This is a genomic window from Devosia sp. 63-57 (genome assembly GCF_001899045.1).
GTDB classification, from domain to species: Bacteria; Pseudomonadota; Alphaproteobacteria; order Rhizobiales; family Devosiaceae; genus Devosia; species Devosia equisanguinis.
Map to the genome: position 1 here is coordinate 733,947 of NZ_MKUY01000003.1, position 57,671 is coordinate 791,617.

Here is a 57,671-nt window from a genome sequence, read left to right on the forward strand (position 1 = left end):
GCCGGGTATCGACATCATCATCGGGCCCTCGACTGAAGCAATTGCCGGCGAGGGCAAGATCATCACCGCGGGGGGCATGGACGCGCATATCCATTTCATCTGCCCGCAGCAGATCGAGGAAGCGCTGATGAGCGGGGTCACCACCATGCTTGGCGGCGGCTCCGGCCCTGCCCATGGCACCCTGGCCACCACTTGCACCGGCGCTTGGCATATCGAGCGCATGATCGAGAGTTTCGACGCCTTCCCGATGAACCTGGCGCTGGCCGGCAAGGGCAATGCTTCTGTCCCTGCCCCGCTGGAGGAAATGATCCTCGCTGGCGCCTCCTGCCTCAAGCTGCACGAGGATTGGGGCACCACCCCCGCCGCTATCGACAATTGCCTGTCCGTCGCGGACGCCTTTGACGTGCAGGTGATGATCCATACCGACACGCTCAATGAAAGCGGCTTTGTCGAGGACACGGTAGGCGCTTTCAAGGGCCGCACCATCCATGCCTTCCACACCGAAGGCGCCGGTGGCGGCCATGCGCCGGATATTCTGAAGGTTGCGGGCCTGCCGAACGTCATCCCCTCCTCGACCAATCCGACCCGGCCCTATACGCAAAACACCATTGCCGAACATCTCGACATGCTCATGGTCTGCCACCATCTCGACCAGTCCATCCCCGAAGACGTGGCCTTTGCCGAAAGCCGCATCCGCAAGGAAACCATCGCGGCGGAAGACATTCTTCATGACATGGGGGCGCTGTCGGTGATTTCGTCGGACAGCCAGGCCATGGGCCGCGTCGGCGAAGTGCTGATCCGCACCTGGCAGACCGCCGACAAGATGAAGCGCCAGCGTGGTCGCCTACCGGAGGAAAGCGGCAACAACGACAACTATCGCGTGCGCCGCTACATCGCCAAATACACCATCAATCCAGCCATCGCGCATGGCATGAGCCAGCATATCGGCTCGGTGGAAGTGGGAAAGCGCGCCGACCTCGTCCTGTGGAACCCCGCCTTCTTTGGCGTGAAGCCGGATATGGTGCTGCTGGGCGGCTCCATCGCCGCCGCGCCGATGGGCGACCCCAATGCCTCGATCCCCACGCCGCAGCCCATGCATTACCGGCCGATGTTCGGCGCCTATGGCAAGCTGGTCAGCCGCTCATCGGTGGTATTCATCTCCCAGGCCGCCCATAATGCCGGCCTGCGCGGGCGGCTGGGGGTCGACAAGCAATTGCTGCCGGTGAGCAATACCCGTTCCGGCATCGGCAAGGCGGCCATGAAACTCAACACCGCCACTCCTGTCATCGACGTGCACCCCGAAACCTACGAGGTGCGCGCCGATGGGGTGCTGCTGACCTGCGAGCCGGCCACGGTCCTGCCCATGGCGCAGCGTTACTTCCTGTTCTAGAGGCGCAAAGCCTTGCCAGACCTCGCAATCGCCATGATTGTGGGGAGGGTCGAATCTGGGCGCTTCGCCCATTTTCGTCCCCTGGAGATCGCCATGACCAAGACCAGACTTCTGCTCGCCGCCACGTTCTCTACGCTGCTTGGCGCCGCCCCTGCTTTGGCGCAGAGCGAAACCCCCGCCGCACCGGCCACCAGTGAAACGCCGGCCCCGATCGCTGCGCCGGCGACGGCCTCGGCCGCCCTGACGCTGACGCTTGAAAGCACGGGCGATATCGAGCGCAATATCGTCGTCTATCAGTGCGAGAACGGCACGGCGCTCACCGTGCAATATATCAATGCCGCCCCCAATTTCCTCGCCATCGTGCCGGTGGACGGGCAGAACCATGTCTTTGCCACCACCATTTCAGGCTCCGGCGCCCGCTATGTCTCCGGCCCCTATGAATGGTGGAGCCACCAGGGCGAAGGCACGCTGCGCGACCTGATGCAGGACGAAAACGCCGCTCCGCTCGCCAGCTGCACCGAAACCGGTTCGACGCCATAATACACGGCTATGGACCATTTCTCCGCAGCAGAAGTTTTTCCGCATATTCGCATTCTGCTGGGCACCGTCATCGGCCTTGGCCTGACGCGCCTGCTGACGAAGCTGGCGGGCTTCGTGCAGCATCCGGACAAAAATCCGCCATCGCTGCTGCACCTGCTCTGGGTCGGCTCGCTGATCATCGAGCTGGTGCTGTTCTGGTGGTGGCAACTGGCGCTTGTCCGGATCGAGACCTGGACCTTCGGCGTGACGATCTTCCTCGTCACCTATGCGATGATGCTGTTCTTCCTGTGTGCCCTGCTCTCACCGGACAGCATTGCCGAATATGACAGCTACGAACACTACTTTCTCAGCCGCAGGAAATGGTTCTTTGGCTTTTTTGCTGCAGTGGCCGTGCTTGATGTGATCGACACCCTCATCAAGGGGCCCGAACGGTTTGAGCGCATGGGACCGAGCTATCTCGCGCAGCCGTTGGGCGGCATTCTGGTGTGCATTCTTGGCTGGAACAGCAGTAGCCGGGCGGTGCACTTGACCATTGTCTGCGTGCACTATGTCTACCAACTCTTCCTTGTCTCACGATATTTCTACGGGTAATCGCCATGCCGCCACGGGTCAGTGAAATTTTGCCGCCTGGCAACGAGGCCAAAGATGCCTTTGACACCATCCGCCTCGACCACGACCAACGCCGCCTGCGCCGCAAGGTGCTGCGCCTCTCCGGTGGTAGCGAGATTCTACTGGATTTGCCGCAAACCGTAAGCCTCGAGCATGAGAGCCTGCTCAGGCTGGAAGATGGAAGGCTGGTGCAGGTGATCGCCGCCGAAGAACTGCTCTATGCTGTCCGCGCCAATGATGCTGGGCATCTGCTGCGGCTGGCCTGGCATATCGGCAATCGCCACACCCCGGCGCAGCTCGATCCCAACCGCATTCTCATCAAGCGCGACCATGTGCTCAAGACCATGCTCGAAGGGCTGGGCGCGACGGTCGAGACTGTCACCGAGCCATTCTTCGCCGAGCATGGCGCCTATGCCCATGCCCATGGCGACACCAGCCACGCTTTGCTGAATCGCCGTTGAGCGCCGCGCTGCAAAAACTGCTGACCTGGTTGTCACCCGCCTTCCCAGTGGGCGCATTCGCCTGGTCCGCGGGCCTCGAAACCGCCATTGTCGATGGACGCGTGCACGACCGCGCCAGCGCCCAGGACTGGATTGCGGGCACGCTGCTGCATGGCGGGCTCAAGACCGATGCCATCCTTCTGGCCCACGCCCATGCCGGCCATAACGATCAGGCGCGGCTGACTGACCTGGCCGATCTCTGCCTCGCGCTTGCCCCGGCGCGCGAACGCCATGCCGAGACGATTGCGACCGGCAATGCTTTCGTGCTGGCCAGCGCCGCCTGGCCGACCGACAGGCCGCTGACGCTGCCAAAACCCTGCCCATACTCAGTGGCGGTGGGGGCGTTGGCCGGTGCCCATCATATCGACACGCGCGACACGCTGATCGCCTTCCTCACGGCCACCGTGCATAGCCAGGTCTCGGTGGCGGTGCGGCTGGTGCCCATCGGGCAGACCGATGGCCTCGCCATCATGGCAGCGCTGGAGCCGCAGGTGGCTGCGCTCGCCGATCTGTGCCAGCATGCCACACTGGACGATATCGGCAGCGTAGCCTATGGCGCCGATATCGCACAAATGCAGCACGAAACGCTGCCCACAAGGATATTCCGCTCATGAACATGTTCATCTCGTCCATGCTCTTCATTGCCCTGTTCGCGGTGTCCTTTGCCCATTTCATCTGGTCGCTGGGCCGCACCTGGCCGATCCGCGGCGAAAAGCTGCTGGCCCAGACCGTGGTGGGCACCGCCGGGATCGAACGCATGCCGCCGCGCTGGGCCTCGTTCGGCGTTTCGCTGTTCACACTGGGCACCGGCATCTATGCGCTGGCGCTGGCCGACCATGACAGCGGCGCCGAACTGATGACCGTGGGCGGCTTCGGCTTCGCGCTATTGTTCCTGGCGCGCGGCATCGTCGGCTATACTGCCTGGTGGGCGGCGCAGACGCCGGAACCCAATTTCCGCCTCAACGACCGGCGGGTCTATTCCCCGCTCTGCATCGCCATCGGCCTGGGCTTTGCCGCCCTTTCCATCATGCGTCTCATCTAGGACAGGAAGTGATCATGCCCAAAAGCCTCAACGGTCCCCTGCGCATCGGCATTGGCGGCCCCGTCGGGTCGGGCAAGACGACCTTATGCGAAATGCTGCTCAAGACCATGCGCGACCGCTATTCCATGGCCGTGGTCACCAATGACATCTATACCCGCGAGGACGCGCTGATCCTCTCGCGGGTGCAGGCGATCTCGGAAGACCGCATTGTCGGGGTGGAAACCGGGGGCTGCCCACACACCGCCATTCGCGAGGATGCCTCGCTCAACCTCGCTGCCATCGACGAGCTCAACCGCAAATTCCCCGATCTCGATATCATCCTGATCGAGAGCGGCGGCGACAATCTGGCGGCGACTTTTTCGCCGGATCTGGCCGATATCACCATCTATGTGATCTCGGTGGCCCAGGGCGAAAAAATCCCCCGCAAGGGCGGACCGGCCATTTCCCGCTCCGACCTGCTGGTGATCACCCATACCGACCTCGCGCCCTATGTCGGCGCGAGCCTTGAGGTCATGGAAAGCGACACCCAGAAGGTGCGCGACGGGCGGCCCTATGTGTTCACTGACCTGCTGCGCCGCGAAAGCCTCGATGAGATCATCGGCTTCATCGAAAAGCACGGCGGGTTCGCAGCGCAGGCGGCGGAGTAGAGGTGGCTTCAATGACGAAAGCCCCGCTGCTTCGGCAGTAGGGCTTTTCGGTTGTGTCAAAACAAGTTTGAAATCCGGTAATTCGTTATTGGGCTCTCGCCGCGCACCCCGGCCCTCTCCTTAAGGGGGCAATATTTACTCTCAGCGCTTTCGCCTCCCTCCCACTTGAGGGGAGGGATTGAGGGAGGGGGTCCATCAGTGGATTACTAAACGACCCCCACCCCGGCCCTCCCCTCAAGAGGGAGGGGGCGATGGAGCCGCGACAACCAGAACATAAAACGCTCTATGCTTCGACTCCTGATCTCTCTCCCTCTTGAGGCAGAGGGAGGCAAAGCGTCCAGAGTCCACCTCAGTTTCAAACGGCATGGAGCGTTTCAGCGTTGAACTGAACTGGCCCCAAACCGATGTCACCCCGCCCCGGCCTGACGATCATGGCTGCGGCCGCACCAGGGCGACCACCGACCGCGATGACAGCGTCGCCGTGCCTTCGGTGAAGGCGATTTCGGCGTTTGGGTCGGACTGGATTCCAACGGCCCAGTCGCCTTCGGGGAGGCGCGCCACCACCGGTTCGATACGGCGGTTGAACCAGACGAGCACTTCATCGTCCTTGTGGTGCAGGAGCATGCCGAGCACCGAGGCACTGGCATCGTTCCAATCGCCCTCGTTCATCTCGCGACCATCCGGATGCAGCCACACCACATCGCGCACGCCGTTGCGATCCTGCCCGCTCAGGAAGTGATCGTGGATCAGCGCCGTATGCTCGTGGCGGAACACATTGAGGGCGGCGACGAAATTGACCAGATCGCCATCGGCATTGTCCCAGTCCACCCAGGTGATCTCATTGTCCTGAGCATAGGCATTGTTATTGCCCTGCTGGGTCCGGTAGAGCTCGTCGCCCTGCTGAATCAGCGGCGTGCCGCGCGACAGGAACAGGGTGGCCAGCATGGCGCGGACATCGCGCTTGCGGGCGGCGTTGATGCCCTCGTCGTCGGTCTCGCCTTCGACGCCGCAATTCCAGGAGGAATTGTGGTTGTGGCCATCGCGATTGTTCTCGCCATTGGCATCATTGTGCTTGTCGTTGTAGCTGACGAGATCGCGCAGGGTGAACCCGTCATGCACGGCCAGCATGTTGACGCCATGGCTGGGCTTGCGGCCAGCCACGTCGAAAATCTCGGCTGAGCCGGCAACCTTGCCCGCCAGCGCCCCGATCTTGGCCGGCTCGCCCTTCCAGAAGGCGCGGATCTCGTCGCGATAGGTGTCGTTGTGCTCCTGGAACTCCTGGCCAAACTTGCCCAGGGCATAGCCGCCCGGACCCGGATCCCACGGTTCGGCGACGAGGATCGCCTTGCTCAGCACCGGATCGGCCTTGATCTTTTTCAGCATCTCGGCTTCCGGATTGAAACCGGGATCGCGGCCAAGCACGGTGGCGAGATCGAAGCGGAAGCCGGACACGCCAAGCTCTTCGACATAATAGCGCAGGCTGTCGATGACCAGGCGCTGCACCGCCGGGTGGTCGCCGCGTAGCGTGTTGCCGGTGCCGGTATCGTTGACCAGGAACTTCTTCCCGTCGACCTCGACGAAGCGATAATAGGTCTGCGGATCGAGCCCCATCAGCGAGAGGATGGGACCCTGCGCATCGCCCTCGCCGGTGTGGTTATAGACCACGTCGAGGATCACCGAGATGCCCGCCTTGCGGTAGGTATCGGTCATCACCCGCAATTCTTGTGGGCCGCGCGGCGCCAGGCGGGGATCGACGGCGAAATAGGCGACCGGATTATAGCCCCAGGCATTGGTCAGCCCGAGCGCCGGCAGATGGCCTTCGTCGATCCAGGCAGCCGTGGGCATCAATTGGACGGTGTCGACGCCCAGATGCTTGAAATGGTCGACCACCCATTTGGTGGTCATGCCGGCAATGGTGCCGCGCAGCGGGCCCTGCACCGAAGGGTGGCGCATGGTGAAGCCGCGGACATTGACCTCGTAGAACAGGCCCGGGGCCTTCTTGCGGGGCAGGATGGGCTCATTGGCCGCGCCGGGAACGATGGCCTTGGGCACCAGCGGCGCTGTATCGACGGCCTCTTCGCGGCCCAGCCGCAGGCGCGGCGAGCGCACGAAGACGCGGTCGAGATGGCGGGCATAGGGATCGACCAGAAGCTTGTTCGGATCGAAGAAAAAGCCCTGGTCCGGATCATAGGGGCCATCGGCGCGCAGGCCGTAGCGCGTGCCGGGGCCGACATTGGCCACCAGCCCGGCATGGATATGGTCCTCGTGCACGTCGAGCTCGAACCGACCGATTTCCTGGTCCAGATCGTCGAAGATGCACACCCAGAGCGCAGTCGCGCTTTCCGAGTAGACGGCAAAATTGATGCCCTCAGGCGTGACCGTCGCACCGAGAGTGTCGGTGCGTCCGGCATGCGGGACCAGTTCAGGTTTCATAGACAGGGCCGATCTAGGTAATGACGCTGGGCTCGGTGCGTTGGGTTCGTGCCTGGACCCCGGCAAGCCGCTCGCAAAGCTCGATGAGAGGTTGGAGGGCTGACTGGGTGTCGAGATCGTGGTTTCCATCGGCGGGCTCATATCGTTCGAGGTAGAGCCGCAACGTGGCGCCCACAGTGCCGGTTCCAGACAGGCGCAGGACTATTCGCGAGCCATCGGTAAAGCCGATGCGAATCCCCTGTTTGGCGCTGGTCGAGCCGTCCACCGGGTCGTGATAGGTGAAGTCGTCGGCATAGGCGACTTCGAGTCCGTCGAACACCTGACCGGGCAGGCTCGCCAGGCGCCCGCGCAGATCATCGACCAGGGCATTGGCAATGGCCGTGTCTACTTCCTCATAGTCGTGGCGCGTATAGTAATTTCGCCCATAGGTCGCCCAATGTTCGCGCACGATCTGATCGACGCCCTGCTTGCGCACGGCGAGGATATTGAGCCAGAGCAGCACGGCCCAAAGTCCGTCCTTTTCGCGCACATGGTCGGAACCGGTGCCGGCGCTTTCCTCGCCACAAATGGTGACCCGGCCGGCATCGAGCAGATTGCCGAAGAACTTCCAGCCGGTCGGCGTCTCGTGCATCTCGATGCCGAGTTTTTCGGCCACGCGATCGGCGGCAGCGCTGGTGGGCATGGAGCGGGCGATACCGGCAATGCCACCATTGTAGCCAGGCGCCAGATGCGCATTGGCCGCAAGCAGCGCCAGCGAGTCCGAGGGCGTGACGAACCGGTTCTTGCCGATAATCAGGTTGCGATCGCCATCGCCATCCGACGCGGCGCCAAAATCGGGGCCGGCCTCGGTCATCAGCAGGTCGAACATGTCCTTGCAATAGACCAGGTTCGGATCGGGGTGGCCGTCATTGAAGCTGGGCGAAGGCACGCCATTGATCACCGTGCCCTTGGGCGCGCCCAAGATGCCTTCGAGAATGGCATGGGCATAGGGGCCGGTCACGGCGTGCATAGCGTCGAAGGTCATGCGGAACCCGCCGGCGAACAGCGCGCGAATGGCGTCGAAATCGAACAGCGTCTGCATCAGCGCCGCATAATCGGTGACCGGGTCGATCACCTCGACGGTCATGTCGCCGACTTTCTGGGTGCCGATGGTGCCCAGATCGATATCGGGCGTGTCCTCGCTCTTATAGCTGTCGATCACCTTGGAGCGGGAAAAGACCGCGTCCGTGATCTTCTCCGGCGCCGGGCCGCCATTGCCGATATTGTACTTGATGCCGAAATCGCCGTCGGGGCCGCCGGGATTGTGGCTGGCAGACAACACCAGGCCGCCAAAGGCCTTGTAGTGGCGAATGATATTGCTGGCCGCTGGCGTCGAGAGCAGGCCGCCCTGCCCCACCAGCACCTTGCCGAAGCCATTGGCAGCGGCAATGCGGATGGCCTTCTGGATGGCGACATCGTTGTAGAAGCGTCCATCGCCGCCGATCACCAGCGTCTGCCCGGCAAAGCCTTCGAGGCTATCGAAGATCGCCTGGATGTAGTTCTCGACATAATTGGGCTGCTGCCAGACCGTCACGCGCTTGCGCAGGCCCGACGTGCCGGGCTTCTGGTCAGAAAAGGGGGTGGTCTTAATCGTCTGCACTGTCATCTGTCGAAAGTCCGATCAATGAGGCATAGAGCTGGGCATAGCGGGCTGCGCTGGTCGCCCAGCTGACATCCGACTTCATCCCGCGCCTCTGCATTTTTTTCCAGGATTTCTCGTCCGCATAGAGCGCCAGCGTGCGCCTGATGGCGTCGGCCAAGGCGGTTTCGCTCGGCGGAGCGAATTGCACGCCTGTTGCAACCTCGGCCTGCAGCGCTGCCACATTGGCGTCGATCACGGTGTCGTTGAGCCCGCCGACGCGACTGACCAGCGGCACGCAGCCATAGCGCAGGGCGTAGAGCTGTGTGAGACCGCAGGGTTCGAAGCGCGAGGGCACCATCATCACATCGGCGCCGCCCTGGACGAGATGGCTGAGCTTTTCATTATAGCCCGTCACGAGCCCCACCCTGCCGGGATGGCGCATGGTGGCGCTGCGGACAGCGTTTTCGAGCTCGGCATCGCCCGATCCCAGCACCGCCAGCTGCGCGCCTTCGGCGACCATGAGGTCGATATTGGCGGCAAGAAGGTCGATGCCCTTCTGCCAGGTGAGGCGACTGACGACCGCAAAGAGCGGACCATCGGCCTGGTCGAGGCCGAAGGCCTCCTGCACGGCGCGCTTGTTGGCGAGCCGGTTCTGCATGGTGCTGGCGGTATAGGTCTGGGCCAGTGCCGGGTCAGTCGCAGGGTTCCAGGCATCCATGTCGATGCCGTTGAGCACGCCGAAGACCGTCGCCGAGCGGTTGTTGAGCAGGCCCTCGAGCCCCATGCCGAAGGCGGGGGTGCGGATTTCGCCGGCATAGCTGGGCGATACGGTGGTCACCACATCCGCGCATTCGACGCCGGCCTTGAGATAGCCGACGCCACCGTAATATTCGACGCCCTCCACCGAAAAGGCGTGCTCGGGCAAGCGCAGCTGGCCGAAGATCTCGGCCCCGAACGTGCCCTGGAACGCCATATTGTGGACGGTCATCACCGTCTTCAGCGTCGGTGAAGGGCCGTATTTGACATAGGCCGGCACCAGGCCCGCCTGCCAGTCATGGGCGTGGATGACCTGCGGGCGATAGCCTTCGACGAGGCCCAGCCCTAGTTCGGACGCTACCCAGGACAGGGCCGCAAACCGCTTCCAATTGTCCGGCCAGTCCCAGCCTTCCGGCCCCACATAGGGATTGCCGGGCCGGTCATAAAGCGCTGGGGCATCGAGCACGATGAGATCGAGCCCATCCACCCGGCCGGCGACCAGCCGGCCGCGAACGCCAAAGAGATCGGCAAAGCTGGCAACCTCGCGGCCGCCGCTGAGCCTGGCCATGACCGCGGGATAACCGGGAACCAGGGTGCGCATGGTCACCCCGGAGCCGCTTAGCGCGCCCGGCAGGGCCCCGGCCACATCGGCCAGGCCCCCGGTCTTGATCAGTGGATAGACTTCCGAGGTTACGGAAAGGACTTCGATCATCGGTCGGCCAGGTAGCGATTGACCATGGCCTGGGTGATGAGCGTCACGCCCTCTTCGGTGCGACGGAACCACTTGGCGTCGAATTCAGGATCCTCGCCGACGACCAAACCCTCGGGGATGGAAACGCCGCGATCGATCACCACCTTCTTGAGCCGCGCATTGCGCCCGATATCGCAATAGGGCAGCACCACCGCCTCTTCGAGCACCGAATAGGAGTGAACCCGGCTGCCGGTGGAGAGCAATGTGCGCTGCAGATGGCCGCCCGAGATGATGCAATCGCCCGAGACCAGCGAGTTCACGGCAGAGCCGCGGCGGCCGTCGAAATCGTGCACGAACTTGGCCGGCGGGGTGATCTCGGCATAGGTCCAGATCGGCCAGTCGCGATCGTAGAGATCGAGCTGCGGATTGATGTCGGTCAGGTCGATATTGGCCTTCCAATAGGCATCGACCGTGCCCACGTCGCGCCAATAGGCGACGGTTTCATTGCTGGAGCGGACGCACGAGCGGGTGAACCGATGCGCCCAGGCGGTGCCGTTCTTGACGATATAGGGAATGATGTCCTTGCCGAAATCGCGGCTGGACCCCTCGGTGGCGGCGTCGCGGCGCAGCTGTTCCATGAGGAAGCGGGTTTCGAACACATAGATGCCCATCGAGGCCAGCGCCATTTCCGGCTTGTCGGGGATACCCGGCGGGTCCTTGGGCTTCTCGACGAAATCGATCACCCGGTCGCGGCCATCCACATGCATGACGCCAAAGCCGGTGGCTTCCATGCGGGGCACTTCCAGACACCCGATGGTCACGTCGGCGCCGGTGTCCACATGCTGGCGGAGCATGATTTCGTAGTCCATCTTGTAGATATGGTCGCCCGCCAGGATGACGATATAGCGGGCGCCGTAATCCTCGATAATGTCCATGTTCTGGTACACGGCATCGGCCGTGCCGGCATACCACATGTCCTCGGCCACGCGCTGGGAGGCAGGCAGCACGTCAAAGCTCTCGTTACGTTCCTGGCGCAGGAAGTTCCAGCCGCGCGACAGGTGACGGATAAGGCTGTGCGCCTGATATTGCGTCGCCACCGAAATACGGCGAATGCCCGAATTGATGGCATTGGACAAAGCAAAGTCGATGATGCGCGACTTGCCGCCGAAATAGACGGCCGGCTTGGCGCGCCGGTCGGTCAGTTCCATCAGCCGCGTGCCGCGGCCACCGGCCAGCACATAGGCCATTGCCTCACGCGCCAGCGGCGATGGTACACGATAATCTGCCATTTAAGTTCCCTCCACTACTGTCCGGATTGAACCGGAACGTATGCGCCCGAACCGGTCATTCCGGCTCAAATTTGAGAAACAGTGTTGCCAGCGGCGGCAGGTAGATCTCTGCCTCCGCCGGCCAATGCCGCCCCTCAACGGCCTTGGCCACAACGGCACCCTGGTTCCCGGTGTTCCCGCCGGCATACCAGCCGGCATCGGTATTGATGCGTTCCACCCAGCGCCCGGCCAATGGCATGGGCACCTTGTAGCCACTGCGCGGCACAGGGGTGAGATTGGTGATGACGAGCACCGGATCGGCACCCGGCGCCTTGCGCAGCCAGGCCAGCACCGAATTGGCGTGGTCATTGGCATTGACCCATTCGAACCCATCCGGCTCGCAATCGCGTTCATGCAGCGCCGGCAGGCTGCGATAGGCGGCGTTGAGGTCCGAGACCAGCCGCCTCATGCCTTCATGGGGCGACGAATCCAGCAGCCACCAGTCGAGCGCCTTGCCCTCGGCCCATTCCTCGCGCTGGGCGAATTCCTGGCCCATGAACAAGAGCTTCTTGCCCGGATAACCCCACATAAAGGCGAGATAAGCGCGCAGATTGGCGAATTGCTGCCAGTCGTCGCCCGGCATCTTGTTGAGCAGCGAACCCTTGCCGTGCACCACCTCGTCATGGCTGAGCGGCAGGACGAAGTTTTCGCTATAGGCATAGACCATGCCGAAGGTCAGGTCGTTGTGGTGGAAGCGGCGATGGATCGGATTACGGCTCATGTAACGCAGCGTGTCGTTCATGAAGCCCATGTTCCACTTGAACCCGAAGCCCAGCCCGCCTGCAAAGGTGGGGGCGCTGACGCCGGGCCAGGAGGTGGATTCCTCGGCGATCATGAAGGCGCCGGGAAACTGGGCATAGACCTCGGCATTGACACGCTGCAGGAACGCCACCGCTTCCAGGTTCTGGTTGCCGCCATGCTTGTTGGGCACCCATTCCCCCGGCTGGCGGGAATAGTCGAGATAGAGCATCGAGGCCACCGCATCGACGCGCAGCCCGTCGATATGGAATTTCTCGAACCAGAACAGCGCATTATTGGTGAGGAAGGACGAAACTTCCTTGCGCCCGAAATTGTAGATCGCGGTATTCCAGTCGGGGTGGAACCCCTGGCGCGGATCGGCATGCTCGTAGAGCGCGGTGCCATCGAAATTGCTGAGGCCATGCGCGTCGGTTGGGAAGTGCGCCGGTACCCAGTCGAGGATGACACCAAGACCCGCCTCGTGCGCGGCATTGACCAGCCGCGCAAAGCCGGCCGGATCGCCGAAGCGCGCGGTTGGCGCAAACAGACCGGTGGGCTGATAGCCCCAGCTCGGATCGAAAGGATGCTCGGAAATGGGCAGGAATTCGAGATGGGTATAGCCCATATCGGCGACATAGGGCACCAGCTGCTCGGCCAGCTGGTCATAGCTCAGGAACGAGCCATCGGGCCGGCGGCGCCAGGAGCCCAGATGCACCTCGTAGATGGACATCGGGGTGCGCCGCCAATCATGGGTGGCGCGCTCTTCCATATATTTCTGGTCGGTCCAGGTGAAGGGCGTCGGATCAGGCACGATAGAGGCCGTTCGCGGCCGCAGTTCCGCCTGGCGGGCAAAGGGGTCGGCCTTGAGCGGCAGGACCTGGCCATCGGGCCCGACGATTTCGTATTTGTAGATGGTGCCGGTGCCCAGAACCGGAATGAACACTTCCCAGATGCCCTGGCGGTTGCGCATCGGATGGCGGCGACCATCCCAATTGTTCCAGGGGCCGACAACCGAGACGCGCTGGGCATTGGGGGCCCAGACGGCGAAATGGGTGCCGTGGATGCCCTCGAATTCCATCTCGTGGGCGCCCAGCTTATCGAACAAGCGCAGATGGCTGCCTTCACCGATATAGTAATCGTCCATCGGCCCGAGCACCGGCCCGAAGGAATAGGGGTCGAAGACATCCCAGTCACCACCGGCATTGCCGGCGCGATAGCGAATGGGCTGGGGCTGGTCGACCGCCACCTTGCCTTCGAAGAAGCCGGCGGCATGGCGCGGATAGAGATGGCCCAGTTCCTTGCCGTCGAGCGTAAAGGCCGTCAGCGTTTCGGCATGCGGCACGAAAGCCCGCAGCACCCAGACGCCATCGACTTGATGCAGCCCGAGAAAGGCGAAGGCATTGGGGTGACGACCCGCCACCACTGCCTCGACTTCCCAGCCCTCGGCCTGCCAGTTTTCCTTGCTCACGCCTATACTCCCCCTGTGGCCTGTCAGGCGTAACGCCTCAGACCCTCATACAGATGCTCGGTGGCGGGCCTGATTTCTCGTGTCAGCCTCTGCCCGCACACCCTGCTCATTTTACGCTGTCGGCACGTTCCAGATGTCGGCGGCATATTGCCGGATCGTGCGATCGGACGAGAAGAAGCCGACGCTGGCGGTGTTGCGGATCGCGATGGCGTTCCACTTGGACCGATCGCGCCAGATGGCGTCCACCTTGGCCTGAGCGGCGCAATAGGCGTCGAAATCGCGGGCCACCATGAACCAGTCATGGTCATAAAGCCCGCCCACCAGATCGCGATAGCGATGCGGATCGTCCGGCGAGAACACGCCCGAGGCGATGGAATCGAGCACTTCCCGCAGGCGCGGCGAGGCATCGATCACCGAACGCGGCACTTCCGACCGGCCACGCCGCTCTTCGACCTCTTCGGTGGAAAGGCCGAAGATGACGATATTGTCGGCCCCCACTTCCTTGTGCATCTCCACATTGGCGCCGTCCATGGTGCCGATGGTAAGCGCGCCATTGGCCATGAACTTCATGTTGCCGGTGCCCGAGGCCTCCATGCCCGCCGTCGAAATCTGCTCGGAGAGATCGGCGCCCGGGACGATGATTTCCGCCAGGCTCACATTGTAGTTCGGCAGGAACACCACCTTGAGCAGGCCGCGCACGGCCGGATCATTGTTGATGACCCGAGCCACGTCGTTGATCAGCTTGATGATCAACTTGGCGTTCCAGTAACTGGGCGCCGCCTTGCCGGCGAAAATCTTGACGCGCGGCACCCATTCCCGTTCCGGATGCGCGCGGATGTCGTCATAGAGCGCCACCGCATGCAGCACGTTGAGCAGCTGCCGCTTGTATTCATGGATGCGCTTGATCTGCACATCGAACAGCGCCTCGGGCGACACCGTGATATTGACGCGATCCTTGATCAGCCGCGCCAGGCGCCGCTTGTTCTCGAGCTTGATGGCAGCGAATTGCTGCTGGAAGCCGGGATCCTCGGCGCTGGGCAACAGGCCCTTGAGCTTGTCGGTGTCGTCGAGGAAATCGGGACCGATCCGCTCGCTGATCAGCTTGGTGAGGCTGGGATTGCACTGCATCAGCCAGCGGCGCGGCGTGATGCCATTGGTCTTGTTGTTGATGCGCTCGGGATAGAGCTTGTGCAGGTCGGCAAAAACCGTCTGCTTCATCAACTCGGTATGCAGCGCCGAAACGCCATTGATCGAATGCGAGCCGACAAAGGCCAGCTGGCCCATACGCACGCGGCGGCCACCGTTTTCGTCGATCAGCGACACCGCGGCAATCTGCTGATCGGTGAAGCCGACGCGGGTGCGCGCCTCGGTCAGAACTTCGGCATTGATCTGATAGACGATCTGCATGTGGCGCGGCAAAAGCCGCTCCAGCAGCGCCACAGGCCAGCTCTCGAGGGCCTCTGGCAGGAGCGTGTGGTTGGTGTAGCCGAACGTGCCCTTGGTGAGCTTCCAGGCATAATCCCATTTGAGGCCATGCTCATCGATGAGGATGCGCATCAGTTCGGCCACCGAGATGGCCGGATGGGTATCGTTGAGCTGGATGGCCACCTTGTCGGGCAGCGAGCCCAGATCGCCATATTGCTGCAAATGCCGGCGCACGATGTCCTGCAGCGAGGCCGAGGAGAAGAAGAATTCCTGGCGCAGGCGCAATTCCTGACCCGCAGGGGTGGAATCGGCCGGATAGAGCACGCGAGTGATCGCTTCGGCCTTGGAGCTTTCCTCCAGCGCGCCGATATGGTCGCCCGAATTGAACTTGTCGAGCAGGATGGGGTCGATGGGCTGCGCGCTCCAGAGGCGCAGCGTATTCACCCGCGCGCCGCGCCAACCCACGATCGGGGTATCATAGGCCACCGCGAGCAGGTGCTCATTGGGCTGCCATTCCTGGCGCACCTCTCCATCGGGATCGGTGACCGGCTCGACATGACCGCCAAAGCCGACCTCATAGGCGCTTTCACGGCGTTCGAACTCCCAGGGATTGCCATGGGCGAGCCAGTCTTCCGGCAGTTCGACCTGCCAGCCTTCGCTCATTTCCTGGCGGAACAGGCCGTGGACATAACGGATGCCATAGCCATAGGCGGGAATACCGACCGAGGACATGGATTCGAGAAAGCAGGCGGCCAAACGGCCGAGGCCGCCATTGCCCAGCGCCGCATCGGGCTCCATGTTGATCAGGTCGCCCAGATCGACATTGAGGTTCTTGAGCGCCTGCTGCACCGGCTCCATCAGGCCCACATTGCTCATCGCATCACGCATGAGCCGGCCGATGAGGAATTCGAGGCTGAGGTAATAGACGCGCTTGTGCGATGTCCGCCACGTTTCGCGCGAGGATTCCATCCAGCGGTCCATGATGCGGTCGCGCACGGCCAGGATGGTGGCGCGCAACCAGTCATGCGGACGGGCGACAATGGGATCCTTGCCGACCGAATAGATCAGCCGTTCGAGGATTTCGGCCTGGATGGCCTCAACAGTCGTCGCACGGCGTTCGGGCGTAGGGGCATCGTAGACGATCGGCTTTTGCGGCATCACGCGATCCAGTGTTCATAACGATATTCCCCTCAGAATACGGCTAGTCTTGCACTTTATTTGTGCACGGAAAAGCCCCCTCGCATTGCCCATGTCGAAAGGGCTCTCCCGGCGCAAAATGCGTCCACTTCAGTTCTGCGTTGCCTTGCTGACACTGGCCTGGGCGCGCGCCTCGGTCGCGGCGGGATCGACAGCCACGCCACTTTCGCGTGCCTGATCGACCGCGTTGGAGAGCAGCAGATCGCGTCCGGCCTGCAATCCACCCAGCAATTGCGCTTCGAATCGCATGCGGTCGCGCTGCCGAAGTCCTTCTACCGCCTGTTCGATTTCCAACTCGTCTGCGCCCATGATGCGAATGGCCTGCGAGCCGAAGGCGATGGCGGATTCGAAGGTTTCGCGCAGCTCATACTCGACGCCGATCTCGCGCAGCTCCAGCGCATGGCCGCGGTCGAAGGAGCGGACCATGACCTTGGCCAGCGGGAACTCGTGGCGCATCAGCTCTGCAATCCGGGTGGAGGCGGTCTTGTCGTTGACGCAAATGAGCACCAGCTCTGCATGGACCGCACCGGCGGCATGCAGAATATCGAGCCGCGTACCGTCGCCATAATAGACCTTGAAGCCGAAAGTGGCGGCAGCCTGGATCATCTCCACATCATTGTCGATGATCGAGATCCCATGCCCTTGCCCCAGCAGCGCCTGGCTGGCGATCTGCCCGAAGCGACCAAAGCCGATCAGCAGCACCCGTTCCTCCAGCCCCTCGGCGACATCGACGCCATCGAGTGACTGCACCTTCTTGGGCATCAGCCGGCGCATCGGGATCAGCGCAAAGGGCGTAATCACCATGGACAAGATGACGGTGGCGGTGAAGATGGCATTGGAGGGTCCGTCGATGAGCCCGGACGACACGGCAGTGGTGTAGAGCACGAAGGCGAATTCGCCGCCCTGCCCCATCAGCACGGCCCGCTCCAGCGCTTCGCCATGATCGGACTTCAGCAGCCGGGCGATGACATAGATGGCCAATGCCTTGACCAGCATGAAAGCAACGACGGCCAGCGCGATCACCTGCCAGTTGGCGGCAACGATATCGAGTTCCAGCGACATGCCCACGGCGAGGAAGAAAAGGCCGAGCAGCAGGCCGCGAAATGGCTCGACATCGGCCTCGAGCTGGTGGCGGAAGGTGGAGGTGGAGAGCAGCACGCCGGCGAGAAACGCACCCATGGCCATGGACAGCCCGCTGATCTGGAACAACAGTGCCGCCCCCAGCACCACCAGCAATGCTGCCGCCGTCATCACTTCACGGACCCGGGCTTGCGCCAAAAGCCCGAAGAACGGGTTCATGATGCGTCGTCCGAGGAAGATCAGCAGCAGAATGGCACCTATGGCGCCGCCGAAACCGGCAAGACGCGTCAGAAGGCTCGCATCGCCGGTTGAAGGCGCGAGCAGCGCCACCACCGCCAGAAGCGGCACGATGGCGAGGTCTTCGAGCAACAGGATCGACACCATTTTCTGGCCGCTATCGCTGGCCAGTTCGCCGCGTTCGCCCAGGATCTGCATGACGATGGCGGTGGAGGTGAGCACAAAGCCCATGCCGAACACGAACGCCACTACCGGGGTGAAGCCGAGCAGAACGCCGACGCCAGTCAGCAGTGCGCCGCATATGCTCACCTGCACCACGCCGAGCCCGAATATCTGCTTGCGCAGCGCCCAGAGCTTGGACGGCTCCATTTCGAGGCCGATGATGAACAGGAACATCACCACACCCAGCTCGGCCAGATGCAGCACCGAAGCCGGATCGGTGATCAGCCCGATCCCAGAGGGGCCGAGCAGCAGGCCGGCGGCGAGATAGCCCAGCACCGAACCCAGACCCAGCCGCTTGAAGATAGGCACCGCCACAACGCCGGCGGCAAGCAGCGCCACCACCGGGATAAGGTCGATGCCGCCATGCGCGGCCTCCGCCACATGCGCTGCAACTTCGCCTGCCATAGACAACATCCTGAGAAATCGGGATGTGAGAGTGCTCGCACCGCCCCGTAATCGTCAAGCGGCACGAGGGCATGGCAGACAGGCAAGTGTCAGGCGGGTTCGACACCAGTGGGCGCGGTGCCCTCTGGCGGCGCCAAGCGCTCCTTCTTGCGCGGATCGGCCTCTTCCTCCTGCTTCTGTTCCTTGATCGCCTGCGCCGCATTGGCCAGCAATTCCTGGCGCGCAGTCATGCCGCGGGTGCGCCGCACCGGGCGCTTGGGCGTCACCGGCTTGCTGGGCAAAGCATGGGAAATGATCGAGGTGGCGATGAGCAGGGTCGGCACGGCGATCAAGCCGCCCACCGGACCCCAGGCCCAGAGCCAGAAGGTGATGGACAGAAAAATGATGAAGGGATTGAGGGTCAGCGTGCGGCCGATGAAATGCGGCGTAACGATCTGCCCCTCGACAAAGTTGATGCCCATATAGCAGAGCGCCGGCAGCACGATCTGCTCGATATTGGTCTGCGTGCCCAGGCCAACCGCCACCAGCACCAGGATCATGATGCCCTGCCCCACATAGGGGATGTAGTTCAGCACCGCCGCCATGGCGCCCCAGAGCAGCGGCGAGGGCATGCCGATGATCCACATGGCCAGCGTCACTGCACAGCCGACGCAGAAATTGATCATGGTGATGGAGAGCAGGAACCGGCTGACCTTCTGTTCGACATCGCGGAACACATGCGCCGTCCGCCAGCGCATGCGGCGGGTGACGCAAAGAGACAGCACGGAAATGCGGATATGGTCGCGGGTGGCGACGAAGAAATAAAGGCTGGCGAGAAAGATCAGCACCTGCGCCAGCATGGCCGGGGCGAGCATGGCGACGCTGGTGACGGTGCTGCCATCCTCGACGGTCACCGCCATGGCTGAACCGGAGCCCAGCACTTCGCCGACCTGCGACTGGAAATCACTGATCGCCTGCAGTGGCTCGCGGAAATTGGCCAATTGGCCTTGTAGCTTGGACCAGATCAACGGCGCCCGCGCCACCCATTCGCTGAGCGGCACGGCGAACAGCACCGCGAAACTGAAGATGACGCCGAGCAGGAGGAGCACCACCACTGCCGCCGATAAAGCCGGCGGCACGCCCCATCCTTCGACGCGATCTGCCACCGGGCCGAACATCAAGCCGACAACCACTGCAAGCGTCACCGGCGCTAGAAACACCTGCCCCAATTGCAGCATGACCAGCAGCACAGCGACGCCGATAAACACCAGTGCCAGTCGGGCGATATTGTTGAGCACGCGCTCGAACTGGCTTTCGTCCATGTCGCTGGCAAGCGGGCGTGCCGGGGTGCGGCTCATTTCAGGTCCTGGTGCTGTGCAGATGGCCATTAACGTTCGCTCAACGCTTTCGTTCCGAGACCGCGCACCCCGTCGACCTGAGCCCGGCGCTTGGCTAGGATTGATGGGTTAGAGACCAGATTCGAAGAGTGCTTCATGTCGCGCAAAATCATCATCGACACCGATCCCGGCCAGGACGATGCCGTCGCCATCCTGTTGGCGCTTGCTTCGCCCGCGGAGATCGACGTGCTGGCAGTCGTCGCCGTGGCCGGCAATGTCGGCCTGCACCACAATGCCAATAATGCGCGCAAGGTGGTCGAGCTCTCCGGCCGTCGCGAAGTGCCCGTCTATGCCGGCTGCTCCCGCCCGATGCGCCGCACCCTGGTGACCGCCGAGCATGTGCATGGCGATACTGGACTCAACGGCCCGGTCCTGCCCGATCCCACCATTCCGCTTCAGGCCCAGCACGGCGTCGACTACCTCATCGAAACGCTGATGAGCGCCGAGCCCAAGACCATCACCATCTGCGCACTGGGCCCGCTGACCAATGTCGCCATGGCGCTGGTCAAGGAGCCCCGCATCGCCGAGCGTATCCAGGAAATCGTCTTGATGGGCGGCGCCTATTTCGAGGTCGGCAACATCACCCCGGCGGCCGAATTCAACATCTATGTGGACCCGGAAGCCGCCGATATCGTCATGCGCTGCGGCGCGCCGATCACCATCCTGCCGCTCGACGTCACCCATATGGTGCAATCCACCAAGCCGCGGCTCGACGCCATCAAGGGGTTGGGCAACAAGAGCGGCCAGGCGGTCTATGACATGCTGACCTTCTCTGAGGGGTTCGACCTCAAGAAATATGGCTGGGACGGCGCCCCGCTGCACGACCCCACCGTCATCGCCTATCTGCTCAAGCCAGAACTGTTCGCCGGACGCGTCTGCAATGTCGCAATCGAAACGGCCAGCGAGCTCACGGTGGGCATGACCGTGGTCGACTACTGGCACGTCACCGACCGCCCCCGCAACGCCAACTATCTGCGTTCGGCCGATGCCGAAGGCTTCTTCGCCCTGCTCACCGAGCGCCTGGCGCGGCTGCCCTAGACCATTTCCAACTAAGGTGGACTCAGGGCGCTTTCGCCTCCCTCCCCCTTGAGGGGAGGGATTGAGGGTGGGGGTCCATCAGTGGATCGCTGGACCACCCCCCACCCCGGCCCTCCCCCTCAAGGGGGGAGGGGGCGATAGAGCCGCGTCAGCCAGAACGTGAAACGCTCTAGGGTCGCCCGCTCCAACACAAGAGCAGCAGTGACGGCCCGACCTTGGGAGGTCAGATGCGTCACACACCCACCGATCGTCACCCTCGGCCTTGAGCCGAGGGTTCTCAACTTTTGGATGCCTCGGCCAAGTGCAGACCCCTCGGGTCAAGCCCGAGGGTGACGTCCTGAATGTTTGAAGCGTTGTCTACTCACCACCCTCACCCCAGAACCACCTCCCGTTCCACCCCGATATTGTTTAGAAATGTCCGGTCGTGGCTGATGACGAGGAGCGCGCCGTCATAGGCGCGGAGGCCCGCTTCCACCACTTCGATGGCCTCGATATCGAGGTGGTTGGTCGGCTCGTCCAGCACCACCAGAATGGGCGGCCGCGTGCCACCGAGCGCACAGGCGAGGCCGGCGCGCAGCATCTCACCACCACTCAGCGTGCCCACCATTTGCAGCGCCGCATCGTTGCGGAACTTGAAGGCGGCGAGCAGCGCCCGGCAGTCATTGATCGGACTATCAGGATTGATGCGGCGGAAATTGTCGAGAATGGACTGGCCGCGGTCGAGCAGGCCGACCTGCTGGTCGAGCAGTGCCATCTCGCCGCCAAGCGTCACGGTGCCGCTGCTAGGCGGCAGCTGCCCGGTCAGCAGTTTCAACAGAGTGGTCTTGCCCGCGCCGTTTGGGCCGGTAATGGCGACACGCTCCGGACCGATGATCTCGAATGCGGCATTGCGGATGATCGGATGCTCGGTGTCATAGCCGCCGCTGAGATCGGTGGCGCGCAGCACCAGCTTGCCCGCATGCAGTCCGCTCGACGGCAGTTTTACCGCGAAGGGCGTCAACACCTCGATGCGGGCCCGCGCCGTCTCCGCCTCCGCCCGGGCAGCGTCGGTCTGCCTTTCGGCCAGCCAGTCGAGACCGCCGGTGGTTTCCTCGGCCCGGCGCTTGAGCCCACCGAACAGGATGCGCGGTATGCCGCCCTTGGCGGCCGTCCGCTTGCCGGAGGCATTGCGTTTTTCCTGCCGCTCGCGGGCCTCCTGTGCCGCCCGTGCCGCATCCCGGACCTGCCGGTCGGCAACATCGAAATCGTGCTGCGCCGAGGCCAGCTCCAGCGCCTTGCGCTCGCGATAGAGCGTGTAATTGCCGCCATAAGTGCTGGCGCCGAGGCTGGTGAGCTCGACAATGGCATCCATGGTGTCGAGCAGCGTGCGGTCGTGGCTGATGACCACGGCCGCGCCGCGCCAGGACTTCAGCATCTCGGCCACTGCCAGCCGGCCTTCGGAATCGAGATTATTGGTCGGTTCATCGAGAAGGATGATGTCGGGCGCGTCGAACACCAAAGCCGCCAGTGCCGCGCGCGTCCGCTGCCCGCCCGACAGTGTCGAGAGCAGCGTTTGCGCCGACACGTGGAGCTGCAATCCGGCCAGCGCTTCAGCCAGCCGCGCATCGAGCGTCCAGTCCACCTCGGCCAGCGCCTCCGCATCGGCCTCGCCCGCCATGGCACGTTCGAGCAGCGCCAGCCCCGCCCGCACGCCGAACAGATCGGCAATGGTGTCCTCGGGACCCGGCTGCACCTCCTGGCGCAAAACGCCAAGGCGCCCGCTCACCGCGATGCTGCCGGAGGTGGGGGTGAGCTCGCCTGAGATCAGGCGCAGAAGCGTGGTCTTGCCGACGCCATTGCGGCCGACAAGGCCAGTGCGCCCGGCACCGAAGCTGAGATCAAGATTGGAAAAGAGAGTGCGGCTATCAGGACCGGTATAGGTCAACCGCGACAGGGTAATGGAAAAAGGCATGGATCGAGATTTCCTCAAGGGCAATGCAGGTGGGCTTTGCGTTGAGGATGCGATCCATTGCGTACCGTCCGGTCGGGTTGCGATGCGCAGAACATAATGCGTGAGGAGGCAACGTCAAGCGCTCTGGCAAATCGGCGAGCCGGGGAGTAGGGTCCGCCCGCTAATTTCGGGATGCCGGCAGATGGACGTTTTCACCCTCACCACCTTCACCATTGCCTATGCCATTGCGGTGCTGGTTCCGGGGCCGGGCGTGGCCGCCGTGGTGGCGCGGGCGCTGGGCGGCGGTTTCAAGGGCGCCTTCCCCATGGTGCTTGGCATTCTGGCGGGCGACCTGGTCTATTTCCTGTTCGCCGTCTTTGGCCTGGCCGCGATCGCCACCTATTTCGGCCCGGTCTTTATCGTGGTGCGCTGGGCCGGCGCGGCTTATCTCCTTTACATCGCCTACAAATTCTGGACCGCCCGCCCCGGCTCCGAACAGATGAAGCCCAAGAACGAAGACCCGTGGAAGACCTTCCTTGCCGGTTTTTCGCTGACCATGGGCAATCCCAAGACCATCGTCTTCTACCTCGCCATCCTGCCCACCGTGGTGCCGCTGGGCGAGATGAACCCGGTCGCCTTCATCGAGCTGACCACCATCGTGGTCGTGGTGCTGCTGGTGATTGCCTGCGGCTATGCCTGGCTGGCTTCGGCGGCGCGCGAACTGTTCCGCAGCGAACGGGCGCTCAGCCGCCTCAACAAGACCGCCGGCGCCATGATGGCAGGCGCCGCCGGCCTCGTGATCTTCCAGCATTAGGGCCAGTTCAGGATTTGCTAACCTTTTCTTGTCAGCCTTTTTGGCATGGCAAGTGTAAGCAAAATGTCCCAGATGTCCTCGTACGAGCAGATGCAGGTCTGGCGCGAACGCCGCAAGGCGGGCTACGAGCGGTTCCAGCAATTCGCCGCCGTGGCCAATTCGCTGAACTCCATCAAGACCAACGAAGCCATCGGCATGGGCAACATCGTCTCCAAGGTCGCCTACCAGCGCATCTCCAAGAAGGCCTGATCACGGGGCCTTTCCGGGTCACCCCCGCTGCGCTGCCTTGGCTTGCCGGCGGCGGCGGTGAAGGATGGGCTCGGTATAGCCTGAAGGCTGCGACACGCCTTCGAACACCAGTTCGCGCGCCGCATTGAAGGCGATGCCGTCATAAGCCGGGGCCATGGGCTGGTAGAGCGGATCGCCTTCATTCTGCCGATCCACCGCCACGGCCATGCGCCGGAACGCCGCCTCGACCGCTTCGCGCGTGGTGACGCCGTGCAACAGCCAATTGGCCAGGTGCTGGGCCGAAATGCGCAAGGTGGCGCGGTCTTCCATCAGCGCCACGTCATTGATGTCGGGCACCTTGGAACAGCCAATGCCCTGGTCGATCCAGCGCACCACATAACCCAGGATCGACTGGCAGGAATTGTCGAGCTCGCGCCGCACCTCCTCTTCGGAGAGATTGCGGCCCGCAAGCAGCGGCGGGGTCAGGATCTTGCCGAGGTCTGCCGGCGTGCGATGGCGGAGCTCGGCCTGCACCTTGGGCACATCGACCTCGTGATAATGCAGCGCATGCAAAGTGGCGGCGGTTGGCGAGGGCACCCAGGCGGTGTTGGCCCCGGCCTTGGGATGACCGGCCTTGGTGGCGAGCATTTCCGCCATGGCGTCGGGCTTGGCCCACATGCCCTTGCCGATCTGCGCATGACCGGAGAGGCCGGCCGCCAGGCCCACATCGACATTGTTGTCCTCGTAGGCAGAGAGCCAGGCGGAGCCCTTCATGTCGTTCTTGGGCAGCACCGGTCCGGCCTGCATCGAGGTATGGATTTCGTCACCCGTGCGGTCGAGGAAGCCGGTATTGATGAACACCAGACGGTCCTTCACGGCGCGGATGGTCTCCTTGAGATTGGCCGAGGTACGGCGCTCCTCGTCCATGACCCCGATCTTGAGCGTGTTGCGGGCCAGGCCCAGCACATCCTCGATGCGGTCGAAGAGATCATTGGCGAAGGCGGCTTCCTCGGGCCCATGCATCTTGGGCTTGACGATGTAGACGCTGCCGGCGCGGCTATTGCGCGGGCCGGAGGTCTTGGCCAGGTCATGCATGGCGCAGAGGCTCGTCACCATGCCATCGAGAATGCCTTCGGGGGTTTCAGCGCCGTCCAGCAGCACCGCATCGGTGGTCATCAGATGCCCGACATTGCGCACCAGCAGCAGACTGCGCCCTGGCAGCGTCAACGCCTTGCCGTCCGGCGCGACGAAGCTGCGGTCCGGATTGAGCCGGCGCGTCATAGACTTGCCGCCCTTTTCGAAACTCTCGGTCAGGTCGCCCGTCATCAGGCCCAGCCAGTTGCGATAGGCCACCACCTTGTCCTCGGCATCCACCGCCGCGACGGAATCCTCGCAGTCCTGGATCGCCGTCAGCGCCGCCTCGACCACCACATCCTTGAGGCCGGAGGGGCTGAGCTTGCCGATCGCGCTCTCCGGATCGAACAGCAGTTCGAGATGCAATTGATGGTGACGGAACAGCAGCGATTGCGTGGCGCCCTGCCCCGTCGTCCCGACAAAGGCGCTGGGATCGATGAGACCGGTCTCGGTGCCGTCAGCGAGCGTGACGCGCACCGCGCCATCGATCACGGCATAGCTACGGGCACCCGCATGGCTGCCGCCGGACAGCGGAACGGCCTGGTCCAGAAACTGCGCCGCCCGCGTCACCACGGCCGCGCCGCGCGCCGGATTATAGCCCTTGCCCGGCAAGAGATCGCCGGATTGCTCGATGGCATCCGAGCCATAGAGCGCGTCATAGAGGCTGCCCCAGCGCGCATTGGCGGCATTGAGCGCGAAGCGGGCATTCATTACCGGCACCACCAGTTGCGGCCCCGCCAGCGTGGCGATCTCGGCATCGACCTTGCCGGTGCCTATGGTGAAGTCGGGACCCTGCGGCACGAGATAGCCGATCTCGGTGAGGAAGGCGCGGTAGGCGGCGGGGTCGATGGCCTGGCCGCGATGCTGGCGGTGCCAGTCGTCGATCTGGCTTTGCAACCGGTCCCGCGTTTCGAGCAGCGCCTTGTTGCGGGGCGCGAGCTCGCGCAGCAATGCCGCGTAGCCGCCCCAGAACTGCCCCGCATTGAGCCCGGTCCCCGGCAGCGCCTCGTTCTCCACGAATGTGGCGAGACCGGCATCGACCTTGAGGCCAGAACGATCGACATAAGAGGACATGGCAGCCAGCTCCATCGCTTCCAAAATGCGTCAGCTCAAGCCATAGAATTGGCCGTTCGGTCAGTCGATTGGCGGCATTTTTCTTTTCCGCATGGTGGAATGTGCTTTTGAAACCAGTGTAGCATCGCCTCATGAACACCCAAGCCAAAGCCCCAGCCGAGAAGCGCGACGGATCGGTCCAGTCGGTGGAACGGGCCTTGAGCCTGCTGGAAGCCTTGGGCCAGGACGAAGATGGACTGCGGCTCACCGATCTGGCGGAACGCTGCCAATTGTCCGCCTCCACCGCCCATCGCCTGCTGACGACGCTGCAAAAGCGGCGTTTCGTCGAGTTCGACCGCAGCGACGGGCTCTGGCATGTGGGGCGGCAGGCCTTTGCGGTCGGCGCCGCCTTCACCCGCCACCGCAATTTCGTCGCCGTGGCCATTCCCTTCCTCAAGACCCTGCGTGATCGGACGCGTGAAACCGCCAATCTCGGGATTATCGAAGAGGGCGAACTGGTGACCCTGGCGCAGGTGGAAAGCCGCGAGATCATGCGCGCCACCTCCACCGTCGGTGGCCGCTCGCCCATCTATGCCACCGGCATGGGCAAGGCCATTCTGGCCACCTATCCCGAGGATGCGGTGCCGCCAATCCTCCCCAAGGGCCCCTGGCGACGGCTGACCGCCCACACCCTGCCCGGCCAGGCCGAATTCATGGCCGCGCTCAACACCGTGCGCCAAAGCGGCTATGCGCTCGATGACGAGGAATTCCTCACCGGCCTGCGCTGCGTGGCCGCGCCGGTGTTCAATGCACGCGGCGAAGCCTTTTGCGCCATTTCCATCAGCGGCCTCGCCTCGCGCGTACCGCCCGACCGTCTCCCCGAAATCGGCGCATTGGTGATCGACACCGCCGCCGCCATCACCACGGCGCTGGGCGGCCACATGCCCGCCTCGCCCTGATCCCGTCGCCTACAGCAAGGACGCCTATTCCTATGAGCCATTCCGGTCGCCGCGCCGTGCTGTTCGATCTCGACGGCACCCTGATCGATTCCGTGCCTGATATTGCCGGCGCTCTCAACGAACTGATGGGGCTGGACGAGCTGCCGCCCTTTTCGGTCGATGAGGTGCGCCGCATGATCGGCCGGGGCGTCAATGTGCTGGTCCAGCGCGCTTATACGGCGCGTCAGTTCACCCCGCAAAGCCTGGTCACCCGGCTCAATGACATGCACGAAATCTATGGTCGTTATCTTACCGGTGCCACCGTGCCGATGCCGGGCGCCATGGCAGTGCTGAAGCAGTTGCACGCAGAGGCCATGCCCATGGCATTGGTGACCAATAAGCTGCTGACTGCCACCGAAACCATTGTCGACCACTTCGCCTGGCGGCCCTACTTTGGTGCCATCATCGGCGATGGCGCAGGCCTCGCCCTCAAGCCCGCACCCGACATGCTGCTGGCCGCCTGCGAGCGTCTCGGCGTCTCCCCGAGGGAAGCCGCCATGGTCGGCGACAGCGCCGCCGACATCGACTCCGCGCGCCGCGCCGGCATCTTTTCCATCGTGGTGCGCGGCGGCTATGTCACCGAACCGGTAGAAACCTTTGGCGCCGATGTGGTGCTCGACGATCTCAATGGACTGCTCGGTGCGTTGGTGCGTTAGAGACTAGACCCAGTTCGGCACCGGCTCGGCCAGCACTTGCAACTCGGTTGCCGGCGCGCCCTCGATGCGCCTGAGCAGCAGGCGCGTCAGCGCCTCCCCGGCCCCCAGCACATCCTCGCCGATGGCATCGAGATGCGGGGACAGCGCCGGCAGGATGCCGGAGGTCTGCTTGTAGATCAGCTCGATCCCGCGACCCGGCGGCAAGCCACCATCCTGCAAGCCGCCGATCAACGCGATGGTGCGCATTTCGCTGTCGCAGATAATGCCGTCCGGTCGCGCATCCGGCGCCGCCTGCGCAAAACCCAGCCCCAATTGGCGCAGGTCGGCGGGCGTGTGCACGCCCTCCAGCACCTCGCCCACGAGCCCCAGCCGGACCGTGCTGTCGCGAAAACTGCCGACGATGTTGTGGTAGTTCATGGTGGTGTTATCGCCAATGATCAGCGCAACGCGCCGACAGCCTTTTTCAGCCAGCCGCGCCACGGCCAGCGCCGCAAAATTCTCCGCATGGAGATCGTAATAGGGATGGCGCGCCTGAAAGGCGGTGCGGCCATGGCTGACAAAGGGAAAGCCCGCCTCGATCATCAGTTGCACTCGCCTGTCCTGCCGGCCCGTATGGGTGATGATGACGCCGTCGGCATTGCGGTTGTGCAGGATGTGCCGGATGGTGTCGGTGGATTGCTGGCGGTCGAATTCGGGCGTCACCGTCAGGTGATAGGCCGTGCCCTTCAGCGCCTGGCCGATGCCCTGGATCATCTGCCGGGCGAAATCCACAGAGTCCTCGGTTCCGTCCATGACCAGGGCAATCACATTGGTCTTGCCGGTGCGCAGTCGCACGCCGGCGCGATCGGGCACATAACCCAGCTGCCGGGCGGTCTCTGTGACCTTGTCGCGCGTGTCTTGCTTGAGAGTTGAGCCGCCGCGCAAAGCCAGCGACACGGTGGAGAGGCTGAGCCCGGTGGCTTCAGCAATGGTGCGCAACGTGACGCGCTGGCGCCGTTGCGAGGATGCACCATGGTTGTCTTCGGTCATACCTTGGCCCTTTCCGGTCTCATCCTATAGCGGAGAGTCCCGATCGCGGCCAAGCGCGCCGTGTGCCAGCGGACAAACACAGGAGCGCAGGCAAACAGATCATTCACCTTTCCGGCGCGAAGTCTGCGAGCAGGCAAGTGTCATAAGTATATGTTGACCTTTGACCCCATAGCCTTGGGGCATTCGCTTGTTCGAACACCAATAACAGCGCCAGAAGGCACAAAGTCATGGTTTCGGTTCATTCATTTGTCGCAGCCGCCGAGGAGACAGATCAGGCATTGAAATCGTTGTCGGTGCAATGCGCCGGGCTGCGGGATCAGGTATCCTTCGCCTGCATCTTCTACGATGAACGCCATGACGACCGCCTGATCCACGCCTTTCTCGAAGACCATTTCGCCGGTGTGCCCGTCATCGGCGGCACCTCATGCGGCGGCGCCATGAGCGCACAGGGGTTGGGCGGCGAGGGCTCCATCGGCCTGCTCGCCGTCATCGATCCGAACGGAGAATACGGCGTCGCCACTGCCTCATTGCAGGGCGACATTGCCAGCGTGGCCGAAGCGACGCTGCACCGTGCCCTCGCGAATGCAAATTGCCCCGGCGAGCTGCCCGAACTGGTCTGGGTGTATCAGGCCCCCGGCCAGGAAGAGCTGGTGATCGAGGGCCTGCGCCGCGTCGTCGGCGACCGCTGCCCCATCATTGGCGGCAGTTCTGCCGACAACACCGTGGCCGGACGCTGGCGGCAACTCGGCCCCGATGGTCCCATGGCTCATGGACTGGTGGTGGCGGTACTGTTCTCCTCGGGCGGCATCAGCTTTGCCTTTCAGGGCGGTTACGAGCCGGCCGGCCCCAGCGGCGTCGTCACCAAGGTCGCCTATGAACCGCTCGGCAGTTCGGGGGTCGTCACCAGCGCCCGCGGTCGCACCATCGTCTCCATCGACGGCGAGCCTGCAGCCCAGGTCTACAATCGCTGGACCCAGGGCGCGGTGGCCGAGAAGCTGGGCGGTGGCAATATCCTGATGGAAACCACCATGCATCCATTGGGTATCGACGTGGGCAAGATTGGCGATGTGCCGCACTATCTCGTCGTCCATCCCGACCAGGTGCTGGCCGATGGTTCGCTCTGCACCTTTGCCGATATCGCCGAGGGCACAACCCTGTTCAGCATGCGCGGTGACAAGACCCGGCTGGTCGAACGCGCCGGCAAGGTTGCCACCGCCGCCGCCAACGGCCTGTCGGGCGGTCCTGAAAGTCTTGCGGGCGGTCTCGTCGTTTACTGCGCCGGCTGCCGCCTGGCCGTGGACGACCAGATGGACGAGGTCGCCACCACCATTGCCGAGAGTTTTGACGGCAGTCCCTTTATCGGCTGCTTTACCTTTGGCGAACAGGGGCAGGTGCTTGGACACAATGCCCATGGCAATCTCATGATCTCGGCGATTGCGTTTGGGCGCTGACATGGCCAATTCGGAGGAATTGCGGGAAACCATCGTCTCGATGCAGCGAGAGATCGATGTGCTGCGCCGCGAAAAGGGACACGCCACCACCCTGCTCAATGCGCTCGATGCCCTGCTGGTGGTTCCCGGCGGCGACGACCCCTTTGCCAGTGTCTTCGACGCCTTGCTGCCCATGTTCGAGGCACAACTGGCCATCGTGCTGGAGCAGGCTTCGCCCAGCGAGGACATTCTCGACTGCGTGGCATCAAATGATCCCGGCCTCACCGGATCGCGTTGGCGGCCCGATAGCCGCATCAATAAGGTGCTGAGCGGGCGGATCGTCACCACGCTGTCCAGCCACGAACTCGATACCTGCCGGCTGTCGGGCGATGCCAGGCTCGCCAGCAATCAGCCGGCGCTGTATCTGCCGCTGGGTCAGCGCGGGCGCAGGGGTCTGCTGATCCTGCTGCGCAAAGAAGGCGAGCCGGGCTTCGACCGCGCGCATGTGGCGCTTGCCGGCAAATTTTCCCTGCTCGCCTCACACGCCCTTGCCGCCCGCAACGCCCAGCGCAGCGAGGTGGAAAGCCAGCGGCTCAAGCAGCTGACGCATCAGCTCACCGAAAGCCAGGAAACGCTCGCCTTCCGTGCCAACCACGACCAGCTCACAGGCCTGCCCAACCGCACCTATATCGAGGAGCTGGTAGATGCCCGCCTCGCAGAGAGGGGCATGAACGAGAAGCTGGCTTTGGCCTTCATCGATCTCGACGACTTCAAGCGCGTCAACGACCTCTACGGCCATACCATGGGCGATGCGCTGCTGACCGGGGTGGCCAACCGCATTCGCTCCCAGATCCGCAAATCCGACATTCTCGGCCGCATCAGCGGCGACGAATTCGTCGTCGTGCTCGACCCCTATGAGGAACGGCGCGACGTCTCGGCACTGATGGCGCGCATCCACAAGCTGCTCGAACGGCCCTTCGATATCGAAGGCACGCAGATCAAGACCTCGGGTTCGATCGGGGTGGCACTCTATCCCACCCACGGCGCCAGCTACGAGGCGCTGCGCCGCAATGCCGACGCCGCCATGTATCGCGCCAAATCCGTGTCCAAGGGCGGCACCGAATTCTTCAGCCGTTCGCTGGGCCGGGCCATGTCGGACCGGCTGCGGCTGGAACAGCGCCTGCGCGAGGCCTTTGAAAATCAGCGGTTCAAATGCGTGCTGCAGGGCAAGTTCGATACCCGCACCCGCCAGATCCTCGGCTTTGAGGTACTGGTGCGCTGGGTGGACGAACGCGGCCACATCCACGCCCCCGGCACTTTCCTGCAGCCGGCGAGTGAACTGGGCCTGCTCGACGGCATTGCCAGCATGCAACTCGAAGAGCTTTTGGGCCGTCTGCCGGCGCTCGACGCCCGCTTCGGCGACAGTGTCAAATACAGCTTCAACGTCTCCGCCGACCAGGCCTCGCGCCCCGGCTTCATGAAGCAGATCATCCGCCAATTGACCAATTCGGGCCGGGCGGAGCGTTTCACCTTCGAACTCACCGAGGAATCCTTCCTCAAGGCCGAGGCCTTCCAGTCTCAGGTTCTGCCGCATTTGCGCAGCGCCGGCATCGGCATATCCATCGATGATTTCGGCACTGGCTATTCCTCGCTTTCGCTCTTGGCCAATATCACTGCCGACGAGATCAAGATCGATCGCTCCTTCATCAAGGATATCGACAATCGCGGTGACCACCAATCGATCCTGCGGGCCATCGAGTCATTGGGCAAGGCGCTCAATGTCAGCGTGGTGGCAGAGGGAATCGAAACCGAGAACGAGCTGCTCTATCTCCAGGACCATACCGGCATCAGCTATGGCCAGGGCTTTCTGTTCCATCGCCCGGCCTTTATCGATGACTTGCTTTCGAGCGCCGAGATCAGCACAAGATCGGCGACGCGCCGCGCCTGATCGGGCAGCGCGGAACGTCTGGTGGCACCAGGCGTTGCCAGTGGCAAACCGAGAAGCAGATGTTCGACACGCTCAATCGTTCCCCCCTCGTCCAGAAACTGCGCCAGTTCGTTACCAACGAGACAAGGCTGCTGATCTCCATCGGCCTGGTTTCGGGGCTGGTGCTGACCTTTCTCTTCATCGCCGACCTGATGATCGAAGGCGAGGTCGAGGCCTTCGACCGCTCCATCCTCATGCTGTTCCGCGACCCGGCCAATCCCAATCAGGTGATCGGCCCCACCTGGATGCACGAAATGGTGCGCGATATCACCTCCCTGGGCAGTTTTGCGCTGCTGGGGCTGATCGTTATCGGGGTATGCTCCTACCTGCTGCTGGCCCACAAGCGCATCGAGGCGGCGGTGGTGGCCGTGTCGGTCGTCACCGGTACCATTCTCAGCACCGTGCTGAAGATGAGCTACAACCGCCCCCGCCCCGAGCTCGAGGTCATGTCGCACCAGTTCACCTCCAGCTTTCCGAGCGGCCATTCGCTGATTTCGGCGGTAACCTATCTGACCCTGGGCGCCGTGCTCTCGCGTTTCGCGCCGACGCGGCAGCAGCGCATCTTCATCTTCTCGCTCGCGGTCTTCCTCACCCTCATCGTCGGGCTAAGCCGTCTCTATATGGGCGTGCATTTTCCCAGCGATATTCTGGCGGGCTGGTGCCTGGGGGCCGCTTGGGCCCTGCTGTGGAGCATGGTCGCCTTCCAGCTGCAGAGCCGCGGCGCCATCGAAAAGCCGGACGAAGACAAACACGGCTGAGACGCCCGGCGGCGCCTTATTGGGCCGTCGCTGCCCGTGCGGAGCGCCTGGTATTGATCACGCAGGCGCCGACGATGAGAATGGCGCCGGCCCAGAAAGCCAGTTGCGGAATTTCGCCGAAAAAGACGAAGCCCAGCACCGCCGCCCACAGCAAAGCCGTATAGTCGATCACCGCGAATACCGAGACGGGGATCAACCGCAGCCCGTTTATGACCAGCACAAAGCCGGCGGCGCCGAGAAAACCGATCAGCCCCATCAGACCCAGCGTCGGCGGCGTCAGCTCCGGCAATGGGCCAAAGGCCAGCGGCAACACCAGCACGGCAGCGACAAGCGACTGCCCCAGCGTCATCGCCGCCGGCTGCTCGCTGCTCGAGTGATGTTTCAGCAGTGCCAGCACCAGCGCATAGGTGAATGGCGCCAGCAGCGCCGCGGCCCAGGCCAGCGGCTCACCGGCACCCGCGCCGATCTCGGCACCATCACCACCCAGAATGATGATCCCCGCACCCAATGCGCCGAGCAGCAAGGCCAGCCAGGCCGGCCCGTTGAGCCTTTCCTTGAACACCACGGCCCCGAGCAGGGTCACATAAAGCGGCGCCGTCATGCCGAGCGCCGCCACCACCGCCAGCGGCAGGCGGCCGACGGCGTAGAAGAACATCGTGGCGGTCGCCACCAGCAGTGCTCCGCGCAGCGCCTGCCGTCCCAGATCCGTAAGCTTTGGCCATTGCCCTCGCGTCAACACGATCCACAAAGCCAGCCAGATCGCGGCGCCGAGAAAGCGCACGAAGACGATCTGGAAGGTGGAGACCTGCCCGCCCAGCGCCTTGGCTACGGCATCCATGCTGCACATGATGGCAATGCCGCCGGCGCTCAGCAGGACGCCCTTTGTGCTCTGGTTCATGAAAGGCTCTTGGACAGGAAAGTGCGAGTGCGGCCCTTGGGAAAATCGGGCAGCTCTCCGAAGACCTGATAGCCCGCCTTCTGGTAGACGTGAAGGCCATGGGGATTAAAGGTGTCGATATAGGCGCCGTGGCAGCCGCGCTGCCTGGCCTCCGCCTCGGCTTTTGCCAGCAGCTGTCCGGCCATACCCTGCCCGCGCAGGCTCTCATCGACCCAGAGCCATTGCACATAGAGCCAGCCCCAGCCCGTATAGCCGGACAGACCCGCCACCAGCCCATTCTCACCGCGCACGAAGACCGCCAGCGGCCGCCGATCCGAGGGACCGGCATCGGCATCGTTGAACGCCGTGAGGTTCGCGCCCAGTGCTGCCAGATCGGCGGCATCAGGCGTTTCAGTCAGCTCCAGAAGCGGCGCATCCATGGCGTCAGGCGGCCAGCACGCCACCGGTCAGCGGATGCGGCGCGCCGGTGGTGGTGGGGAAGCTGATGGGCAGGCCGCGCAGCACGCGCACCGCGAGGAAAGCGAAGCATTCCGCCTCGATGGCATCACCGCGCCAACCCACGGCCTCAGCGGGCACCGCCACCACGCCAGCCCGGTCGGGCAGCATTTTCATGATCGCCGGATTGTGCCGGCCACCGCCGCAGACGACGAGCTTTTCCGGCCGCTGCGGCAAGAGATCGAGCGCCTTTCCCACGGCGCCGGTGGTGAACGCGGTGAGCGTTGCGGCACCATCATCGGCATTGAGGCCATCGGCCATGGTGTAGAGGAAGTCGAAACGATCGAGCGACTTGGGATAAGGCGCGCTGAGATAGGGGTGGGTCAGCAGCTTTTTGAGCCGCGCTTCGTCCACTGTCCCGCGCAAGGCGCGCTCGCCATCGCGGTCCATGTCGCCCAGGCCAAGGCCCTTGATGAAATCATTGATTGGCGCATTGGCCGGGCCGGTATCGAAGGCCACCAATGTGTCCTTGCCATCCCAGAAGGTGACATTGGCGACGCCACCCAGATTTAGCACCGCCGTCTTGCCGTCGGTCGCGCCAATCTTCCTGAGCAGCGCCTGATGATAGAGCGCCGCCAAAGGCGCCCCCTGCCCGCCGGCGCGCACATCGGCGGAGCGGAAATCATAGGCGACCTTGATGCCGGTGAGCTCATGCATCAGGGCGCCATTGCCCAATTGCCGCGTCGCGCCGATGCGTCCCGGCTGCGGAGCGCGATGCAGCACGGACTGGCCATGGAAGCCGATGACGCCTATGTCTTGAGGCATGAGGCCGGCCTGCTTGACCAGATCGAGCACTGCCGCGGACTGCGCGCGGGTCAGCGCATCTTCGGCTTCAGCGAAGATAGCAGGCTCGGGGCCCTCGAAATTCCACACGCGGGCCTGTGCCAGGGTTTCCTCGAGCAGGTCGCGGATCGATTGCGGATAGGGCGCCAGCGTATAGGCGCCGAAACTGTCGACGCTTTCGCCATCGCTGCGCAACAGGGCCACGTCGATATTGCCGTCGAGCACGGTTCCCGTCATCAGCCCAATGGCCCAGATCGGCTGCATCGCCGTCTCCTATTCAGCGTTGATCAGGTCACCCACGGCCCGGCGCAGCGCAAAGATGCCGCTGTCGAAATGGCGCGTGGGGTGCACCCGGTTGGTCAGCAGGGTCCAGGCCTGGCCGCGCGCGAAGTCGATCCAGATGCCGGTGCCGGTAAAGCCGGTATGGCCGATGGTTTGGGGTGTGCACAATTCGCCGCCCGACCAGCCGTCATAGGGCCGTTCCCAGCCATGGGTGCGCCGCGCCGAAAGCGGCGTGCGGATGAGCGCGTCCGAACCGGCATTGGCCAGCTTGTCGGCGGCGAAATCGAGCATCGAGGCCACCGTGCCGAAGAGCCCAGCATGGCCGGCGCCCTGCAGCGCCGAGCAATTGTCGTCATGCACCTCGCCCACCAGCACGCGGTGGCGCCAGTAGCAGTCCTCGGTCGCCGCCGCATTGGCCGGTTCGGCCGACCAGGCAAAGCCGGGGCCGGGGTCCATATCGCGGATCCATTTGCCCTCGATGCGCTCCAGCGCGAGGCCGAGCAGGATATAGTTGATGTCGGAATAGACCGATGGCCCCGCCGCAAACTCGTGCTGCAACAGGAAGGTACGCAACAGGTCGGGATCGCGGCCATAGGTGTAGAGCGGGAACACCGCCGGAAACGGCGTCTGGTGCCCGAGGCACTGCCGGAAGGTGACCCGACGTTCCCAATTGTCGAGATTGTAGTGTCGATAGTCGGGCAGAACCGTGGTCAAAGGCGCATCGAGATCGATCCGCCCTTCCGCCGCCAGCGCGATGATGCGGTCGGTGGTGAACGCCACCTTGCTGATCGAGGCGAGATCGAACCAGGTGTCCTCCCGCATCGGCCGGCGCTCCGGCACGGTCTGGGCGAAGCCGATGGCGCGCACGGCGCGATTGCCGGATGCATCGACCACGCCCAGCACGCCGCCGGGAATACGGCCCGCCTCAACGGCAGCGTCCAGCGGCACAAAGGCGCGCTCGAGTTGATCGTGCACAGCGCTCATCGTCCATCCTCCAGCCGCACGCGATGATCGGCGCCGGCATCGCGCCAGGCTGCCGGGGGCGGCTCATAGCCGGCCGGGCGCACCAGCGAGGGCACCTGCGTCACGTCGACGGCAAAATGCTGCTTGCGCCGCTCCACCGCCGGAACAGCCGAGATCAGTCGCTTGGTATAACTGTGTTGCGGGTCGGAGAGCACAGCGCGTGCGTCGCCGATCTCGACCACCTGCCCGGCATACATGACCGCAATCCGGTGGGCGATGCGCTCCACCACCGCCATGTCGTGGGAAATGAAGAGATAGGCCAGCCCGAATTCGCGCTGCAGATCGACCAGCAGGTCCAGCACCTTGGCCTGCACCGACACGTCGAGCGCCGACACGGCTTCGTCCAGCACCACCACGTCGGGATTGAGCATCAGCGCCCGCGCGATGCAGAGGCGTTGGCGCTGCCCACCGGAGAATTGGTGCGGAAAGCGCACCAGCGCGTCCTGCGGCAGGCCCACGCGTTCGAGCAGAAAGGCCATGCGCTTGCGCAGCGTGTCGTCCAGCTTCTGGCCATTGGCGATGGACGGCTCGGCCAAGAGCGCCTCGACATTGAGCCGGGGATTGAGCGAAGCGAACGGGTCCTGGAACACCATCTGGATCGGACGCTTCGACCGCCCCGCCGCCGTTGCGATCTCACCGCGCTGCCGGCTCACCAGGCCGAGCAGCGCCTTGGCCGTGGTCGACTTGCCCGAGCCGGACTCGCCCACAATGGCCAGGGTCTCGCCCGGCATCAATTCGAAGCTGACGCCATCGACGGCATGCACGGCGGATTTTGGCTTGAACAGCCCCTTGCCGACAGCAAACCGCACCACCAGATCGTCCACCGCCACCACCGGCTGCCGGGTTTCGGTGCGGGCGCCATCCTCGCGCACCGACTGCCCGGCGGTGAAATGCGGCACGGCCTGCAGCAGATGCCTGGTATAGTCGTGCCGCGGATGATCGAGCACCGCGCCGGTATCGTTCTGCTCCACCGCCACGCCTTGCTGCATCACCATGATGCGGTCGGCAATACCGGCCACAAGGCCGATATCGTGGGTGATGAAGATCATCGCCATGTCGGTCTCGGCACGCAATTCGGCGAGCAGCGCCATGATCTGGGCCTGCACCGTCACGTCGAGCGCGGTGGTCGGCTCGTCGGCAATCAGCAGGCGGGGCGCACTGGCCAGCGCCATGGCGATCATGACGCGCTGACGCATGCCGCCCGAGAGTTGATGCGGATAATAGCCGAGCCGCGTCCTGGCATCGGGGATGCGCACGCGATCGAGCACATCGAGCGCCGCCTGCTTGGCCGCAGCCCCCACAAGGCCGCGATTGAGCTTGAACGCCTCCTCGATCTGCGCACCGATCGTGTGCACCGGATTGAGCGAGGTCATCGGCTCCTGGAAAATCATCCCCACTTCGCTGCCGCGAATATGGCGCAGGGTCTTTTCCTGGGCCTTTGCCACGTCGAGCACGCTGCCGTCTTCCCGGGTGAGGAGAATGGAGCCGCCGGTGACCGTGCCGCCACCGAAATCGACAAGGCGATTGATCGATAGCGCTGTCACCGACTTGCCCGAACCGGACTCGCCGACAATGGCAAGCGTCTGGCCCCGGTCGAGGTCGAAGCTGACCCCACGCACCACTTCATTGGCCCTGGGATCGCGGCCGAAGCCGACGCGCAGATCGCGAACGGAAAGCAGCGTGCTCATGCCGTCCTCCTCTGGGTGCGCGGATCGAGAATATCGCGCAGGGCATCGCCGGTGAGGTTGAACCCCAAAATGCCGAGCATGATGGTCAGCGCCGGGAAGATCATCAGCCAGGGCGCCTGCTGCATGAGATTCTTGCTTTCCGACAGCATGAGGCCGAGCGAGGGCGTCGGTGGCTGCGTGCCCAGCCCGAGAAAGGACAGCCCCGCCTCGGTCAGCAGGGCCCAGGCCAGTGCCAGGGTCACCTGCACCGCCAGCGGCGCGACCAGGTTCAGCAACAGGTGCCGGGTCAGAATATAGCGCTGCGAACTGCCGAAGGTGCGCGCGGCGTCGACGAAATCGCGCTGTTTCAGCGACAGCGCCGGCCCGCGCACCACGCGGGCAAAGATCGGCGTATAGACGATGCCGATGGCGGCGACGCTGGTGAAGGTGCCCGGGCCGACAATGGCGATGATCAAGAGCGCCAGAAGGATTGCCGGAAAGGCCAGCAGCACATCCATGATGCGCATCAGGATGCCGTCCCAGAGCGAACCCCACCAGGCCGCGAGCAGGCCGATAATGGTTCCGGCAATGGTTGCCACCGCCACCGAGAGGAAGGCGATGATCATCGACTGGCCGATACCAACCATCAGCCGGCTGAAGGTGTCGCGACCGAGCAGGTCGGTGCCCATCCAGAAGCTGGCGCTGGGCGGCTTCAGCCGGTCGAGCATGAACTGCTTCAGCGCATTGTTGGGGGTCAGCCCCAGCGCGCCCAGAAGGGCGGCGATGAGGTAGAGGCCGATGATGAAGACGCCGATGCGTCCGGACGGATGCCGGATCAGCGCGGAAAATACCTTGCCCATCAGCGGCCTCCCAACCGGATACGCGGATCGAGAGCGACATAGGCCAGATCGACCAGAAGGTTCACGACGAGGAAGTTGAAGGCGATGAACAAGACGGTTCCCTGCACCAGCGCATAGTCGCGCTGCGTAATGGCATCGAGCACCAGCCGGCCAAGGCCCGGCAGCGCGAAAATCTGTTCGACGATGACGGCGCCGCCGAGGAGGTAGCCGAACTCCACCCCCGACAGCGTCACCACTGGGATCAGCGCATTGGGCAGCGCATGGCGCCACACCACGCTCATCGACGAGGCGCCCTTGGAACGGGCGGTGCGGATATAGTCGTCGCTCAGGACATCGAGCATGGCCGAGCGCGAAATGCGCATGACCGAGGCGGCGAAGGCAAAGCCCAGCGTCACCGCCGGGAAGAACAATTGCCCGATACTGGCCAGAGGATCGACGAAAAGCGGGGTGAACGTACCCATGGCCGGCACCATGCCGAAATAGACCGAGAGCACATAGATGATGAGAATGCCGATGACGAAGGCCGGCGTCGACTGGCCAAGCATGGCCAGGATGCGCACCACGAGATCGGTGGGCTTTTCATTGCGCGTCGCGGCCAGAACGCCAAGCGGCACGCCGACGCTGAGCGCGATGACCATGGACATCAGCGCCAGCTGCAGGGTCAGCGGAAAGCGCTCGAGAATGACCGAGAGCACCGGCTTTGCATAGATCGAGGAAATGCCGAGATCGCCCTGGAACAGGCCGGAGAGCCAGCGCCAATATTGGATCCAGACCGGTTGATCGATGCCGAAATAGGCCGCCAGCGCCGCGCGTTGCGCCGGGGTCATCATGCCGGCCTCGGTGCCGAGCATGGCGATGATCGCATCGCCCGGGATCCGCCGGATCGACACGAAGACCAGGATCGACACGCCCAGGAGGATGAAGGGGAATGTCAGCAGGCGCTGCGCCACATAATTCATGGCAAGTCGTTCTCCGTACCTGCTTCATTCAAACACAATCGGACAGCAAAGCCACCTCGCCGCCTCCCGTTCAGGAGTGGCTGGCCAGGAAGGCCAAACCCCTCCCCTCCGTGAAGAGGGGAGGAGCAATTTGGAAAAGGCTGATCTTACTGGATCGACACCTTGGTCAGGCCGAACAGCGTGCCTGTCGGCGAGGATTCAAAGCCTGTGACGGTCTTGAGCTGGGCCGTGTAGCTGTAGCCGGTCGAGAGCCACAGCCAGGGCGAAAGCTCGGCCAGGCGGCTTTCGAAGGTGTGGAAGATTTCGACGCGCTTGGCCGGATCGGTTTCGGCCTGGCCCTGCTTCATCAGGCTATCGAGCTCGTCATCGGTGAAGTTCGAGACCTTCACCAGATTGCCGTCCTTGGTGAAATAGCGGTTATACATCGGGAACGGGTCCGGACGGCCGCCATTCTGGGCCACGGCCATGTCGAAATCACCCTTGAGCCAGGTGTCGACATAGACGTTGAGTTCCATGATCTCGATTTCGAGATTGATGCCGATTTCGGCCAGCTGGGCCTGCAGCACCTGGGCTTCGGAGGCGGCAACCGGCGGCTCGCCGGTAGCGGCGATCACCTTGGCGGTGAAGCCATCGACACCAGCCTCGGCCATCAGCGCCTTGGCCTTCTCGACGTCCTGCTCATAGCAGAACAGCGTGCTCGGATCCTGGGCGAAGGCCGGCATGGTCAGGGGGCCGGTCACCTTGCCTTCGCCGGCCAGCGCCGCGTCGATGATTTCCTGGCGGTTGATGGCGCAGGACATGGCCTGACGCACGAGGAGATTGTCCATCGGCGCCCGCGACGGGTTGAGCTGGAGCACGTTGTAGGCCAGCACGCCGACGCGGTTGAGCTCGAGGTTCGGCTCGCTCGGCACCATGGTGGCGACCAGCGGGTCGTTCAGCAGCGCGAAGTCGGTCTGGCCGGCGCGCAGCGAGGCGAGGATCGCGGTTTCGTCCGGCAGCACGGAGATGGTGATGCCATCGATGGCAAGGTCGCCACCGGCCCAGTCGGCATTGGCGCTCAGCACTTCCTTGGCATTGGGCTCCCAGGAATCGAGCTTGAACGGGCCCGAACCCAAAGCCGTGGTGCCGACGCTACCGGCGGTGATTTCGCTGGCCGGCAGAATGGCGGCATTGATCGTGGCCATGGCGACCAGGATCGGCACGTCAGCAGTGGACAGGTTGAACACCACCGTCTCGGCATCGGGTGTATCGATGCTGGCGATGGACAGGAAGTTGGAGCGGGCAGCGGCGGAGGTGGCTTCGTCGAGGATACGCTCAAACGAGGCCTTCACGTCTGCCGAAGTGACCTGCGCGCCATTGGTGAACTTGGCGTTGGGGTCGAGCTTGAAGGTCAGCGTCTTGGCGTCGGAGGCGAATTCCCAGCTCGTGGCGATGGCGGGAACGACGTTCAGCTCGGCATCGAGGCGCACCAGCGGCTCATAGATGAGTTCGAGCAGGCGCAGCGACGAGAAGGCCGTCTGCTTGTGCGGGTCAAGACCGGTGGCGTCCTGCGACCAGGCCATGCGCAGGCTCGCAGCCTGTACCGGCAGGGCAAACACCGAGGTCGAAAGCGCGGTGGCGATGGCAAGTCCGGCGATCAGCTTGCGCGGCGTGGTCCATTGCATTGTCGTATCCCTCCTTTGGATAGCGTTCCGCCCAGAAGCGGAGTGCAAATGCTGTCCTGGCCACCCCTCCCTCTCCCGCAACCGACCGGCCGCAGAGGCCGAGGGCGAGCGTGACCTTGGGATGAAGCCTAGGAAGTCTGGAGCCTGCCTGTCAACGATTTTCAGACTTTCCAACAAGTCTGAACTTTTGTTTCACAGCGCCGGAAATTTCTGTACTGTTCCGCCCGTTCGCGTCGCCCTGCCCGGCCCGCGACGCCTGGGAGAGAGCGGGGACGAAAAGAGTGGGCATTCAGTCGACCATCGAGGCATCCGCCGACAAGTTCACCCCCGCCATGCAACGGGTGGCCTCGGTCATCCGCGACAATCCGGGCGTGGTGCTCGACAAGACCATTTCCGATCTCGCCACCGCCTGCAAAACCTCGGTCGCCACCATTGTGCGCTTCTGCCGGACGCTGGGCCTTTCCGGTTATGCGCAGCTGCGCATGTCACTGGCCACCGAACTGGGGCGCGAGGCGGCACAATATGGGCCCGGCCTGACGCTGGGCGCGGAGATCGCCCGCTCGGACACGCTGCAGGAAATGGCCTCCAAGGTCGCAACGCTGGAAATGCTGGCCATTGACGAAACCGTCTCCAGCCTCGATTTCACCGCGCTGGAACGCGTGGTCGCCGCCCTCGACACCGCCCAGCGCATCCTGCTCTTCGGCATCGGCGCCAGCCAGTTTGTGGCCCAGGACCTGCACCACAAGCTGTTCCGCGTCGGCCGCAATGCCTTCCTGATGGCCGATCCGCATGAGGCTTGGTCCGCGGCGCTGCTGTCGCCGCCGGGAACCATTGCCATCGGCTTTTCCCATTCCGGGAACACTGCCGATACCGTGCGCTATCTCGAAATCGCCCGCCAGGCCGGGGCGCTCACCATCGCCATCACCGGCGCAGCCGATTCGCCCCTGGCCCAGGCCGCCGATGAACGGCTGATCAGCCATGCGCGCGAAAGCCGATTGCGCGCCGGAGCCATGGTCAGCCGCATTGCCCAATTGGCCATTGTCGACTGCCTGTTCCTCGGCGTCGCGCATCTGCGCTACGAACAGACAGTAGATGCGCTGCAAAAGACGCGCGACGTCACGCACCCGAAATAGGGATGCACACTATCCCCAAAGCGTTGCGCCCGAGCGATCGATCACCCCTTCGGCAAAGCGCAGGCCGCCTGGCCGGTCATGGGCCAGCAGCAGCGGGCCATCGAGATCGACCCAGCGGGCGAAACCGGCCAGCACCGAGGCGGGCAGCATGGACAGAGAGGTGCTGAGCATGCAGCCCACCATCATCGACAGCCCCAGAGCCTCGGCCCGCCGCGCCACCGCCAGCGCCTCGGTCAAGCCGCCGGTCTTGTCGAGCTTGACGTTGATGGCATCATAACGGCCCACCAGGGCCTCCAAGCCCTTGAGCGCATGGGCACTTTCATCGGCGCAGACCGGCACCGCATGTTCAATATCGCCCAGGGCGGCATCGTCGCTCGCCGGCAACGGCTGCTCAACCAGCTCCACCCCTGCATCGGCGCAGGCCGCAAGCAAAGCCGGCAGATCAGCAACGGCCCAACCCTCATTGGCATCGACTACCAGCCGCGCCTTCGGCACGGCAGCGCGCACCGCCGCCAGCCGCTCGAGATCGCCCGCCGCGCCGAGCTTGAGCTTCAACAGCGGCATATGTGCAGCCTTCTGCGCCGCCGCCGCCATCGCTTCGGGCGTATCGAGGCTGATGGTAAAGGCGGTAGTCATAGTCTTGGGCCAATCGACGCCCGCCAGATCCGCAATATCGGCCCCCGCCAGCCGTGCTTCCAGCGACCAGAAGGCACAATCGATACCATTGCGGGCCGCACCCGGCGGCAATGCCGATTGCAATTGCGCCCGATCCAGGCCGGCGGCGATCTGTGGCCCCAGCGCCAAAATGGTCGCCAGCGTCTCTTCCGGCGTTTCGCCGTAACGCGCATAGGGCACGCATTCGCCCAGCGCCACCACGCCGTTCCGTTCGAGCTCTACCCGCACCACGCGCTGCTCGGTGCGGCTGCCCCGCGCAATGGTAAAGCGCCCCGCGACAGCAAATGTCTCGATCTCGGCCCGAAGAATGGTGGTCATAGTCTATCCGGCAATCTGGGCTCGACGAACCCCAATGCCATCCGCAGGACGGCGATGAACGAAGAAAATTGCGTGGGCGGCATCAGCATCGATGCGGCGCAATACCCCTATCTGCCGGAACCATGCTGGCTTCGGCAAGGGCGCAATTGCCGCTGCCTTCGCCTCGTCATGGCACATCGATAGGAACCGCAGGCTGCCGTTTACACATTGGCAAATCTCTCGGGCCTAAGAAATTGTGATTTTTGAGGAGGGACAGATGGTTGACACCAAGACGATTCGGCGGCGCGATTTCCTGGCGGGCATTGCCGGGGTAACGGGCATGGCGGCTTTCGGCCTGCCCTTCGTGCCCAAGCTGGCCGTCGCAGCGACGCCAGCGATCGAAGCCGCGCCAGAAGGCGCCGCCATCGCCCGTGTCGGCATCTATCCCGCCCTCGGCATCAGCCGCGTCGGTGGCAGCCAGAAATGGTTCTACGCCCCCGAACTGCCCGGCGTCCCCGCCAATCCCGAAGGCGGTTTCAAGGATGGCAGTTCGCTGATCAAGAAGCAGGTGCAGCGCTTCCGCGTTTTTGCCTTCGACGCCGAGGGCCGGGTGATCAAGGAACTGACCGCTGCCGATGCCAAGATCGAGTGGCGCGTCCATGTCGCCAACACCAAGGCCGCCTGGTACGGCTTCGTCAACGCCCACGACAACGGCGCCAATGCGCCCGGCATGCCGACCCGCATGCGCAATCAGTATTTCGCCAGCAATGAGCAGCGCGAAAAGATGCTGGTCATCGATCCCGGCGCGGTGACGATCTCAGGCACCGAGGTGAACTGGACCGGCGAGGACAGCGCCTATGCCATGAAGGGCCGCTTCTGGGACAGCGTCGATGTCGGCCTGGGCCAGGTGCGCACCGATGCCGACGGCCGCCTGCTGGTGGTTCCGGCCGATGGTATCTCCCGCTCGCCACGCGGCACCGCCATCACCAATTTTGCCGACAATGACGGCTGGCACGACGACTGGTGCGATGGCCCGGTGGACGCCAAGGTCACCCTGCCCGATGGTCAGGTGCTCGATGCCGACGGCGCCTGGATCGCCTGTGTCGGCCCCGATTTCGCCCCGGAAATCCCCTCGATCAGCACGCTTTACGACGTGATCGAGAACATGAACTGGGAGCAGAAGTGGGTCGAGCCGCCGGCCACGCCGCTCTCTTTCCGCCAGCACATCTATCCCACCTTCCGGCGCCTGGCGCTGATGGAATGGGTCTCAGCGGCCTCCAATCTGCGCCAGGGCTGGCTGGATGTCGGCGACTTCTCGAGCGAGGCCTATCTGGCCCAGCTCGCCGACCCAAGCGAAGCCAACAAGGCGTTTCGCCAAAAGGTGTTTTCGGCTTTCCGCGACCCTTACAATATGGGCCCCAACGCCTATAAGGAAGAGCACTTCAAGATCCCGCTGATGCCGGGCGATGGCGTCGATCATAATGGCAGCCCGCTGCAGTGGTTCCAGTTCCCCAAACTGCAATATGAACGCCTGCGCCTCTGGGCTGAAGGCGCCTTTGACAACGACTTCGCCGACGTGGCGCTCGACCAGGTCACCGACCTCGACCAGCTGCCGGTCGAGCAGCGCCCCCATGCCCTGACCGAAGCCGCGCTCGAGCCCTGCTCCGGGGGCGCCTTCCATCCCGGCGTCGAGCTCTCCTACTATCTGCGCCTGCCCGCGCTCTATGCCCGTGCTGCCGACCCCGAGGCCGAAGCCTTCCGCATCGCCCGTGGCAATCGCGCCTCGCTGGTGCAGAATGTCGGCCGCATCCTGGATTTCACCACCGCCACGACCGGTGAGGACGCCCCGATCGGCCCGCAAATGGCCGGCGACCTCACCCGCTGGATGGGCCTGCCCTGGCAGCCCGACGCCTTCAGCTGCCAGCGCGTCGCCATGCAGACCGATTTCCCGGTGCCGGTCTGGTGGCCGGCCCTGCTGCCGGTCGATGTGCTGCCCGAGGAGCACTACAACCAGCTGATGCGCACCGATCTCAGCGCCGAGCAGCGGGTGAAATTCTTCGAAAACCGCGTCTGGTGGGCCCGCGGCGTGCCGGGCATCGGCTATCACGCCAATGCCAGCTATTGGGACGGCATCCGCAACATGATCGCCGTCTGGCAACAGATGGGTTTTGTGGTGCAGCGCCCCGGCCCGACCGATCCCGACCGCCCCGAAGCCATCCCGCAACAGCTGTTCGTGGAAGTCGGTCGCGGCTCTATGGAGCAGCGTTTTGACTGGGTCGCTGACGACGGCGACATGGGCTGACCCACGGCGCCACCGCCATGTCAGCGCCCCCTCGATCCCATTGGCCCGTCGCCGTCATCGGCGGCGGCATTGCCGGCTGCGCCGCCGCCCTGACGCTGGCGCAACAGGGCATTGCGGTCGCATGGATCGCGCCAGAAACCGTATTCGAGGATAAGCCGGGCGAAAGCCTCGCCGCCGCCGCGCTGCCATTGCTCGATGAACTGGGCTTGGGCGCTCTCCTCGCCGATCCCGCCCATCGGCAATCCCAGGCCAGCTACACGTCCTGGGGCAGCGATGCCCTGCTCGAACGCCATGCCGCCGCCCAGCCCGGCGGCCTCGGTCATGTCATCGACCGGCCACGCTTCGAGGCAAGCCTGATCGCCGAGACAGCCGCGCTTGCCGATATCACCCGCCTCCGCGACACTGTTCTGACCGTGCAACGCCAGCCCGGCGCCTGGACTCTATCCACCGCCAGCGGCGCCACCTTATCAGCCGACCTCGTCATCGATGCCACCGGCCGCAAAAGCCTGTTGGGCCGCGCGCAGGCTCGACAGAAGCGCGTCGATCGCCTCGTCGCCGCCTATGCCTTTCTCTCGCAGGTCGAAACCGACATCGACCCGACCCCGGCCACCATCATCGAGGCCGTTTCGGGCGGCTGGTGGTACGCCACACTCCTCGCTGATCGCCGGCTGGCGCTGAATTTCTACTCCGATCCGGACCTCTTGCCGCGCCGCATCGGCCAACGCCCCGACCTGTGGCAGGCGCTCGTGGCCGACACGCGCTACATCTCCCAATGGGTCGAAAGCGCCGGCTACGCGCTGTCCGGCCCTCCAGGGCTCGCCAGCGCCGGCACAGTCTGGCTTGAGCAGGCCGCCGGTTCCGACTGGCTGGCGGTTGGCGACGCCGCCATTTCCTTCGACCCGCTCTCGGCCCATGGCATGACCACCGCGCTCTGGACCGGTGTGGAAGCGGCAAAGGCTGCCGCAAAGGCCATAGGGGGCGACCACGACGCTCTAGCCGACTATGCGACCCGCCTCCGCCTCGGCGTCGAACACTATCTCGGCGAACGCCGCAGCATCTATGCGCGCGAACGGCGCTTTACGAGCCACCCCTTCTGGCAACGGCGCCTGCATGACGCCGACCTGGCCGACCGGACTGCAACCTGACCCAATGAGGAAACCACCATGCCCAATCTGAAGATGCTCGGCCTCGCTGCCGCTGTTGCCCTTTCCTTCGCCGCCGCACCTCTGGCTCAGGCCGGCGAGCGCATCGCCTACCCATCGCCGGTGGTCGATGGCCTGCCCTATTCCGGTGCGGTCCGTGCTGGCGACATGGTCTATGTCGGCGGTGTTCTCGGCACGGTTCCCGGCAAGTCAGAACTGGTCCCCGGCGGCATCCAGGCCGAAGCACGCCAGGCCTTCGCCCATGTGAAAACCATTCTCGAACAGGCCGGCACCACACTCGACCAGACGGTCAAGTGCATAGTCCTCGTCACCAGCGTCGATGATTTCGCCCCGATGAACGAAGTGTTCCGCGAGGTCTTCCCACAGAGCCCGCCAACCCGTTCCACCCTCGTCGTCCCGGCCATCCCGCTCGGCGCCGCCATCGAAGTCGATTGCCAGGCCCTCGCCGCCGACTGACCCGAAAACAAAAGCGGCGGCTCCCGATTCCTCGGAAACCGCCGCTATACCTGGTGGGCCCACCAGGACTCGAACCTGGAACCAGACCGTTATGAGCGGTCGGCTCTAACCATTGAGCTATAGGCCCTTGCTGTGCCTCATAGCAGGGTCGGGGCGGCTGTCAAAGGGGGTGTGATACCTTCCGCCAAGAAGCCATAGTGCACCACTAACACCCAGCCGCGCCAAGCCTTCACATCCCGGCTGCCCACCACTAGACTGTGCGCCATTCGCACAAATGTCGAAAAGCGAACGCATGCGCCAGGGTGACCTCATCAATGGGCTGATCAAAGGGCTTTCGGTCATCGAATCCTTCGATGAGGAACATGCGCGCATGTCGATCACCGAGGTCGCGCAGCGCACCGGGCTCGAGCGGGCCACTGCACGGCGGTGCCTCCTGACGCTCGCCCATCTCGGCTATGCCACCTATGACGGCAAGTTTTTCGAGCTAACGCCGCGCGTGCTGCATCTGGGTCATTCCTATCTCGCGACCACCTCGCTGCCCCGGCTGATCCAGCCCTTTCTCGAGGAATTGTCCCGCGCCACCAATGAGAGCACTTCGGCGGCGGTGCTCGACGGCACCGATACCCTCTATGTCGCCCGTGCCTCGACCCGCCGCGTCATGTCGATCAATCTGGCGCCCGGCGCGCGGCTGCCGGCCTATTGCACCTCCATGGGCCGCATTCTGCTGGCCGCACTGCCTCCGGGCGAAGCACAATCCATCCTCGCCCGCTCGGATATCGTGGCGTACACGACCCACACCAAGGCCAATCTCGTTGATATTGTCACCGAGCTCGAAGTCATCGCCGCCCAGGGCTTTGCGGTGATCGACCAGGAACTGGAGCTGGGCCTCTGCTCCATCGCCGTGCCGCTGTTCAATGCCGGTGGGGCGGTGGTCGCCGCCCTCAATATCGGCGCCCAGACTGCCCGCGCCCCGACCTCACGCATGATCGCCCATTTCCTGCCCTTGATGCGCAAGCTTCAGGCCGACCTGCGCCCGCTGCTGCGCTAGAGCAGGCAGAACCTCCCACGCCCACCGCCACGGCAAGCCTGCGTCAGAGTCCCCATCAAAGCGCTGGTGACAACATGTCACAAAACGCGGATACGCAATGCGATCAGTGGAAAAACACCCATCTTTTCAATATTTTATACCGTCACAAACCAGTCACGCAACCGCAATAAAACTGTCGCCGAGCACTCCTATGGTCTGCCGCGTCACAAGGCGGCCCGATCCTTCGGCTGGCCATGTTGGAAACCGAATTCCGAAAGGGAACTTTCAATGAAAACCGCACTTTTCGCCAGCGCCGCCGTGATCGCGCTCGCCGCCTTCGGCACCCCGGCTTTTGCCCAGTCGCGCGACACCATCCAGATCGCCGGCTCGTCCACCGTCCTCCCCTTCGCCTCGATCGTGGCCGAAGAGTTCGGCGCCACCTTCCCCGAGTTCAAGACCCCGGTCGTGGGTTCGGGCGGCACCGGCGGCGGCTTCCGCCAGTTTTGTGAAGGCGTCGGCGAAAACACCATCGACATCGCCAATGCCAGCCGTCCGATCAAGGACAGCGAGCGCGAAGCCTGCACCGCCAATGGCGTGACCGACATCCGCGAAGTCCAGTTCGGCTTCGACGGCATCGTCTTCGCCTCCGCCGCTTCGGGCGCCGATTTCGCCCTGACCCCGGTCCAGGTGTTCAAGGCCATTGCTGCCAAGGTGCCGGTCGACGGCCAGCTCGTCGACAATCCCTACACCACCTGGGACCAGATCGACGCGTCCCTGCCGGCCCAGCCGATCGCTCTGGCCATCCCGGGCTCCAACCACGGCACCCGTGAAGTGTTCCAGGAGAAGGTCGTCAAGAAGGGCGCCGAAGCTGCCGGCCTGCCGGAAGGCCTGTCCAAGGAAGAGCTCGAAGCCGTCGAAACCACCTTCCGCCAGGACGTCGTGGTCGAGATCTCGGGTGACTACACCGAGACCCTGGCTCGCCTGACCTCCAACCCCAACACTGTTGGCGTGTTCGGCCTGTCCTTCTTCGAGCAGAACAAGGACACCCTCAAGGTCGCCACCATCGACGGCGTCACCCCGTCGCTCGACACCGTCGCCTCGGGCGAATATCCGGTCAGCCGTCCGCTGTACTTCTACGTCAAGGGTCAGCATATCGGCACCATTCCGGGCCTTGCCGAATACACCGAATACTTCCTGTCCGACGCCGTTTCGGGCCAGGGCGGCATTCTCGAATCCGCCGGTCTGATCCCGCAGCCGGCTGAAAAGACCGCCGAAGTCCTGGCCGCCTTCCAGGCCGCCAAGTAATCGCTCTGAGGGGCCGCCGGATCACCCGGCGGCCCGCTTCTCTTCCGGGCCAGCCAGGAAAGCGTCAAAGTGAACACAATCATCGTCGCCGGACTTCTCCTCGTGCTGCTGGGCTTCGCCTATCAGCTCGGTTGGTCCAAAAGCCGATCGCTGGCCACGCCCAACGGCGTGCGCGTCCATTCTCGCGGCCAGTATCACGGCACATTGGTTGTGCTCTGGACCCTGGTTCCTGCCCTGCTGGTGCTGGCGATCTGGGCCTTCTTCTCGCCCGGCGTCACCCATTGGTACACCGTCTCGCAGATCCCCAGCGACGTGCTGCAGAGCCTCGACCAGACTGGCCTCAACCAGCAGATGCAGCGCATCCGCGACCTGGCATCCGGCTTTGGCGTCACCGGTGAACTCCGCCCCTTCGAGCAGGCTGCCGGCGAGAACCTCGCCCGCTTCCAGCTCCTCTCCTTCCTTATCATGATCGCCTCTGCCGCCGGGCTGGGCGTTCTCGGCCTGCTCTATGCGCAGCGCCGCATCACCCCGCGGCTGCGGGCCCGCAACGAGGTCGAGCGCTTCATTTCCTGGCTGCTCATCGCCTGTTCCGGCGTCGCGATCCTGACCACGCTGGGCATCGTCGCCTCGCTGGTCACCGAAGCCTTCCGCTTCTTTACCTTCATCAACCCGCTGGACTTCTTCTTCGGCACCGTCTGGGCCCCCAAGTTCAGCTCCACGGGTGCCGGTGATGCCGGCCAGTATGGCTTGCTGCCGCTGCTCTCGGGCACGTTGATGATCTCGGCCATCGCCATGCTGGTGGCCGTGCCCGTCGGGCTGATGGCCGCCATCTACCTCAACCAATATGCCCACGCCAATGTGCGCAAGATCGTCAAGCCGATCATCGAAATCCTCGCCGGCATCCCCACCATCGTCTACGGCTTCTTCGCCCTGGTGACGGTCGGTCCGTTCCTGCGTGATTTCGGCAATGCCATCGGCCTGCCGATCAGCGCCACCTCGGCGCTCACTGCGGGCCTCGTCATGGGCGTGATGATCATCCCCTTCATCTCCTCGCTCTCCGACGACATTCTCAACCAGGTGCCGCGCTCGCTCCGCGATGGCGCCTATGGCCTGGGCGCCACCCAGTCGGAAACCATCCGCAACGTGCTGCTGCCTGCGGCCCTGCCCGGCATTGTCGGTGCCTTCCTGCTCGCCGTCAGCCGCGCCATCGGCGAAACCATGATCGTGGTGCTCGCCGCCGGCAACGCCCCGATCCTGCGCGGCAATCCGCTGGAGCCGGTCTCTACCATCACCGTCTCGATCGTGAACCAGCTGACCGGCGACACCGACTTTACCGGCCCGCAATCGCTCGTCGCCTTTGCGCTGGGCCTCACCCTCTTCATCATGACGCTCTGCCTCAACATCGTCGCCCTCTACATCGTCCGCCGCTTCCGGGAGCAGTACGAATGACCGACACCACGCTCGCTTCCGCCGCCGAACGCCGCAAACTGGTGCGTGACGGCCTCACCCGTCGCCATACCGGCGAACGTCTCTTCCGCGCCTTCGGCATCATTGCCATCTGCCTGGCACTGGGTTTCGTGGCGCTGCTGTTCACCGACGTGCTGCGCAAGGGCATCCCCGCCTTTACCCAGTCCAACATTCATCTCGAGGTCAGCTTCGATCCCGAACTGATCAAGGTCGAGCCCGCCCCGGTGCGCGCTGCGGGCCAGTCCGATGCCGATTTCCGCTCTGCCCGCCTCGCCTGGGAACGCCAGGTGGCGATGCTGAACTGGAACAATGTCATCGAGGCCGCCTTGCGCAAAGCCGCGCCGGCGGATCTTGAGATCGATAGCCGCCAGCTGCTGACCGTCGTCGAAACCGACGCCCGCCACCGCGTGCGCCAGCTCTTCGTCGAAAATCCCGACCTGCTCGGCAAGACCGCCGAAGTCGACCTGCTGGCCTCGGCCAATGCTGACAACTGGGTCAAGGGCAATATCAACCGTGACCTGGGCGACACCCAGCAGCAGCTTCCCCCCGCCGCTCGCAGCCTGATCGACACGTTCGAAGCCAACGGCATCATCACCCAGGGCTTTGCCTGGTCGCTGTTCACCAATGTCGACAGCCGCTCCGCCCCGGCATCCGCCGGTCTGCTCGGCGCGCTGATGGGCACCTTCTGGATGATGCTGATCGTCATCGTGCTCGCCGTTCCGCTCGGGGTTGGCTCAGCCATCTATCTCGAAGAGTTTGCGCCCAAGTCGCGTCTTACCGATCTCATCGAGGTCAACATCAACAACCTCGCCGCCGTGCCCTCCATCGTCTTCGGCCTGCTCGGCGCCGCCGTCTTCATCAACTGGTTCCGCCTGCCGCTCTCCGCCCCGCTGGCTGGTGGCCTCGTGCTGACCCTGATGACCCTGCCCACCATCATCATCGCCACCCGCGCCGCCTTGAAGGGCGTTTCCCCGGCCCTGCGCCAGGCCGCGCTTGGCATGGGTGCCAGCAAGACACAGATGGTGTTCCACCACGTCCTGCCGGTCACCTTCCCGTCCATCCTCACCGCAACCATTATCGGCGTGGCGCAGGCGATGGGCGAAACGGCACCGCTCCTGCTCATCGGCATGAATGCCTTTGTGGCCTCGGTCCCCGCCACGCCCATCGAGCAGGCCACTGCCCTGCCCGTGCAGATCTATCTCTGGCAGGGCAATGAGAACCGCAATTTCTTTGAGCCGCGCACATCCGCCGCCATCATGGTGCTGCTGGCTTTCATGATCACCCTCAATGCCATCGCAATCTTCCTGCGATCCCGCCTTGAAAAGCGCGCTTAGGGGCTTGTCCCGAACAAGTGGTCGCCGGTTTTTCGACCAGGACATGCCAAAGAAACAACGAGCGGATTGAAGTCCGCAGGACTACAATCCGCGAAGGAGCCTCAAAATGGATTTGCTTGCTGGAAAAGTTAAGCCGACCGCTGCCAAGAGCCTCAGCGCCAAACTGGACCCCATGGATATGATCGAGCCCAATATTCGTCTTACCGCCCGCGACGTGACCGTCCATTACGGCGCCAAGCAGGCCCTGCACGGCATCTCGATCGACATCCCCGACCGCGCCGTCACCGCCTTCATCGGGCCGTCGGGCTGCGGCAAGTCGACCTTCCTGCGCTGCATCAACCGCATGAACGACACGATCGAAGGCGCCAAGGTCGGTGGCAAGATCGAACTCGACGGGCAGGACATCTACGCCCAGGACCTGGACGTGGTCGAACTGCGCGCCCGCGTCGGCATGGTGTTCCAGAAGCCCAATCCCTTCCCCAAGTCGATCTATGACAACGTCGCCTACGGCCCGCGCATCCATGGCCTGGCGCGCAGCAAGACCGACCTCGACGAAATCGTCACCTCCTCGCTCCGCAAGGCCGGCCTGTTCGAAGAAGTGAAGGACCGCCTGCAGGAGCCCGGCACCGGCCTCTCCGGTGGCCAGCAGCAGCGCCTGTGCATTGCCCGCGCCATCGCCGTCGGCCCAGAAGTCATCCTCATGGACGAGCCCTGCTCCGCCCTCGACCCGATCGCCACCGCGATCATCGAAGAGCTGATCGACGAGCTGCGCGCCAACTATACCATCGTCATCGTCACCCACTCGATGCAGCAGGCCGCGCGCGTCTCCCAGAAAACCGCCTTCTTCCATCTGGGCAATCTCATCGAACAGGGCGACACTGAAGAGATATTCACAAACCCGGTGAACAAGCAGACCCAGGACTACATCATGGGCCGCATCGGCTAAGCGCGGGAAAGGACACAGACATGCCAAATACCGGCGCCGAACACATCGTCACCTCCTATAATGAAGAGCTTGCCACGCTCGCCCAGGCCATCGCCGAAATGGGCGGCCAGGTCGAGGTTGCCATCGAGAACGGCACCCGCGCCTTGCTCAAGCTCGACCGCGAACTCGCCGATGTCACCATCATCGCCGACCAGCGCATCGATGACATGCAGCGCAAGATCGATGACATGGCCGTCTCGATGATTGCCCGCCGCCAGCCCATGGCATCAGACCTGCGTTCGATCATCACCGCCATTCACGTTGCCAACGACCTCGAACGCATCGGTGACATGGCCAAGCAGCTGGCCCGCCGTTCATTGAAGCTCGAAGGCATCAATTTGCAGCCGACCTTCTACAACGGCGTCAAGAACATGACCGCGCTGGTTCTGCGTCAGGTCAAGGATGCGCTCGACGCCTACGCCAATCGCGAGGCCAAGGAAGCGGTGGAAGTCTGCAACCGCGACGACGAAGTCGACGCCATGCACACCTCGCTCTTCCGCGAACTCCTCACCTATATGCTCGAAGATCCGCGCAACATCACCACCTGCACGCATCTGCTGTTCTGCGCCAAGAACCTCGAGCGTATCGGCGACCATGCGACAAATATCGCCGAACGCGCCTATTACCTGGCCACCGGCAAGCAGCTGACCGCCGAAGAACAGCAATTGCAGCGCCAGCAGATCAAGGCTTAGCGAGCGGTCTGCTCAGCAGATGAAAGGCTCCGGTGGAGCCTTTCAAGCCGCTAAGGCCATGAGAGCTGTGCTCGAATGGCGGGATATAACCACATACACGGCACCATATGGTGCCGACCGACGGAGCACATCCATATGCCCGCGACCATCCTCATCGTCGAAGACGAAAGCGACATCGCCATCCTGCTGCGCTACAACCTCGAAGCCGAGGGATTTCGTGTCGTCACCGCCGAAACCGGCGACGAGGCGCAGCATGCCATCCAGGAAAAGCTGCCGGACCTGATCCTGCTCGACTGGATGCTGCCCGAAATCTCCGGCATCGAGCTGTGTCGTCGCCTGCGCGCCCGTGATGAAACCGCCCGCGTCCCCATCATCATGCTGACCGCCCGCGGCGAAGAGGAAGAGCGCGTTCGCGGCCTGTCCACCGGCGCCGACGACTATGTGGTAAAGCCCTTCTCCGTGCCGGAACTGGTGGCGCGCATCCACGCCCTGTTGCGCCGCGCCAATCCCAATCTCGTCACTGCCGCACTCAAGGTCGGCGATCTCGAGCTCGACCGCACCACCCACCGCGTCCGCCGCGCCAATCGCGACGTCCATCTCGGCCCCACCGAATATCGCCTGCTCGAGTATCTCATGCGCCATCCCGGCCGCGTCTATTCCCGCGAACAGCTGCTCGACGGCGTCTGGGGCAATGACGTCTATGTCGATGAACGCACCGTCGACGTGCATATCGGCCGCCTCCGCCGCGCCATCAACCGCGGCAAGGAGGCAGACCCCATCCGCACCGTCCGCGGCGCCGGCTACGCCTTCGACGAACGCTTCGCGCAGGTGGCGTGAGGCGTTCGTCTAGGTAACGACACGTCTAGGCGGGACGGTCGCTCGGCCTCGGTCGAGCGCATCGGACGACGACGACAGACCTTTCAAAGGCTAATTCGGTGCGGCCTGGCAGGCCTGCGCGAACTCCATGTCATCCGCAACGCCGGCATGGCCTACCGTCAGCTGCGAAATCCACACCGCGCTGGCCACCGCAACGGACAGCTCTTCCCCACCAACCTCGGGATCGACCCGCGTTTCGATCACACCATCGCCCGAGCACATGCCTGCCGTAATTGGCCCAACCACAATGCGCGAGCCACCATATCCATTCGCCGCCAGCGCATCCTCCAATGCCGCAGCTAGCCCGGCTGTGTCGACCTCCGCCTGCCTGCCTCGCACGTCCAGAGCAATGCGGGCCATCTGGTAGAGATCGAACATGCTTGCGTGGTCGCTCATCCCGTCGAATGACGCCCCCGCCGGCAGATCCCCCTCGATACTGTCCTGCCCCGATGAGGGGCTGGACAGCAGCGCAAAGGCCAGCGCCATCATCCAAATTGGCACGTGTCTACCCATTCAGCTCACCTATGCCAGGAGGCAACGGGCCTGCTACTATCGCGGCCTCGCCCCTCTCGCCTACAATGTGGAAACCCATGTCTCTCATACGCCTGGCCGATTGGCCCGACAGCATGATCTACACTGGCATGCGCCTGAGATTTCCCGCAATCCTGCCCTATGAGGATTGGGTGGAATTCATGCTTGTCGTTATCCCCGACCAGGAGAATGCCCTGCTGGTCGCTACCGGATACAAGGCTGGCCGCATCCCGCAAGTCCTTCCCCCGGACGCAGGACCAACCGGCGCCGTGAGCTGCAAATGGCTTATGGAAAACTGGACCAAATGGGTCTTTCCCTCCACACCGCCCGAACAGGTGTGGATTGTCCCCGCCGCCGATCCGCCCAGCGCAGCGCAATGAAAAGGCCCGCACGAAGCGGGCCCTTTTCTGCTTGCCTCGAGACGCGTCCTACTTGCGCAGAAACGCGATGAGGTGGCGGTTGAAGTCCTCGGCATGGCTGACATTGAAGCCATGCGGCGCGCCGGGGACCACGACCAATTCACTGCCCGGAATGGCCGCATGCGTCCTGGCGCCGGAACCCTCCAGCGGCACGATACCATCGGCGTCGCCGTGGATGATGAGCGCCGGCACGCTGACAGCCTTCAGGTCGTCTCGAAAATCGGTGGTGCCGAAGGCCTCCATGCAGCCAAGAGCCGCCGTTTGGTCCGACTGATGGCAGAGCGCAATGGCCTTCTGCCGTTCCTCTTCGGACACCTTCAATTCGCCATTGGCGGAGAAGAAGTCCTTGGTGAATTGCTCGAAAAACGCAGCACGGTCGGCCTTGATTCCGGCCTCCATCTCCTTGGCCTTGTCTTCGGTCAGCGGCCCTTCGGGATTGTCTGGCGTTTTCATCATGTAGGGCGGTACCGCAGCGGCGAAAACCACAGAATGCAGCTTGCTTTCGCCATGCTCAGCCACATAGCGCGCCACTTCCCCGCCACCCATGGAAAAGCCCACCAGCGTCACGTCATCGAGCCCCTTGGCGGCGATGACATCGGCCAGGTCATTGGCGAGGGTCGAATAATCAAAGCCGCTGTCGGGCTTTTCGGAGGCCCCAAAGCCCCTGCGATCATAAGTGATCACCCGAAACCCCGCCGCCGACAGGGCAGGCACCTGATGCTCCCAGGCCTTGCCGGATAACGGCCAGCCATGGATCAGGACGACTGGCCGGCCAGTGCCGCCACTATCTTCGACATGCAGGCCCACCGATTGGTTCGCCATGGAAATTCTCCTCGCTGGCGTCAAGACGATATGTCGTCGGGCCAACGGTAGCGCCGGTGAAAATGTTCCGACTTGGCGCGAAAGTGTTCGAGGCGGTGGCGATACGATGCCAGCACGCCCCTATAACGCGCCGGCAGCGACTTCCGCCGCTTCCGCACAGGCCACCAGCCCCTGGGCGAATGGATAGCGATGCATCATCAGCGGGATCGAGAGGCAGAAAATATCGCGGCTGAGCGGGGGATCGAGGGGCAGCCGGAACTGATCCTCTTCGCCCCCAGCACCGCTGCGCCTGAAGAAGTCGGTCCTTTCAAGCGCCTGATCCAGCTTGGCGAAACCGAGGCTGGCCATGGTCTCTGCCTGCTGCCCGCGCGCATCGATCAACACCCCAAAATCCTGGTCCCGGCCGCAGCCGGGGAGCGCAAACCTTCCCTTTCCATAGCGGATCGAACCGCCATCGCCCAAGGCTACGATCTCGAGACAGCCAGCACGGTGCAGCGCCAGGAGCCGCTCTATGGATATATGCGGCACGCAGCCATAGGCGTCGCTGAACACCGGCGCCATATGCGCCCGGAAGCGCTTGAGATCGTCGCGGTCGAGAAAGGGCACTATGCCGGAAAATGCCTCATGCGCGCGCATCAACGTATAGCGCCACATCACCACGTGCTTGCGACCGTGGTTGGCCTTCGCTTCCGCCAGATTTGCGGATACCGGACTAAAACCGTGGCGCGCCTGGCGCAGGTTGAAATAGGCCCGTGCGAAATTTTCAGGGGTAAACCTGGTGATACCCAGCCGATCG

At 63.7% G+C, this 57,671-nt stretch carries 50 protein-coding genes and 1 tRNA gene (2 of these 51 cut by a window edge); 27 read left to right on the forward strand and 24 right to left on the reverse strand.

Annotation, left to right across the window (positions count from 1 at the left end):
• The 7 genes from ureC to ureG all read left to right on the forward strand — a co-directional run.
• A protein-coding gene (gene ureC, locus BGO80_RS03700) for an urease subunit alpha (protein ID WP_286719180.1) crosses the window boundary here: on the forward strand, window positions 1-1,390 show its 3' portion. 320 nt of this gene lie to the left of the window's left edge; the window shows 1,390 of its 1,710 coding nt (coding positions 321-1,710); its start codon lies beyond the left edge, outside the window; it ends in the stop codon at window positions 1,388-1,390.
• Window positions 1,391-1,483: 93 nt separating this feature from the next.
• The gene (locus BGO80_RS03705) at window positions 1,484-1,930 is read left to right on the forward strand and encodes an MliC family protein (RefSeq protein WP_286719182.1); all 447 of its coding nucleotides are present in this window, start codon (window positions 1,484-1,486) and stop codon (window positions 1,928-1,930) included.
• Between the two features lie 9 nt (window positions 1,931-1,939).
• Window positions 1,940-2,521 (forward strand): hypothetical protein, encoded by a 582-nt coding sequence (locus tag BGO80_RS03710; RefSeq protein ID WP_286719184.1) that lies wholly within the window; start codon window positions 1,940-1,942, stop codon window positions 2,519-2,521.
• Window positions 2,522-2,526: 5 nt separating this feature from the next.
• Window positions 2,527-3,000 (forward strand): urease accessory protein UreE, encoded by a 474-nt coding sequence (locus BGO80_RS03715; RefSeq protein ID WP_126151383.1) that lies wholly within the window; start codon window positions 2,527-2,529, stop codon window positions 2,998-3,000.
• A complete protein-coding gene (locus BGO80_RS03720; protein WP_286719185.1) occupies window positions 2,997-3,653 on the forward strand; it encodes an urease accessory protein UreF in 657 nt (218 codons plus the stop codon). Before BGO80_RS03715 ends, BGO80_RS03720 begins: the two co-directional genes overlap by 4 nt.
• A complete protein-coding gene (locus BGO80_RS03725; protein WP_126151385.1) occupies window positions 3,650-4,081 on the forward strand; it encodes a DUF3995 domain-containing protein in 432 nt (143 codons plus the stop codon). The genes BGO80_RS03720 and BGO80_RS03725 overlap by 4 nt, the downstream gene beginning before the upstream one ends.
• Window positions 4,082-4,095: 14 nt before the next feature.
• Window positions 4,096-4,728 carry an urease accessory protein UreG gene (gene ureG / locus BGO80_RS03730; protein WP_286719187.1) on the forward strand — a complete coding sequence of 211 codons (633 nt, stop codon included), beginning with the start codon at window positions 4,096-4,098 and terminating at the stop codon, window positions 4,726-4,728.
• Window positions 4,729-5,157: 429 nt separating this feature from the next.
• Here ureG and glgX read toward each other — a convergent pair whose 3' ends face one another.
• The 8 genes from glgX to BGO80_RS03770 all read right to left on the reverse strand — a co-directional run bounded on the left by glgX (window position 5,158) and on the right by BGO80_RS03770 (window position 19,666).
• The gene (gene glgX, locus BGO80_RS03735) at window positions 5,158-7,161 is read right to left on the reverse strand and encodes a glycogen debranching protein GlgX (protein WP_286719189.1); all 2,004 of its coding nucleotides are present in this window, start codon (window positions 7,159-7,161) and stop codon (window positions 5,158-5,160) included.
• A 13-nt stretch (window positions 7,162-7,174) separates the two neighbouring features.
• Window positions 7,175-8,806 (reverse strand): alpha-D-glucose phosphate-specific phosphoglucomutase, encoded by a 1,632-nt coding sequence (locus tag BGO80_RS03740; protein WP_286719191.1) that lies wholly within the window; start codon window positions 8,804-8,806, stop codon window positions 7,175-7,177.
• Window positions 8,787-10,247, reverse strand: a complete 1,461-nt coding sequence (gene glgA, locus BGO80_RS03745) for a glycogen synthase GlgA (protein ID WP_286719613.1) — start codon at window positions 10,245-10,247, stop codon at window positions 8,787-8,789. Before glgA ends, BGO80_RS03740 begins: the two co-directional genes overlap by 20 nt.
• The gene (gene glgC, locus BGO80_RS03750) at window positions 10,247-11,518 is read right to left on the reverse strand and encodes a glucose-1-phosphate adenylyltransferase (protein WP_126151389.1); all 1,272 of its coding nucleotides are present in this window, start codon (window positions 11,516-11,518) and stop codon (window positions 10,247-10,249) included. The genes glgA and glgC overlap by 1 nt, the downstream gene beginning before the upstream one ends.
• A 55-nt stretch (window positions 11,519-11,573) precedes the next feature.
• A complete protein-coding gene (gene glgB / locus BGO80_RS03755; protein ID WP_286719193.1) occupies window positions 11,574-13,763 on the reverse strand; it encodes a 1,4-alpha-glucan branching protein GlgB in 2,190 nt (729 codons plus the stop codon).
• A 111-nt stretch (window positions 13,764-13,874) separates the two neighbouring features.
• Entirely contained in the window at window positions 13,875-16,346 is a 2,472-nt protein-coding gene (locus BGO80_RS03760; RefSeq protein WP_126151391.1) for a glycogen/starch/alpha-glucan phosphorylase, read from the reverse strand.
• 129 nt (window positions 16,347-16,475) lie between these two features.
• Window positions 16,476-18,329, reverse strand: coding sequence for a monovalent cation:proton antiporter-2 (CPA2) family protein (locus BGO80_RS03765; protein ID WP_286719195.1), 1,854 nt, complete (start codon window positions 18,327-18,329; stop codon window positions 16,476-16,478).
• An 89-nt stretch (window positions 18,330-18,418) separates the two neighbouring features.
• Window positions 18,419-19,666 (reverse strand): AI-2E family transporter, encoded by a 1,248-nt coding sequence (locus BGO80_RS03770; protein WP_286719197.1) that lies wholly within the window; start codon window positions 19,664-19,666, stop codon window positions 18,419-18,421.
• A gap of 135 nt (window positions 19,667-19,801) precedes the next feature.
• Between BGO80_RS03770 and BGO80_RS03775 the strand changes: the two genes are divergently transcribed.
• Window positions 19,802-20,743 (forward strand): nucleoside hydrolase, encoded by a 942-nt coding sequence (locus BGO80_RS03775; protein WP_286719198.1) that lies wholly within the window; start codon window positions 19,802-19,804, stop codon window positions 20,741-20,743.
• Between the two features lie 370 nt (window positions 20,744-21,113).
• Here BGO80_RS03775 and BGO80_RS03780 read toward each other — a convergent pair whose 3' ends face one another.
• Window positions 21,114-22,694 (reverse strand): ABC-F family ATP-binding cassette domain-containing protein, encoded by a 1,581-nt coding sequence (locus BGO80_RS03780; protein WP_286719200.1) that lies wholly within the window; start codon window positions 22,692-22,694, stop codon window positions 21,114-21,116.
• A gap of 181 nt (window positions 22,695-22,875) precedes the next feature.
• Between BGO80_RS03780 and BGO80_RS03785 the strand changes: the two genes are divergently transcribed.
• Window positions 22,876-23,487 (forward strand): LysE family translocator, encoded by a 612-nt coding sequence (locus BGO80_RS03785; protein WP_286719202.1) that lies wholly within the window; start codon window positions 22,876-22,878, stop codon window positions 23,485-23,487.
• 63 nt (window positions 23,488-23,550) lie between these two features.
• Window positions 23,551-23,736, forward strand: coding sequence for a hypothetical protein (locus BGO80_RS03790; RefSeq protein WP_126150428.1), 186 nt, complete (start codon window positions 23,551-23,553; stop codon window positions 23,734-23,736).
• Window positions 23,737-23,754: 18 nt separating this feature from the next.
• Here the strand turns inward: BGO80_RS03790 and BGO80_RS03795 are convergent, their stop codons facing one another.
• Complete coding sequence (locus tag BGO80_RS03795) at window positions 23,755-25,923, reverse strand: malate synthase G (protein WP_286719204.1); 2,169 nt, start codon at window positions 25,921-25,923, stop codon at window positions 23,755-23,757.
• A gap of 131 nt (window positions 25,924-26,054) precedes the next feature.
• Between BGO80_RS03795 and BGO80_RS03800 the strand changes: the two genes are divergently transcribed.
• Together BGO80_RS03800 and BGO80_RS03805 are read left to right on the forward strand one after the other, a co-directional pair.
• Window positions 26,055-26,861: an IclR family transcriptional regulator gene (locus BGO80_RS03800; protein ID WP_286719206.1), complete on the forward strand. Its 807-nt coding sequence runs from the start codon at window positions 26,055-26,057 to the stop codon at window positions 26,859-26,861.
• Window positions 26,862-26,893: 32 nt separating this feature from the next.
• On the forward strand, window positions 26,894-27,556 hold the full coding sequence (locus tag BGO80_RS03805; protein ID WP_286719208.1) for an HAD-IA family hydrolase: 663 nt from the start codon (window positions 26,894-26,896) through the stop codon (window positions 27,554-27,556).
• Window positions 27,557-27,559: 3 nt separating this feature from the next.
• Here the strand turns inward: BGO80_RS03805 and BGO80_RS03810 are convergent, their stop codons facing one another.
• Window positions 27,560-28,585 carry a LacI family transcriptional regulator gene (locus tag BGO80_RS03810; protein WP_286719210.1) on the reverse strand — a complete coding sequence of 342 codons (1,026 nt, stop codon included), beginning with the start codon at window positions 28,583-28,585 and terminating at the stop codon, window positions 27,560-27,562.
• 278 nt (window positions 28,586-28,863) lie between these two features.
• On the opposite strand from BGO80_RS03810, the gene BGO80_RS03815 reads away from it, so the two are divergent.
• Genes BGO80_RS03815 through BGO80_RS03825 form a run of 3 tightly spaced genes read left to right on the forward strand, consistent with a single transcriptional unit; the run spans window position 28,864 to window position 32,760 of the window.
• Entirely contained in the window at window positions 28,864-30,036 is a 1,173-nt protein-coding gene (locus BGO80_RS03815; protein WP_286719211.1) for an FIST signal transduction protein, read from the forward strand.
• Between the two features lies 1 nt (window position 30,037).
• Window positions 30,038-31,963 carry a putative bifunctional diguanylate cyclase/phosphodiesterase gene (locus BGO80_RS03820; protein ID WP_286719213.1) on the forward strand — a complete coding sequence of 642 codons (1,926 nt, stop codon included), beginning with the start codon at window positions 30,038-30,040 and terminating at the stop codon, window positions 31,961-31,963.
• 59 nt (window positions 31,964-32,022) lie between these two features.
• Window positions 32,023-32,760: a phosphatase PAP2 family protein gene (locus BGO80_RS03825; RefSeq protein ID WP_286719215.1), complete on the forward strand. Its 738-nt coding sequence runs from the start codon at window positions 32,023-32,025 to the stop codon at window positions 32,758-32,760.
• A gap of 16 nt (window positions 32,761-32,776) precedes the next feature.
• On the opposite strand, the gene BGO80_RS03830 is transcribed toward BGO80_RS03825, so the two are convergent.
• From BGO80_RS03830 to BGO80_RS03865, 8 genes are all read right to left on the reverse strand, one after another.
• Complete coding sequence (locus BGO80_RS03830; protein ID WP_286719216.1) at window positions 32,777-33,658, reverse strand: DMT family transporter; 882 nt, start codon at window positions 33,656-33,658, stop codon at window positions 32,777-32,779.
• Window positions 33,655-34,077, reverse strand: a complete 423-nt coding sequence (locus tag BGO80_RS03835; protein ID WP_286719218.1) for a GNAT family N-acetyltransferase — start codon at window positions 34,075-34,077, stop codon at window positions 33,655-33,657. Before BGO80_RS03835 ends, BGO80_RS03830 begins: the two co-directional genes overlap by 4 nt.
• Before the next feature lie 4 nt (window positions 34,078-34,081).
• Window positions 34,082-35,200 carry an anhydro-N-acetylmuramic acid kinase gene (locus BGO80_RS03840; RefSeq protein WP_286719220.1) on the reverse strand — a complete coding sequence of 373 codons (1,119 nt, stop codon included), beginning with the start codon at window positions 35,198-35,200 and terminating at the stop codon, window positions 34,082-34,084.
• Between the two features lie 9 nt (window positions 35,201-35,209).
• A complete protein-coding gene (locus BGO80_RS03845) occupies window positions 35,210-36,202 on the reverse strand; it encodes a serine hydrolase domain-containing protein (RefSeq protein ID WP_286719221.1) in 993 nt (330 codons plus the stop codon).
• On the reverse strand, window positions 36,199-37,929 hold the full coding sequence (locus BGO80_RS03850) for an ABC transporter ATP-binding protein (RefSeq protein ID WP_286719222.1): 1,731 nt from the start codon (window positions 37,927-37,929) through the stop codon (window positions 36,199-36,201). Before BGO80_RS03850 ends, BGO80_RS03845 begins: the two co-directional genes overlap by 4 nt.
• Complete coding sequence (locus tag BGO80_RS03855; protein WP_286719224.1) at window positions 37,926-38,768, reverse strand: ABC transporter permease; 843 nt, start codon at window positions 38,766-38,768, stop codon at window positions 37,926-37,928. Before BGO80_RS03855 ends, BGO80_RS03850 begins: the two co-directional genes overlap by 4 nt.
• Window positions 38,768-39,727, reverse strand: a complete 960-nt coding sequence (locus BGO80_RS03860) for an ABC transporter permease (RefSeq protein ID WP_286719225.1) — start codon at window positions 39,725-39,727, stop codon at window positions 38,768-38,770. The genes BGO80_RS03855 and BGO80_RS03860 overlap by 1 nt, the downstream gene beginning before the upstream one ends.
• 146 nt (window positions 39,728-39,873) lie before the next feature.
• Window positions 39,874-41,391, reverse strand: a complete 1,518-nt coding sequence (locus BGO80_RS03865) for an ABC transporter substrate-binding protein (RefSeq protein ID WP_286719226.1) — start codon at window positions 41,389-41,391, stop codon at window positions 39,874-39,876.
• A 281-nt stretch (window positions 41,392-41,672) separates the two neighbouring features.
• On the opposite strand from BGO80_RS03865, the gene BGO80_RS03870 reads away from it, so the two are divergent.
• Window positions 41,673-42,524: a MurR/RpiR family transcriptional regulator gene (locus BGO80_RS03870; RefSeq protein ID WP_126150412.1), complete on the forward strand. Its 852-nt coding sequence runs from the start codon at window positions 41,673-41,675 to the stop codon at window positions 42,522-42,524.
• Between the two features lie 9 nt (window positions 42,525-42,533).
• Here the strand turns inward: BGO80_RS03870 and dgcA are convergent, their stop codons facing one another.
• Window positions 42,534-43,517 carry an N-acetyl-D-Glu racemase DgcA gene (gene dgcA / locus BGO80_RS03875; protein WP_286719228.1) on the reverse strand — a complete coding sequence of 328 codons (984 nt, stop codon included), beginning with the start codon at window positions 43,515-43,517 and terminating at the stop codon, window positions 42,534-42,536.
• Between the two features lie 256 nt (window positions 43,518-43,773).
• Between dgcA and goxA the strand changes: the two genes are divergently transcribed.
• From goxA to BGO80_RS03890, 3 genes are read left to right on the forward strand one after another with little or no spacing between them, the layout of a single operon-like run.
• Window positions 43,774-45,798, forward strand: a complete 2,025-nt coding sequence (gene goxA / locus BGO80_RS03880) for a CTQ-dependent glycine oxidase GoxA (RefSeq protein ID WP_286719230.1) — start codon at window positions 43,774-43,776, stop codon at window positions 45,796-45,798.
• Between the two features lie 17 nt (window positions 45,799-45,815).
• Window positions 45,816-46,943: a glycine oxidase maturase GoxB gene (gene goxB / locus BGO80_RS03885; RefSeq protein WP_286719232.1), complete on the forward strand. Its 1,128-nt coding sequence runs from the start codon at window positions 45,816-45,818 to the stop codon at window positions 46,941-46,943.
• Window positions 46,944-46,961: 18 nt separating this feature from the next.
• On the forward strand, window positions 46,962-47,417 hold the full coding sequence (locus BGO80_RS03890; RefSeq protein WP_286719234.1) for a RidA family protein: 456 nt from the start codon (window positions 46,962-46,964) through the stop codon (window positions 47,415-47,417).
• A gap of 51 nt (window positions 47,418-47,468) precedes the next feature.
• Here BGO80_RS03890 and BGO80_RS03895 read toward each other — a convergent pair.
• Window positions 47,469-47,544: transfer RNA gene (locus BGO80_RS03895), tRNA-Ile, on the reverse strand.
• 165 nt (window positions 47,545-47,709) lie between these two features.
• Here BGO80_RS03895 and BGO80_RS03900 point away from each other — a divergent pair.
• From BGO80_RS03900 to phoB, 7 genes are all read left to right on the forward strand, one after another.
• Window positions 47,710-48,465: an IclR family transcriptional regulator domain-containing protein gene (locus BGO80_RS03900; RefSeq protein WP_286719615.1), complete on the forward strand. Its 756-nt coding sequence runs from the start codon at window positions 47,710-47,712 to the stop codon at window positions 48,463-48,465.
• A 267-nt stretch (window positions 48,466-48,732) separates the two neighbouring features.
• The gene (locus BGO80_RS03905) at window positions 48,733-49,749 is read left to right on the forward strand and encodes a substrate-binding domain-containing protein (RefSeq protein WP_126150408.1); all 1,017 of its coding nucleotides are present in this window, start codon (window positions 48,733-48,735) and stop codon (window positions 49,747-49,749) included.
• A 69-nt stretch (window positions 49,750-49,818) separates the two neighbouring features.
• Window positions 49,819-51,198: a phosphate ABC transporter permease subunit PstC gene (pstC, locus tag BGO80_RS03910; protein ID WP_126150407.1), complete on the forward strand. Its 1,380-nt coding sequence runs from the start codon at window positions 49,819-49,821 to the stop codon at window positions 51,196-51,198.
• Window positions 51,195-52,550, forward strand: coding sequence for a phosphate ABC transporter permease PstA (gene pstA / locus BGO80_RS03915; protein ID WP_286719238.1), 1,356 nt, complete (start codon window positions 51,195-51,197; stop codon window positions 52,548-52,550). Before pstC ends, pstA begins: the two co-directional genes overlap by 4 nt.
• Before the next feature lie 172 nt (window positions 52,551-52,722).
• Complete coding sequence (pstB, locus tag BGO80_RS03920; protein WP_223214179.1) at window positions 52,723-53,496, forward strand: phosphate ABC transporter ATP-binding protein PstB; 774 nt, start codon at window positions 52,723-52,725, stop codon at window positions 53,494-53,496.
• A 20-nt stretch (window positions 53,497-53,516) separates the two neighbouring features.
• Window positions 53,517-54,227 (forward strand): phosphate signaling complex protein PhoU, encoded by a 711-nt coding sequence (gene phoU / locus BGO80_RS03925; RefSeq protein WP_126150404.1) that lies wholly within the window; start codon window positions 53,517-53,519, stop codon window positions 54,225-54,227.
• A 135-nt stretch (window positions 54,228-54,362) separates the two neighbouring features.
• Window positions 54,363-55,064, forward strand: a complete 702-nt coding sequence (phoB, locus tag BGO80_RS03930) for a phosphate regulon transcriptional regulator PhoB (protein WP_126150403.1) — start codon at window positions 54,363-54,365, stop codon at window positions 55,062-55,064.
• Window positions 55,065-55,154: 90 nt separating this feature from the next.
• On the opposite strand, the gene BGO80_RS03935 is transcribed toward phoB, so the two are convergent.
• A complete protein-coding gene (locus BGO80_RS03935) occupies window positions 55,155-55,616 on the reverse strand; it encodes a hypothetical protein (protein ID WP_286719241.1) in 462 nt (153 codons plus the stop codon).
• A 77-nt stretch (window positions 55,617-55,693) separates the two neighbouring features.
• Here BGO80_RS03935 and imm45 point away from each other — a divergent pair, with 77 nt between their 5' ends.
• On the forward strand, window positions 55,694-56,014 hold the full coding sequence (gene imm45, locus BGO80_RS03940; RefSeq protein WP_286719243.1) for an Imm45 family immunity protein: 321 nt from the start codon (window positions 55,694-55,696) through the stop codon (window positions 56,012-56,014).
• Between the two features lie 48 nt (window positions 56,015-56,062).
• Here the strand turns inward: imm45 and BGO80_RS03945 are convergent, their stop codons facing one another.
• Both BGO80_RS03945 and BGO80_RS03950 read right to left on the reverse strand, forming a co-directional pair.
• Window positions 56,063-56,875: an alpha/beta fold hydrolase gene (locus BGO80_RS03945; protein WP_286719245.1), complete on the reverse strand. Its 813-nt coding sequence runs from the start codon at window positions 56,873-56,875 to the stop codon at window positions 56,063-56,065.
• A gap of 120 nt (window positions 56,876-56,995) precedes the next feature.
• Window positions 56,996-57,671, reverse strand: the 3' portion of a protein-coding gene (locus BGO80_RS03950) for an FAD/NAD(P)-binding protein (protein WP_286719248.1). Its footprint extends 914 nt past the window's final position; the window shows 676 of its 1,590 coding nt (coding positions 915-1,590); its start codon lies off the right edge, out of view; the stop codon is at window positions 56,996-56,998.

Bases quoted from the DNA above. Each gene is read 5' to 3' on its own strand.
- goxB (WP_286719232.1), top strand. From the start codon at position 45,816: ATGTCAGCGCCCCCTCGATCCCATTGGCCCGTCGCCGTCATCGGCGGC.
- BGO80_RS03840 (WP_286719220.1), bottom strand. From the start codon at position 35,200: ATGCAGCCGATCTGGGCCATTGGGCTGATGACGGGAACCGTGCTCGAC.
- BGO80_RS03780 (WP_286719200.1), bottom strand. From the start codon at position 22,694: ATGCCTTTTTCCATTACCCTGTCGCGGTTGACCTATACCGGTCCTGAT.
- glgX (WP_286719189.1), bottom strand. From the start codon at position 7,161: ATGAAACCTGAACTGGTCCCGCATGCCGGACGCACCGACACTCTCGGT.
- BGO80_RS03715 (WP_126151383.1), top strand. From the start codon at position 2,527: ATGCCGCCACGGGTCAGTGAAATTTTGCCGCCTGGCAACGAGGCCAAA.
- BGO80_RS03800 (WP_286719206.1), top strand. From the start codon at position 26,055: ATGAACACCCAAGCCAAAGCCCCAGCCGAGAAGCGCGACGGATCGGTC.
- BGO80_RS03785 (WP_286719202.1), top strand. From the start codon at position 22,876: ATGGACGTTTTCACCCTCACCACCTTCACCATTGCCTATGCCATTGCG.
- BGO80_RS03830 (WP_286719216.1), bottom strand. From the start codon at position 33,658: ATGAACCAGAGCACAAAGGGCGTCCTGCTGAGCGCCGGCGGCATTGCC.
- BGO80_RS03900 (WP_286719615.1), top strand. From the start codon at position 47,710: ATGCGCCAGGGTGACCTCATCAATGGGCTGATCAAAGGGCTTTCGGTC.
- BGO80_RS03820 (WP_286719213.1), top strand. From the start codon at position 30,038: ATGGCCAATTCGGAGGAATTGCGGGAAACCATCGTCTCGATGCAGCGA.
- BGO80_RS03795 (WP_286719204.1), bottom strand. From the start codon at position 25,923: ATGTCCTCTTATGTCGATCGTTCTGGCCTCAAGGTCGATGCCGGTCTC.
- goxA (WP_286719230.1), top strand. From the start codon at position 43,774: ATGGTTGACACCAAGACGATTCGGCGGCGCGATTTCCTGGCGGGCATT.
- pstB (WP_223214179.1), top strand. From the start codon at position 52,723: ATGGATATGATCGAGCCCAATATTCGTCTTACCGCCCGCGACGTGACC.
- BGO80_RS03705 (WP_286719182.1), top strand. From the start codon at position 1,484: ATGACCAAGACCAGACTTCTGCTCGCCGCCACGTTCTCTACGCTGCTT.
- BGO80_RS03865 (WP_286719226.1), bottom strand. From the start codon at position 41,391: ATGCAATGGACCACGCCGCGCAAGCTGATCGCCGGACTTGCCATCGCC.
- BGO80_RS03725 (WP_126151385.1), top strand. From the start codon at position 3,650: ATGAACATGTTCATCTCGTCCATGCTCTTCATTGCCCTGTTCGCGGTG.
- BGO80_RS03850 (WP_286719222.1), bottom strand. From the start codon at position 37,929: ATGAGCACGCTGCTTTCCGTTCGCGATCTGCGCGTCGGCTTCGGCCGC.
- BGO80_RS03790 (WP_126150428.1), top strand. From the start codon at position 23,551: ATGTCCCAGATGTCCTCGTACGAGCAGATGCAGGTCTGGCGCGAACGC.
- BGO80_RS03740 (WP_286719191.1), bottom strand. From the start codon at position 8,806: ATGACAGTGCAGACGATTAAGACCACCCCCTTTTCTGACCAGAAGCCC.
- phoU (WP_126150404.1), top strand. From the start codon at position 53,517: ATGCCAAATACCGGCGCCGAACACATCGTCACCTCCTATAATGAAGAG.
- BGO80_RS03860 (WP_286719225.1), bottom strand. From the start codon at position 39,727: ATGAATTATGTGGCGCAGCGCCTGCTGACATTCCCCTTCATCCTCCTG.
- glgC (WP_126151389.1), bottom strand. From the start codon at position 11,518: ATGGCAGATTATCGTGTACCATCGCCGCTGGCGCGTGAGGCAATGGCC.
- phoB (WP_126150403.1), top strand. From the start codon at position 54,363: ATGCCCGCGACCATCCTCATCGTCGAAGACGAAAGCGACATCGCCATC.
- pstA (WP_286719238.1), top strand. From the start codon at position 51,195: ATGACCGACACCACGCTCGCTTCCGCCGCCGAACGCCGCAAACTGGTG.
- dgcA (WP_286719228.1), bottom strand. From the start codon at position 43,517: ATGACCACCATTCTTCGGGCCGAGATCGAGACATTTGCTGTCGCGGGG.
- BGO80_RS03770 (WP_286719197.1), bottom strand. From the start codon at position 19,666: ATGAGCCGCACCCCGGCACGCCCGCTTGCCAGCGACATGGACGAAAGC.
- BGO80_RS03760 (WP_126151391.1), bottom strand. From the start codon at position 16,346: ATGCCGCAAAAGCCGATCGTCTACGATGCCCCTACGCCCGAACGCCGT.
- BGO80_RS03855 (WP_286719224.1), bottom strand. From the start codon at position 38,768: ATGGGCAAGGTATTTTCCGCGCTGATCCGGCATCCGTCCGGACGCATC.
- BGO80_RS03710 (WP_286719184.1), top strand. From the start codon at position 1,940: ATGGACCATTTCTCCGCAGCAGAAGTTTTTCCGCATATTCGCATTCTG.
- imm45 (WP_286719243.1), top strand. From the start codon at position 55,694: ATGTCTCTCATACGCCTGGCCGATTGGCCCGACAGCATGATCTACACT.
- BGO80_RS03890 (WP_286719234.1), top strand. From the start codon at position 46,962: ATGCCCAATCTGAAGATGCTCGGCCTCGCTGCCGCTGTTGCCCTTTCC.
- ureG (WP_286719187.1), top strand. From the start codon at position 4,096: ATGCCCAAAAGCCTCAACGGTCCCCTGCGCATCGGCATTGGCGGCCCC.
- BGO80_RS03935 (WP_286719241.1), bottom strand. From the start codon at position 55,616: ATGGGTAGACACGTGCCAATTTGGATGATGGCGCTGGCCTTTGCGCTG.
- BGO80_RS03775 (WP_286719198.1), top strand. From the start codon at position 19,802: ATGTCGCGCAAAATCATCATCGACACCGATCCCGGCCAGGACGATGCC.
- BGO80_RS03905 (WP_126150408.1), top strand. From the start codon at position 48,733: ATGAAAACCGCACTTTTCGCCAGCGCCGCCGTGATCGCGCTCGCCGCC.
- BGO80_RS03835 (WP_286719218.1), bottom strand. From the start codon at position 34,077: ATGGATGCGCCGCTTCTGGAGCTGACTGAAACGCCTGATGCCGCCGAT.
- BGO80_RS03945 (WP_286719245.1), bottom strand. From the start codon at position 56,875: ATGGCGAACCAATCGGTGGGCCTGCATGTCGAAGATAGTGGCGGCACT.
- BGO80_RS03805 (WP_286719208.1), top strand. From the start codon at position 26,894: ATGAGCCATTCCGGTCGCCGCGCCGTGCTGTTCGATCTCGACGGCACC.
- BGO80_RS03825 (WP_286719215.1), top strand. From the start codon at position 32,023: ATGTTCGACACGCTCAATCGTTCCCCCCTCGTCCAGAAACTGCGCCAG.
- BGO80_RS03765 (WP_286719195.1), bottom strand. From the start codon at position 18,329: ATGGCAGGCGAAGTTGCAGCGCATGTGGCGGAGGCCGCGCATGGCGGC.
- BGO80_RS03845 (WP_286719221.1), bottom strand. From the start codon at position 36,202: ATGAGCGCTGTGCACGATCAACTCGAGCGCGCCTTTGTGCCGCTGGAC.
- BGO80_RS03810 (WP_286719210.1), bottom strand. From the start codon at position 28,585: ATGACCGAAGACAACCATGGTGCATCCTCGCAACGGCGCCAGCGCGTC.